At 41.6% G+C, this 57671-nt stretch carries 52 protein-coding genes and 1 other RNA gene (2 of these 53 cut by a window edge); 29 read left to right on the top strand and 24 right to left on the bottom strand.

Annotated features, from left to right (window positions below; all coding sequences use genetic code 11):
- Nucleotides 1-1073 carry the 5' portion of a CCA tRNA nucleotidyltransferase gene (locus FXV77_RS17020; protein WP_148920440.1) on the bottom strand. 346 nt of this gene lie to the left of the window's left edge, so 1073 of the gene's 1419 nt are visible here — the first part of the coding sequence; the start codon lies at nucleotides 1071-1073; its stop codon lies beyond the left edge, outside the window.
- 69 nt (nucleotides 1074-1142) lie between these two features.
- Nucleotides 1143-2198: a 4-hydroxythreonine-4-phosphate dehydrogenase PdxA gene (pdxA, locus tag FXV77_RS17015; protein WP_148920439.1), complete on the bottom strand. Its 1056-nt coding sequence runs from the start codon at nucleotides 2196-2198 to the stop codon at nucleotides 1143-1145.
- Between the two features lie 162 nt (nucleotides 2199-2360).
- On the opposite strand from pdxA, the gene rsmA reads away from it, so the two are divergent.
- Genes rsmA through FXV77_RS17000 form a run of 3 tightly spaced genes read left to right on the top strand, consistent with a single transcriptional unit; the run spans nucleotide 2361 to nucleotide 5242 of the window.
- Nucleotides 2361-3155, top strand: a complete 795-nt coding sequence (rsmA, locus tag FXV77_RS17010; RefSeq protein ID WP_148920438.1) for a 16S rRNA (adenine(1518)-N(6)/adenine(1519)-N(6))-dimethyltransferase RsmA — start codon at nucleotides 2361-2363, stop codon at nucleotides 3153-3155.
- Complete coding sequence (locus FXV77_RS17005; protein WP_246162502.1) at nucleotides 3118-4299, top strand: FAD-dependent monooxygenase; 1182 nt, start codon at nucleotides 3118-3120, stop codon at nucleotides 4297-4299. The genes rsmA and FXV77_RS17005 overlap by 38 nt, the downstream gene beginning before the upstream one ends.
- A gap of 7 nt (nucleotides 4300-4306) precedes the next feature.
- Nucleotides 4307-5242: an NAD(P)-dependent oxidoreductase gene (locus FXV77_RS17000; protein WP_148920437.1), complete on the top strand. Its 936-nt coding sequence runs from the start codon at nucleotides 4307-4309 to the stop codon at nucleotides 5240-5242.
- Here the strand turns inward: FXV77_RS17000 and FXV77_RS16995 are convergent.
- Nucleotides 5211-6080, bottom strand: a complete 870-nt coding sequence (locus FXV77_RS16995; RefSeq protein ID WP_148920436.1) for a UbiA prenyltransferase family protein — start codon at nucleotides 6078-6080, stop codon at nucleotides 5211-5213. The two genes, FXV77_RS17000 and FXV77_RS16995, sit on opposite strands and share 32 nt — an antisense overlap.
- 153 nt (nucleotides 6081-6233) lie before the next feature.
- Here FXV77_RS16995 and acs point away from each other — a divergent pair, with 153 nt between their 5' ends.
- On the top strand, nucleotides 6234-8153 hold the full coding sequence (gene acs, locus FXV77_RS16990) for an acetate--CoA ligase (protein WP_148920435.1): 1920 nt from the start codon (nucleotides 6234-6236) through the stop codon (nucleotides 8151-8153).
- 329 nt (nucleotides 8154-8482) lie between these two features.
- Here acs and FXV77_RS16985 read toward each other — a convergent pair whose 3' ends face one another.
- Together FXV77_RS16985 and FXV77_RS16980 are read right to left on the bottom strand one after the other, a co-directional pair.
- The gene (locus FXV77_RS16985; RefSeq protein ID WP_148920434.1) at nucleotides 8483-9124 is read right to left on the bottom strand and encodes a porin family protein; all 642 of its coding nucleotides are present in this window, start codon (nucleotides 9122-9124) and stop codon (nucleotides 8483-8485) included.
- A 67-nt stretch (nucleotides 9125-9191) separates the two neighbouring features.
- Nucleotides 9192-10259, bottom strand: coding sequence for a metallophosphoesterase (locus tag FXV77_RS16980; RefSeq protein WP_148920433.1), 1068 nt, complete (start codon nucleotides 10257-10259; stop codon nucleotides 9192-9194).
- A 97-nt stretch (nucleotides 10260-10356) separates the two neighbouring features.
- On the opposite strand from FXV77_RS16980, the gene FXV77_RS16975 reads away from it, so the two are divergent.
- Genes FXV77_RS16975 through mnhG form a run of 7 tightly spaced genes read left to right on the top strand, consistent with a single transcriptional unit; the run spans nucleotide 10357 to nucleotide 16146 of the window.
- Nucleotides 10357-12666 (top strand): putative monovalent cation/H+ antiporter subunit A, encoded by a 2310-nt coding sequence (locus FXV77_RS16975; RefSeq protein ID WP_148920432.1) that lies wholly within the window; start codon nucleotides 10357-10359, stop codon nucleotides 12664-12666.
- A gap of 36 nt (nucleotides 12667-12702) precedes the next feature.
- Nucleotides 12703-13113, top strand: a complete 411-nt coding sequence (locus tag FXV77_RS16970; protein ID WP_148920431.1) for a Na+/H+ antiporter subunit B — start codon at nucleotides 12703-12705, stop codon at nucleotides 13111-13113.
- A gap of 1 nt (nucleotide 13114) precedes the next feature.
- Nucleotides 13115-13471, top strand: a complete 357-nt coding sequence (locus FXV77_RS16965; protein ID WP_148920430.1) for a Na+/H+ antiporter subunit C — start codon at nucleotides 13115-13117, stop codon at nucleotides 13469-13471.
- Entirely contained in the window at nucleotides 13468-14979 is a 1512-nt protein-coding gene (locus FXV77_RS16960; protein ID WP_148920429.1) for a proton-conducting transporter transmembrane domain-containing protein, read from the top strand. Before FXV77_RS16965 ends, FXV77_RS16960 begins: the two co-directional genes overlap by 4 nt.
- 3 nt (nucleotides 14980-14982) lie before the next feature.
- Nucleotides 14983-15459, top strand: coding sequence for a Na+/H+ antiporter subunit E (locus FXV77_RS16955; RefSeq protein WP_148920428.1), 477 nt, complete (start codon nucleotides 14983-14985; stop codon nucleotides 15457-15459).
- Nucleotides 15456-15731, top strand: coding sequence for a monovalent cation/H+ antiporter complex subunit F (locus FXV77_RS16950; protein ID WP_148920427.1), 276 nt, complete (start codon nucleotides 15456-15458; stop codon nucleotides 15729-15731). The genes FXV77_RS16955 and FXV77_RS16950 overlap by 4 nt, the downstream gene beginning before the upstream one ends.
- Nucleotides 15724-16146: a monovalent cation/H(+) antiporter subunit G gene (gene mnhG / locus FXV77_RS16945; protein WP_148920426.1), complete on the top strand. Its 423-nt coding sequence runs from the start codon at nucleotides 15724-15726 to the stop codon at nucleotides 16144-16146. The genes FXV77_RS16950 and mnhG overlap by 8 nt, the downstream gene beginning before the upstream one ends.
- A gap of 28 nt (nucleotides 16147-16174) precedes the next feature.
- Here mnhG and FXV77_RS16940 read toward each other — a convergent pair whose 3' ends face one another.
- Nucleotides 16175-17254, bottom strand: coding sequence for a lactonase family protein (locus FXV77_RS16940; protein WP_187444167.1), 1080 nt, complete (start codon nucleotides 17252-17254; stop codon nucleotides 16175-16177).
- A 170-nt stretch (nucleotides 17255-17424) separates the two neighbouring features.
- Between FXV77_RS16940 and FXV77_RS16935 the strand changes: the two genes are divergently transcribed.
- Nucleotides 17425-18807 carry a peptidylprolyl isomerase gene (locus FXV77_RS16935; RefSeq protein WP_317132162.1) on the top strand — a complete coding sequence of 461 codons (1383 nt, stop codon included), beginning with the start codon at nucleotides 17425-17427 and terminating at the stop codon, nucleotides 18805-18807.
- On the opposite strand, the gene FXV77_RS16930 is transcribed toward FXV77_RS16935, so the two are convergent.
- The 12 genes from FXV77_RS16930 to FXV77_RS16875 all read right to left on the bottom strand — a co-directional run bounded on the left by FXV77_RS16930 (nucleotide 18782) and on the right by FXV77_RS16875 (nucleotide 30645).
- On the bottom strand, nucleotides 18782-19651 hold the full coding sequence (locus tag FXV77_RS16930) for a DUF4440 domain-containing protein (protein WP_148920424.1): 870 nt from the start codon (nucleotides 19649-19651) through the stop codon (nucleotides 18782-18784). The genes FXV77_RS16935 and FXV77_RS16930 overlap by 26 nt on opposite strands.
- Before the next feature lie 24 nt (nucleotides 19652-19675).
- Nucleotides 19676-21148, bottom strand: coding sequence for a cysteine--tRNA ligase (gene cysS, locus FXV77_RS16925; protein WP_148920423.1), 1473 nt, complete (start codon nucleotides 21146-21148; stop codon nucleotides 19676-19678).
- Between the two features lie 17 nt (nucleotides 21149-21165).
- Nucleotides 21166-22473: a ribosome biogenesis GTPase Der gene (gene der / locus FXV77_RS16920; protein ID WP_148920422.1), complete on the bottom strand. Its 1308-nt coding sequence runs from the start codon at nucleotides 22471-22473 to the stop codon at nucleotides 21166-21168.
- 135 nt (nucleotides 22474-22608) lie between these two features.
- Complete coding sequence (gene atpG, locus FXV77_RS16915) at nucleotides 22609-23493, bottom strand: ATP synthase F1 subunit gamma (RefSeq protein ID WP_148920421.1); 885 nt, start codon at nucleotides 23491-23493, stop codon at nucleotides 22609-22611.
- A 35-nt stretch (nucleotides 23494-23528) separates the two neighbouring features.
- Nucleotides 23529-25103 (bottom strand): F0F1 ATP synthase subunit alpha, encoded by a 1575-nt coding sequence (gene atpA / locus FXV77_RS16910; RefSeq protein WP_148920420.1) that lies wholly within the window; start codon nucleotides 25101-25103, stop codon nucleotides 23529-23531.
- A 51-nt stretch (nucleotides 25104-25154) separates the two neighbouring features.
- Nucleotides 25155-25700 (bottom strand): F0F1 ATP synthase subunit delta, encoded by a 546-nt coding sequence (locus FXV77_RS16905; protein WP_148920419.1) that lies wholly within the window; start codon nucleotides 25698-25700, stop codon nucleotides 25155-25157.
- Nucleotides 25701-25728: 28 nt separating this feature from the next.
- On the bottom strand, nucleotides 25729-26223 hold the full coding sequence (locus FXV77_RS16900) for a F0F1 ATP synthase subunit B (RefSeq protein ID WP_148920418.1): 495 nt from the start codon (nucleotides 26221-26223) through the stop codon (nucleotides 25729-25731).
- A 125-nt stretch (nucleotides 26224-26348) separates the two neighbouring features.
- Nucleotides 26349-26552 (bottom strand): ATP synthase F0 subunit C, encoded by a 204-nt coding sequence (atpE, locus tag FXV77_RS16895; protein WP_105727133.1) that lies wholly within the window; start codon nucleotides 26550-26552, stop codon nucleotides 26349-26351.
- 45 nt (nucleotides 26553-26597) lie between these two features.
- Nucleotides 26598-27716, bottom strand: a complete 1119-nt coding sequence (gene atpB, locus FXV77_RS16890) for a F0F1 ATP synthase subunit A (protein WP_246162501.1) — start codon at nucleotides 27714-27716, stop codon at nucleotides 26598-26600.
- Between the two features lie 62 nt (nucleotides 27717-27778).
- Nucleotides 27779-28177 (bottom strand): hypothetical protein, encoded by a 399-nt coding sequence (locus FXV77_RS16885; RefSeq protein ID WP_148920416.1) that lies wholly within the window; start codon nucleotides 28175-28177, stop codon nucleotides 27779-27781.
- Nucleotides 28178-28189: 12 nt separating this feature from the next.
- Complete coding sequence (locus FXV77_RS16880) at nucleotides 28190-28384, bottom strand: AtpZ/AtpI family protein (RefSeq protein ID WP_148920415.1); 195 nt, start codon at nucleotides 28382-28384, stop codon at nucleotides 28190-28192.
- A gap of 26 nt (nucleotides 28385-28410) precedes the next feature.
- Nucleotides 28411-30645 (bottom strand): helix-turn-helix domain-containing protein, encoded by a 2235-nt coding sequence (locus tag FXV77_RS16875; RefSeq protein WP_148920414.1) that lies wholly within the window; start codon nucleotides 30643-30645, stop codon nucleotides 28411-28413.
- 123 nt (nucleotides 30646-30768) lie between these two features.
- On the opposite strand from FXV77_RS16875, the gene FXV77_RS16870 reads away from it, so the two are divergent.
- Nucleotides 30769-31275 (top strand): cupin domain-containing protein, encoded by a 507-nt coding sequence (locus FXV77_RS16870; RefSeq protein WP_148920413.1) that lies wholly within the window; start codon nucleotides 30769-30771, stop codon nucleotides 31273-31275.
- A gap of 68 nt (nucleotides 31276-31343) precedes the next feature.
- Here FXV77_RS16870 and FXV77_RS16865 read toward each other — a convergent pair whose 3' ends face one another.
- On the bottom strand, nucleotides 31344-33362 hold the full coding sequence (locus FXV77_RS16865) for a hypothetical protein (protein WP_148920412.1): 2019 nt from the start codon (nucleotides 33360-33362) through the stop codon (nucleotides 31344-31346).
- A 283-nt stretch (nucleotides 33363-33645) separates the two neighbouring features.
- Between FXV77_RS16865 and FXV77_RS16860 the strand changes: the two genes are divergently transcribed.
- From FXV77_RS16860 to FXV77_RS16825, 8 genes are all read left to right on the top strand, one after another.
- Complete coding sequence (locus tag FXV77_RS16860) at nucleotides 33646-34098, top strand: hypothetical protein (RefSeq protein WP_148920411.1); 453 nt, start codon at nucleotides 33646-33648, stop codon at nucleotides 34096-34098.
- A 207-nt stretch (nucleotides 34099-34305) separates the two neighbouring features.
- Entirely contained in the window at nucleotides 34306-35208 is a 903-nt protein-coding gene (locus FXV77_RS16855) for a hypothetical protein (RefSeq protein ID WP_148920410.1), read from the top strand.
- 16 nt (nucleotides 35209-35224) lie between these two features.
- A complete protein-coding gene (locus tag FXV77_RS16850) occupies nucleotides 35225-36190 on the top strand; it encodes a helix-turn-helix domain-containing protein (protein ID WP_148920409.1) in 966 nt (321 codons plus the stop codon).
- 642 nt (nucleotides 36191-36832) lie between these two features.
- Nucleotides 36833-37447 (top strand): hypothetical protein, encoded by a 615-nt coding sequence (locus FXV77_RS16845; protein ID WP_148920408.1) that lies wholly within the window; start codon nucleotides 36833-36835, stop codon nucleotides 37445-37447.
- A gap of 172 nt (nucleotides 37448-37619) precedes the next feature.
- A complete protein-coding gene (locus FXV77_RS16840) occupies nucleotides 37620-38324 on the top strand; it encodes a hypothetical protein (protein ID WP_148920407.1) in 705 nt (234 codons plus the stop codon).
- 99 nt (nucleotides 38325-38423) lie between these two features.
- Entirely contained in the window at nucleotides 38424-39557 is a 1134-nt protein-coding gene (locus FXV77_RS16835) for an ATP-binding protein (RefSeq protein ID WP_148920406.1), read from the top strand.
- Between the two features lie 188 nt (nucleotides 39558-39745).
- Nucleotides 39746-44260 carry a glutamate synthase large subunit gene (gene gltB / locus FXV77_RS16830; protein ID WP_148920405.1) on the top strand — a complete coding sequence of 1505 codons (4515 nt, stop codon included), beginning with the start codon at nucleotides 39746-39748 and terminating at the stop codon, nucleotides 44258-44260.
- Between the two features lie 20 nt (nucleotides 44261-44280).
- Nucleotides 44281-45747 carry a glutamate synthase subunit beta gene (locus FXV77_RS16825; protein WP_148920404.1) on the top strand — a complete coding sequence of 489 codons (1467 nt, stop codon included), beginning with the start codon at nucleotides 44281-44283 and terminating at the stop codon, nucleotides 45745-45747.
- Nucleotides 45748-45794: 47 nt separating this feature from the next.
- Here FXV77_RS16825 and FXV77_RS16820 read toward each other — a convergent pair whose 3' ends face one another.
- Genes FXV77_RS16820 through tgt form a run of 3 tightly spaced genes read right to left on the bottom strand, consistent with a single transcriptional unit; the run spans nucleotide 45795 to nucleotide 48910 of the window.
- A complete protein-coding gene (locus tag FXV77_RS16820) occupies nucleotides 45795-46697 on the bottom strand; it encodes a DMT family transporter (protein WP_148920403.1) in 903 nt (300 codons plus the stop codon).
- Complete coding sequence (locus FXV77_RS16815) at nucleotides 46694-47776, bottom strand: LptF/LptG family permease (RefSeq protein ID WP_148920402.1); 1083 nt, start codon at nucleotides 47774-47776, stop codon at nucleotides 46694-46696. Before FXV77_RS16815 ends, FXV77_RS16820 begins: the two co-directional genes overlap by 4 nt.
- 3 nt (nucleotides 47777-47779) lie before the next feature.
- Nucleotides 47780-48910: a tRNA guanosine(34) transglycosylase Tgt gene (gene tgt / locus FXV77_RS16810; protein ID WP_148920401.1), complete on the bottom strand. Its 1131-nt coding sequence runs from the start codon at nucleotides 48908-48910 to the stop codon at nucleotides 47780-47782.
- A gap of 118 nt (nucleotides 48911-49028) precedes the next feature.
- Here tgt and FXV77_RS16805 point away from each other — a divergent pair, with 118 nt between their 5' ends.
- Together FXV77_RS16805 and rsmG are read left to right on the top strand one after the other, a co-directional pair.
- Entirely contained in the window at nucleotides 49029-50201 is a 1173-nt protein-coding gene (locus FXV77_RS16805; RefSeq protein WP_246162500.1) for a glycosyltransferase, read from the top strand.
- An 8-nt stretch (nucleotides 50202-50209) separates the two neighbouring features.
- The gene (rsmG, locus tag FXV77_RS16800) at nucleotides 50210-50845 is read left to right on the top strand and encodes a 16S rRNA (guanine(527)-N(7))-methyltransferase RsmG (RefSeq protein WP_148920456.1); all 636 of its coding nucleotides are present in this window, start codon (nucleotides 50210-50212) and stop codon (nucleotides 50843-50845) included.
- Nucleotides 50846-50858: 13 nt separating this feature from the next.
- On the opposite strand, the gene FXV77_RS16795 is transcribed toward rsmG, so the two are convergent.
- Nucleotides 50859-51101: a hypothetical protein gene (locus tag FXV77_RS16795; RefSeq protein ID WP_148920400.1), complete on the bottom strand. Its 243-nt coding sequence runs from the start codon at nucleotides 51099-51101 to the stop codon at nucleotides 50859-50861.
- Between the two features lie 66 nt (nucleotides 51102-51167).
- On the opposite strand from FXV77_RS16795, the gene dprA reads away from it, so the two are divergent.
- From dprA to accD, 3 genes are all read left to right on the top strand, one after another.
- Nucleotides 51168-52265, top strand: a complete 1098-nt coding sequence (gene dprA / locus FXV77_RS16790) for a DNA-processing protein DprA (protein WP_148920399.1) — start codon at nucleotides 51168-51170, stop codon at nucleotides 52263-52265.
- A 100-nt stretch (nucleotides 52266-52365) separates the two neighbouring features.
- Nucleotides 52366-52463: signal recognition particle sRNA small type (gene ffs / locus FXV77_RS16785), an RNA gene on the top strand.
- 191 nt (nucleotides 52464-52654) lie between these two features.
- Nucleotides 52655-53497, top strand: a complete 843-nt coding sequence (accD, locus tag FXV77_RS16780; protein ID WP_148920398.1) for an acetyl-CoA carboxylase, carboxyltransferase subunit beta — start codon at nucleotides 52655-52657, stop codon at nucleotides 53495-53497.
- A 7-nt stretch (nucleotides 53498-53504) separates the two neighbouring features.
- Here accD and FXV77_RS16775 read toward each other — a convergent pair whose 3' ends face one another.
- Nucleotides 53505-53849, bottom strand: coding sequence for a hypothetical protein (locus tag FXV77_RS16775; RefSeq protein ID WP_187444166.1), 345 nt, complete (start codon nucleotides 53847-53849; stop codon nucleotides 53505-53507).
- Between the two features lie 99 nt (nucleotides 53850-53948).
- Here FXV77_RS16775 and FXV77_RS16770 point away from each other — a divergent pair, with 99 nt between their 5' ends.
- The 3 genes from FXV77_RS16770 to FXV77_RS16760 all read left to right on the top strand — a co-directional run.
- Nucleotides 53949-55811, top strand: a complete 1863-nt coding sequence (locus FXV77_RS16770) for a DNA topoisomerase IV subunit B (protein ID WP_148920397.1) — start codon at nucleotides 53949-53951, stop codon at nucleotides 55809-55811.
- Between the two features lie 31 nt (nucleotides 55812-55842).
- On the top strand, nucleotides 55843-56685 hold the full coding sequence (gene purU / locus FXV77_RS16765) for a formyltetrahydrofolate deformylase (RefSeq protein ID WP_148920396.1): 843 nt from the start codon (nucleotides 55843-55845) through the stop codon (nucleotides 56683-56685).
- A gap of 76 nt (nucleotides 56686-56761) precedes the next feature.
- Nucleotides 56762-57671, top strand: partial view of an ATP-binding protein gene (locus FXV77_RS16760; RefSeq protein ID WP_148920395.1) — the 5' portion only. It continues 413 nt past the right edge of the window; only the first 910 of its 1323 coding nucleotides appear in the window; its start codon is at nucleotides 56762-56764; its stop codon lies off the right edge, out of view.

The following is a 57671-nucleotide window of genomic DNA, read 5'->3' as shown; positions in this document are numbered from 1 at the left end:
GCTTCATAGAGCAGCCGGCGTACCGCGGAGTCTGTCACAATATCTTGGGCCAACACTATCGGCCGTAGATGTAGGTGTACCAGTTTTTGGACGAATTTCATTCTATCGTGGAGCGGAAGTTTCAATTCGGCAAAAATCTTCGGCACCATCCTCGCACCACGGTCTTCGTGCCCATGAAAGGTCCACCCTACCCTTTTGTCGTATCGTTTTGTCGCGGGCTTTGCTATATCATGCATAATCGCCGCCCACCGCAACCATAAATCATCCGATAGCTCTGCTACGTTGTCTAAAACTTCCAATGTATGATAAAAATTGTCTTTATGTCCACGTCCATCTATGACATCTACTCCTTGTAAATTGTACATCGCCGGAAAAATAATTTTCAACAGCCCGGTATCGAATAGGTAGCGAAAACCAATGGATGGCTTAGATGCCATAACAATTTTATTTAATTCATCTATAATGCGCTCCTTAGAAATAATTTTAATCCGTTCTGCATTTTCTACAATAGCCTGAATTGCTTTCACGTCAATCTTAAAATTAAGTTGTGTGGCAAAGCGAATGGCACGCATCATGCGTAACGGATCATCCGAAAATGTGATAGCCGGGTCGAGCGGTGTTCGAATAATGCGGTTTTGAATATCCTCTACCCCCCCAAAAGGATCTAACAGTTCGCCAAAACGCTCGGCATTCAAACAGTACGCCATAGCATTAATCGTAAAATCCCTGCGGTATTGATCATCTTCAAGCGTACCATCCTCTACAATAGGTTTTCTAGAGTTGGAACGATAAGATTCTTTACGGGCACCTACAAATTCCAAATTGATACCATCATGTGCCAACATCGCTGTTCCAAAACTTTTGTAGACGGCGACATTAGTATGTAGAATTTCGCCAAGCTTAGAAGCAAAATCAATCCCACTCCCAATCACAACCAAATCAACATCGTTTTTAAAGGACCGTCTCATGATGCAATCACGAACATAACCACCAACTACATAGCATTTGACCTTTTCTTTATCCGCTAAATCTCTGATGATTTGAAAAATAGGATGTTGTAAATTTTCTCGCATAGCTTCTTCTCTAGGCTCAACGCCAACAGCGGGCAAAAATACAGATTATTTCGTACAAACTGCTCCCTACTAATCCCTATCTTTTGACAAGCGACGAAACGGGAGAGGATTGGCAACGAGCTCTTCTTGCTCCCGACGACGTTTTACGATATGAACAGCAGAAAAAATCGCTTCTAGAAAAGATTCATGGGAGGCCATATTTTTCCCAGCAATGTCATACCCTGTTCCATGATCTGGAGATGTCCGGACAATAGGTAATCCTGCCGTATAGTTGACTCCTTTACGAGAAGCAATATGTTTAAAAGGGATCAAGCCCTGATCGTGATACATCGCTAAAACACCATCAAATTTGGTATACGTATCGCTTGCAAAAAAACCATCGGCCGGGTAAGGCCCAAAACAGAAAATTCCTTCTTCTTTTGCCTTTTGGATAGTCGGCGCAATAATCTCTTCATCTTCCGTACCGATTAATCCATTATCTCCCGCATGGGGATTTAATCCCAGTACCGCTATTTTGGGTTTCTCTATCCAAAAGTCTTTTTTTAGACTTTCGTTCATCATCCGTAATTTCTGTAAAATAGCATCTCCTGTTATCGTTCCCGCAATTTCCTTCACAGGAATATGCCCTGTAACAACCCCTATACGAAGCTCCTCAGCAATCATAAACATCAAAACATCTGGCGCTTCCATCTTGGATTGCAAATATTCGGTATGCCCCGGAAAATGAAAACCGTCTTGCTGTATATTGTGTTTATTAATAGGTGCAGTGACCAACGCATCGAGTTTACCATTACGAAGGTCTTCCGAAGCCCTTTCCAAAGAAAGAAAGGCATATTTCCCTCCGATTTCGTTTTGCTCGCCCAATGTAATCTTCACATCTTCTTGCCAACAATTAATCATGTTGGCACGTTTAGGATTCGCTTGGTCCGGATGATGGATAACATTAAAACTAAAATCCTGTACGCCGATCGCTTTTCGGTGGAATGAAGCAACTTTAGTATTGCCATAAACAACCGGTGTGAAGTAATCCAACACCCGACTATCCATCAACGATTTGATAATCACTTCTAATCCGATGCCGTTTACATCCCCTATGGTAATACCTATTTTTAGTTTTTCACTCATTTTCCGAAAGCTTTGAATCAAAATTACAAAATTTAGGGTAAATAAAAAGCTTTCTTGCCGTTGACCCGAAAAGATAGGCTTTTCCCTCTATAGGTAACTTTGAATCACACAGAAAATTGCATAATAATGTTTAATTTTGCTTTCTAACATCCCAAACAACGAATGAGTACTGTACGCGCAAAGAAACACTTAGGACAACACTTTCTAAACGATAAACATGCTGCACAGAAGATTGTGGAAGCCCTTGAGCCTGCTTTGGGTTTTAAACAGGTATTAGAAGTTGGTCCCGGCATGGGCGTGTTATCTGATTTTCTACTTCAAAAAGACACCTATGAAACCTGGCTGATTGATGTAGATGAGGAATCCATTGCATTTCTTGCTGACAAATATTCACAATTGGGTAACAAGCTTATTCATGGCGACTTTCTTACATTGGATTTCGATCAATTTTTTGGAGATAAGATGGCAGTCATCGGAAATTTCCCTTATAATATCTCTTCGCAGATTCTGTTTAAGGTTTTGGAGGAGCGCGGGCGTGTGGTGCAGATGGTTGGGATGTTCCAAAAAGAGGTTGCCGAGCGCTGTGTGGCAAAACCGGGCAGCAAAGAATACGGTATTCTGAGTGTGTTCTTACAAGCTTATTATAATGTGCAGTATCTTTTTACTGTAAAAGCAGGTGCGTTTAACCCGCCTCCCAAAGTACTTTCCGGTGTTATTAAAATGACAAGGAATGACCGTAATACACTAGACTGTGATGAAAAACTATTTTGGCGTGTCGTAAAAGCGGCTTTCAACCAACGCCGCAAAACGTTACGAAACGCCTTATCTGCCGTTGTTCTAAAAGACAACATGAGCGACAATCCGTTGTATGAGCTCCGGGCAGAGCGATTATCGGTCGAAGATTTTGTTACCCTAACAAATGAAATTGCAAATGCCATACACCAAAACAATAGATAGTGATTTCGCCATAGTAGGTGGTGGTGTAGCAGGCCTTGCCATGGCTATAGCTTTTCAACAAATTGACAAAGATTTTGTGCTTTTTGAGCAGGCAAAGAAACTAAAGGGAATAGGCGCAGGATTTGGGCTAGCAGCAAATGCTATGCGTGCTTTAGATTTACTTAGCCTCAGAACTGAAATAGAACAAATAGGTTATTACTTGGATAGCTACCATATTTTAGATCATAAAGGGGGGCTTTTGGTATCTCCGGACACCCATGCCATCAGTGAAAAGTACGAACAACGAAATTTTGCCATTCATCGTGCAGATTTACACCTATTCCTGTTGTCAAAAATCAAAAATCAAAAATTACAACTAAGCAAAAAAGCTATCCGATTAGAACAACATGTAGGTGCTGTGACTCTGTTTTTTGAAGATGGCACCCAGCATACATCCCGATTTTTAATTATCGCTGACGGCGTGAAATCCCCACTCCGTCAACAACTCATACCTTCCTCCATACCTCGCTATTCAGGATATACGTGCTGGCGTGCAACCATTGACAATGCCGAGATAGCATTAGATAAGGGGACGGAAACGTGGGGAAAATTAGGACGATTTGGAATGACTCCGCTAACCAATAATCGCATCTATTGGTATGCATGTATAAACACTACGCCTGATAACCCTATATATCGCAGCTATAAAGTCAACGATTTATTAAGACACTTTCAATCGTACCATGATCCTATTCCTGCTATTTTGGCGCAGACCAAAGATAGCGAGTTGATTTGGAATGACATTATAGATATAAAACCACTTAAACATCTAGCTTATGATAATATCCTCTTTATTGGCGATGCAGGACACGCTACCACGCCCAATATGGGACAAGGAGCTTGCCAAGCTTTAGAGGACGTTGCTGTTCTATTGGATGAATTAAAACTAGAAAAGACTACGAAGGAAGCGTTCTCTTCGTTTGAAAAAAGAAGATTATCCCGGACAAAATATATTACGGATACTTCCAAGCGGATTGGTGAAATAGCCCAATGGGATAACCCCGTATTCATCACGATACGCAATCTGCTGATGAAACTTATGCCTGCCAGATTGGCTCAAAAGAACCTGGACAAATTATTATCTGTGGATTTCATGAAATATTAGCTAGAAAATGGATATTCTTATTGTAGACGATATACACCATATATTATTAGACAAACTGAATCAAGCCGGAATTTCTTATGATTACCAACCGGGTTTCAGCAGAGCGGATACCGAAAATGTTATCCAACACTACACGGGACTGATTATTCGTTCCAAATTTCAGGTTGACGAATCTTTTCTTGATCTCGCCCCCGACCTACAGTTTATCGCCCGTCCAGGCGCAGGGATGGACAATATCGATGAGGAATATGCCACATCAAAAGGTATTCGTCTCTTTTCGGCGAATGACGGCAATAAAGATGCTGTCGGCGAACACATGATTGGCATGCTGCTGGCTTTAATGAATAACCTGAACCGCGGACATCGAGAAGTGTGTACCGGACAATGGTGCAGGGAAGAAAACCGCGGATATGAATTAAAAGGAAGAACAGTAGCACTCATTGGATATGGTCATAATGGACAAGCAATGGCGAAAAAACTTTCGGGTTTTGAGGTCAATGTCATTGCGTATGACAAATACAAAACGGGTTTCTCCGATATCTATGCCAAAGAGGTTTCGATGGAAGAAGTTGTCCGCCAAGCCGATGTATTAAGTTTTCATATTCCGCTGACACGTGAAACTAGAGCCATGGTAAACGATGAATACCTGTTTCATTTCCGCAAACCCATCTTTTTTCTGATGGGTGCCAGAGGGGCTATAGTAAATATCCCATCGGTTTTGAAATACCTAGATACCGGTAAAATTTTAGGGGCAGCATTTGATGTTTTGCCCATTGAAAAATTTCCGACACTCAGCGAAACAGACTGGTACGCTGACCTAATTTCAAGGGATAACGTGTTATTAAGTCCACATGTAGCCGGATGGACATTCGACAGCTACTATAAACTGTCGGATATTATAGCCAACAAGATTATTGGATTTTATAAAAAAGATAAACAATGAAAAATTGTGCTATCAATGCAAAGTCTAATAAAAATGCGTAATGATAGCGGTTCGCGTTTCGGAACACGACCTGTTTGAGTACAACACCGATTAACAGGTTCGTGGTTAATATCCCTATCTGTACCTTCAGTTGAATAGCTGATAATAAGACAACACTGCTATGCGCTACTAAAAGCGTGTAGCACAATAAAATAGCTCTATTTGCACCAATCATATTCGGTATGGTTTTTAAATGATAATAGGAATCTTGTTGGATATCCCGGATATCAAAAGGTAGCGTGCAAATAAGCAAGAAGATAAACTTTAGCACAAAAAGCGTTTGGAATAGATGTAAATCAACCGCCACCCCATCCAAATGCATCTCAAAAACCGGCAAACACACAGAACTCAATGTCCAGACCAACGCAATATGAAAAATTTTCATACCCGGTAATTGGCGAAATCCGACCCATTTCCCGTTATACGGTATTATTGGAACCGAATACGCCACACTCATCATACCTATTCCTATCAAAAAAAATAGACTATATAAATGAATATGATAAGCGGCATATAACAAGACGATGAAGCCTACTCCACTATTCAACCATAATAGCCATTCATTCTTAAATATCCATCGTGTACGTTTATATACCGATTTCTGTGGGTTTCGAGGTTTGGAAAGCAACATACTAAAATTATACAGGAGCAAAGTTGCTGTTCCCTCTATCATCATGATGGGATAATCAAATGGAGCGCCAAAGAATAAATACGTCAATGCAGATTGTGCTATGGCAGCACCTGCGATAAGTAGGTTGGTGTAGATTAAGAAATAGTATACTTGCTTTAGCAGCTTCATCGGATATAAAAATACGAATACATAAAGTTAAAAAATTGACATTGATGGCAAAAAAAACTAAATTAGTGCTTGTATATCCAATACGGACAGCTTTCAATAAATAAATGTCTGCATTGGATAAAAGTTAATCATTTAAACGTTGCATAAAAAAACATGAACCTACAAATTAAAAGTTTTGAGGAGTATCAGGAGGCGTATAAAAATAGCGTCGAAAACCCGGAAGCATTTTGGGGAGAAATTGCGGAAAACTTCTTTTGGAAACGAAAATGGACAAACGTATTAAACTGGAACTTTACCGAACCAAATATCAAGTGGTTTGAAGGGGGGAAGCTTAACATTACCGAAAATTGCCTGGACCGCCATATCTACAGTTTGGGAGATAAACCCGCCATTATTTGGGAACCGAATGATCCAAACGAGGCACACCGAATCCTTACATACAAACAACTTTTAGAGAAAGTCGAAATATTTGCGAATGTATTAAAAAATAATAAGGTCGTTAAGGGAGATCGCGTATGTATATACCTTCCTATGGTACCGGAGCTGGTTATTGCCGTACTGGCCTGTGCACGTATTGGTGCTATCCATTCCGTTGTATTTGGTGGTTTCTCCGCCCGCTCTATCGCAGACCGCATCAACGATGCGGAATGTAAATTAGTCATTACCTCCGATGGTGGGTTCCGTGCCGGAAAAGTATTGGAGTTAAAATCTATTGTAGATGATGCCCTGATGCAATGTGAATCTGTGGAGCGTGTCATTGTGTTAACACGTACACGCACACCTATATCCATGATAAAAGGTCGTGATGTATGGTGGGAAGACGAAATTAAAAAAGTGGAAACGCAAGGAAATCCCCCTTGTCCTGCCGAAGAAATGGACGCAGAAGATCCGTTATTTGTACTTTATACATCGGGCTCTACCGGCAAACCCAAAGGAGTCGTACATACCACAGGAGGCTATATGGTTTATACCGGATACACCTTCTCTAACGTATTCCAATACCAACCCGGTGAGGTTTATTTTTGTACGGCCGACATCGGTTGGATTACAGGACATAGCTACATTGTGTACGGTCCCCTGTCACAGGGTGCCACGTCTTTAATGTTCGAAGGTACACCGACCTACCCCGATGCCGGACGTCTATGGGATATTGTCGATAAATATAAAGTGAATATCTTATATACGGCGCCTACGGCCATTCGCTCGTTAATGGCTTTTGGAGATGAATATTTGGAAGGTAAGGATCTAAGCAGTATCAAAAAACTTGGATCTGTAGGCGAACCGATAAACGAAGAAGCTTGGCATTGGTTCAATGAAAAAATCGGGAAAGGAAAAGCACCGATTACCGACACTTGGTGGCAAACAGAAAATGGCGGTATATTGATCGCACCGATGGCGGGTATCTCACCAACCATTCCGAGCTATGCGATGTTACCGCTCCCGGGTGTACAGCCGTGTTTAATGGACGAAGACGGTAAAGAAATCGAGGGCAACGATGTAACGGGAAATCTGTGCATCAAGTTTCCGTGGCCGGGTATGTTGCGCACGACTTGGGGCGACCACGAGCGATGCCGTCAAACCTATTTCTCTACCTATCCAGACAAATATTTCACGGGCGACGGCTGTTACAGAAGCCCAGAAGGGTACTATAAAATTACCGGACGCGTGGATGATGTATTGAACGTTTCCGGCCACCGTATCGGTACGGCAGAGGTGGAAAATGCGATCAATATGCACGCTGATGTAGTCGAATCGGCCATTGTCGGTTATCCACATCCGGTTAAAGGACAGGGCATTTATGCGTATGTCATTGTCGCGAACCACCACATCGACGCCGAAAGTACACGTAAGGATATTTTACAGACGATTACACGCCTGATCGGTGCGATTGCTAAACCAGATATTATTCAGTTTGTATCAGATCTACCGAAAACACGTTCGGGAAAAATTATGCGTCGCATCTTGCGCAAAATTGCAGAAGGCGAAACCGAGAATTTAGGTGACACTTCCACACTTCAAGATCCAACCGTGGTCGATGCGATCATCAAAGGAGCAGAAGAAATGAAGAAATAGCATAAAAATAAAATAGACAGCATCAAAAAAAGCCCCGACGGAATTTCCGGAGGGCACTGAAAAAGCCTCAGCATTTTAGCTGGCTTAAAGAATATGACTGAGCAGAATTAGATTTCTACTCGGTCATTTTTGTTTTTTCCGAGTTCAAGTTTTCTATTTGTAATGATTTAATTCGATTTTTCAGAGGCTATATAGGGGTATTTCTGATTACTATCGGAACTATCGCCATTTTTTGGTTTGGATGTCCTTTTTTTAGATCAATTTCAGGATTCTTTTTCAGTGCCCCCAAAAAACGAGAGGCTTTCCTTTTTCATTATGTGTTTTGGTTCTTAAAATTCGAAACCAACACCGAAAGAAAGAACGCGGTTGTGTCCCTTCATGCTGACGCCCTGTTCTGCCTCAAAGTTCAATAAGTTTGCTAAACCCAAACCATATCCACCGTTAATTAAGAAGCCATTAGCTAGTTTATATCCCAATTGGAAATTCAATCCAAAATCAACCCGCTTCGTTTCATCTTCTCCGGAACCAAACTCTACATCATAAGATTCGCCACCGCTTATCTTGTCTTTACCCGACAAATGGAATCCAACATACGGTCCTGCACCTACGAATACTGAACCGGTATTTCCTGTTGGAATATAATATACCGCATTTACAGGAATATCCAGCGACATGATGTTTGTAGTGTATTTTTCCCCTCCTAAATCTGTCATATCCATTTCCCCACCTTTCCCTTGCAAAGAAAGACCCGGCTGGATGGCGAAATTTGGAGCAGCGAAGATATTCGCATAACCCGATACATAGAAACTTGTTGTCGTACCGGATTCAACAGAAGCATTTACACCACTTCCACTAATCTTAACCACCTGTTTCGGCAAGTTAACACCAGCTTTGACACCATAGCTTACCTGTGCATTTGCACCTGCTGCCAATAAAAATGCAGCGCCTAAAGAAAGTAAAATTTTTTTCATATTTGTTCAATTAAATTCTATTAGGCGCAAAACTACAACAAACAAATCACATTTCAAAAAACATATACTAATCCAAAGTAAAGGTAAATTGCTGATTATCTTCGGTTTTATAGGCTAGATCCTGCGTCGTCGGTGAAACAGCGAACAGTGGTGAAAACGTCTTCACCTTCACAGTATTACCATCCGGCATAAACTCTAAATAGCGCAACCAACCGTCTCCGCCGTTTCCATGCCAACCTCCTCCCATCGCCTGCGCATTGAATGTCATTTGCGATACGGTTTTTCCTGCCGCATTTATGTCACGTCTAAAACCTAGATGTGCCTCAAAATTATCTGGAGCTCCGATATGTCCCGAAAAAACCAAACGGATATTCTTCGATGGTTTCACCAATTTTTCAAACACCGCAGCGCCATAGTTTACATCCTCCATTTTATAGCCTTCGGTTTTTATATGTTCGCTCTTGCTATTGAGATAAGTATGCGTCAACAAAATCACATCTTTGTCTACGTAAGGCTTGGCTTCCAACACCTGTTTCGCCCAATTGATCACCGTATCACGCGGTGCGAACTCCAAGACCAGGACAAGCCAATCTTGACCATGCGGTGTATGAAATTCATAAAGTGCGTTCACCGCGCTAGACTGTCCATTTATTTGTGGTCCAATCTCCCGTAGCGCACGTTGGTTGAAACCATTTTGATTCACATTAAAATACTGATCATAATTTGTAGAACGATATTCTGCACTTCGATAACCGAAATCGTGATTCCCAGTTGCCAACACATAAGGCACGCGATTATCCAGTGTAGCAAAAGCGTTTCTTACATTTTGCCATTGCTGCAAACTATTTGCTGTGCCATCATGTCCTTTCAAATGGATCAAATCATTATGTTCCACCAAATCACCGGTGCACAAGACAAATTGTGTATTTAACTTATCTACGTTTTCATATATCCACCCTGTCATCAGGTTCAGTATACCAACATTTTTGTGAAAACGCGTATACGTCTGCGGGTCGGGCACCAAAATCAGGGACCAGGATGCATTATCGGTAAGTGTCGGTTTTTGATATTGTGCGACGGCTTGGAAGTAGCATAAAAAAGCTAACAGGGGGAGTAATAGGTTTATTTTTTTCATATTCTAAAAATAACAATATTTAAAAAAACAAGCCTACAAATTGCGGATTTTTTGTAATTTTATAACGATTCCAACATTATTTAAACATAAAGACTGCATGCTATTTACTGTTTTAACAGGGTTAATAACATCGAGCCTTCTCGTTCCTTTCGGCAAGCTTATGAAGACGAAATGGAGTGTTTTACTCCCGTTTATACCTGTAATCCTCTTTTTATTCTATTTATGGCATGTGCCTGTCGTAGCAAATGGAACGAACGTTATCCAACATCTTGCTTGGGTTCCCAGTTTAGGTGTGAACTTCGATTTCCGCTTGGACGGCCTGTCTTTACTTTTTGCCCTGTTGATTACAGGTATTGGAACAGCCATCTTCTTTTATGGTCGCAGTTATCTAAAAGGACATATTTATTTTGACCGATTTTTCGCCTATCTGCTTCTTTTTATGAGTGCGATGTTAGGCGTTGTACTCTCCAATAACATCCTTACCCTATTTGTTTTTTGGGAACTGACCAGTATTAGCTCCTTTTTTCTCATCGGCTTCAATAATGACAGTAAGGAATCCAGAAATAGTGCACTTACAGCGCTCAGCATTACAGGTCTAGGTGGTTTTTTCCTATTAGCGGGATTGGTATTAGCGGGAAATATTGCAGGGACGTTCATTATCAGCGAGCTATTTGCACAACATGATAAGCTGGTCAATCATTCGTTATACCCTTTAATTATAGGGCTCGTATTTATTGGTGCATTCACCAAATCGGCACAATTCCCTTTTCATTTTTGGTTGCCAGGTGCAATGAAAGCCCCTACGCCAGTATCCGCCTACCTTCACTCGGCAACAATGGTCAAAGCAGGTATATATCTCTTAGCGCGCTTTACCCCTATTTTAGGCAACACCGAATTGTGGAATACGACACTCCTGATTGTCGGCGGTTTTACCATGGTATTCGCGGCTATACATGCGCTGTTTCGCACCGACCTAAAAAGTATTTTAGCGTATTCTACCATATCTGCCCTAGGCATTTTAACCTTTCTGTTGGGGTTAGGTACAACAGAAGCGTTTATTGCCGCAAGCGTTTTCATCTTGGTGCATGCGCTCTATAAAGCGACATTATTCATGGTTACGGGCATTATTGACCATGAGACGCATACGCGGGACCTCACGAAATTAGGCGGATTGCGCAAAGTGCTTATGCCGGTTTTTATCGCCGCAGTATTAGCAGCCCTTTCAAGTGCCGGCCTTCCCTCAACATTCGGTTTTATTGGGAAGGATTTAATCTACGAAGCGACCTTACATTATCATCATAACTGGGCTATCTGGCTAACGGCTCTCGCGGTCATCACCAATATTGGTTTAGTCGCTGCGGGATTTATGGCAGGAATAAAACCTTTTACCGGGAAGTTACCACAGGCATTTGAGCAGGTACATCTCCCTTACAAATCCATGTGGATACCACCTCTTATCCTCGCGGTCTTAGGTTTGGTGTTCGGCATCTTCCCGGGGATTACAGGCGATTATTTCAACCATCAAACGGCGATTGCTATCGCAGGAGAAAACCTGGAAATGGAACTTAAAATGTGGCATGGTTTCAATACCGTGTTCATTTTAAGTCTTGCTACACTCGCCACAGGAACAATCGTCTATTTCCTAAACAAACCAAGTGAAGCTAAACTACGCGCTATTGAACAGTTTAACCATATTTCACCACAATATATTATCACCAAGATTGGTGCAGGTATCAAACAAATGTCGGCCTGGTACACCAACGTGTTCCACAACGGATATCTTCGTTCGTATCACATCAAGATTATCCTTTTTGCCGAACTACTGTTAGGGTACAAGCTATGGTTGGGTGGACCAGTCCGTATCGATTACGCAAACTTGACTCCCTTGTCCTGGTATGAATTTGGTATTGCAGCTATCTTATTGGGCGCCATGTATCTTATTGTGACAACAAGATCGCGTCTAACCGCTGTCGTGTCGACCAGTGTTATCGGGTATTGTATCTGTCTGATGTTCGTGTTCTACAGCGCCCCCGATTTGGCCATGACACAATTCACAATTGATACACTGACCACCGTATTGTTTGTATTGGTTTTATACAAGCTCCCACCTTTTATTAATTTTACAAGCCGAGGGGTTCCCATACGAGATGCTATTGTAGCATTGGGTTTTGGAATCATTATTTCTCTTATTGCCTTACGTGTACTTTACGAACCCAACTCGACTGCCATCAGTGACTTTTATGGCGAAAATGCTTATTTGCTTGCCAAAGGAAAAAATGTGGTCAATGTGATATTGGTAGATTTCCGTGGAATGGATACCATGTTCGAGACAGTTGTGCTATCTATCGCAGCATTGGGTGTATATAGTTTGATCAAACTACGTTTAAAATCATCAGAAAAAGAATAGGTTAGAAAGTTAACTTTCTAATAAAAAATAAAAAATATGAAGAGTGCTATATTACAGACAGCTACCCGATATTTACTTCCGATATTGCTGTTATTCTCCTTTTTCTTGCTCCTGCGGGGGCATTATTATCCTGGAGGTGGTTTTGTCGGCGGATTAGTCGCTTCCATTGCATTCGTGTTACACAGTTTTGCCAACGGGACAGAAAACACGATGAAAATACTCCGATACAAACCCTTATCGTTGATACCGATCGGGCTCGGTATCTCTGCGGTGAGTGTTACTTTTCCATTATTATTTGGGCTTCCCCCTATGACAGGTCTTTGGTTTGAAGAGCCTATTCCCGTCATCGGTATGATTGGCTCCGCTCTATTTTTCGATTTAGGTGTTTATCTGGTCGTCATCGGAGTCGTTTTAACTATTTTATTCACCATTGCGCTAAACGATTGATATGGAATTACTATTGGTTTTAATATTAGGTTTGTTATATGCTGCCGGCGTATACCTTATTTTACGCAGAAGTATGGTGAAACTTCTATTGGGTATTATGCTATTGGGAAACGGAGCAAATATTTTGATTTTCGTCCTGGGAAAAATCACGAAAGGAAGTCCTCCGGTTATTAATGAGGCATACAAAGTTTTTCAAGAGATCTATGCAGATCCGATACCACAAGCATTAATTCTAACTGCCATCGTCATTAGCTTTGGCTTAACTTCCTTTGCTATCGTACTGTTAAAACGGGTGTATGCGCTAGTGGATTCAGATGATTTGGACGATTTAAATACACCAGAAGAAGAAGACATATGATAGACAACCATATTTTAGCACCTATTTTTGTGCAATTATTTACGGCAATAATCCAATTGGCGTGTTGGAGAAAAACGCTCACACAACGCTACTTGAGTGTTGGGGGGAGTTTGATTGGCCTTATGGTTGCTTTCCGGCTTTTCAGTCGTGTATACGAAGATGGAATACTGACATTAAATGCGGCAAACTGGGACGCCCCTTTCGGGATTGTCTTTGTCGCGGATTTGCTGAGTGTCACGTTGGTATTGCTCACGTCTATTGCTTGTTTTGCTGTTTCGATCTTTTCATCGGTTGGCCTTAGTAGGCAACGCATGCTCTATGGATATTTCCCTATCTTTCACTTTCTCATCATGGGATTACATGGAGCGTTCCTAACGGGTGATATCTTCAACTTGTATGTATATTTTGAAGTCATTATTATTTCTTCTTTTGTACTGATGACCTTAGGAGGAAGAAAAGCGCAGTTGGAGGGTGCAGTGAAATACATGGCGATGAACATTTTGGCTTCCATGTTTTTCTTGACGGGTATCGGTATTCTCTATGGCATTACAGGGTCGCTCAACATGGCAGATTTATCCCTCAGAATTCAAGAGGTGCAAAATAAGGCGCTCATAGGCATTACGTCTTGCTTTTTCATTATTGGCTTTGGTATCAAGTCAGCCGTATTTCCCTTATACTATTGGCTTCCGTCTTCCTATCATACACCGCCATCTGCGGTTGCAGCAACCTTTGGCGGTTTGCTGACTAAGGTGGGTATCTATGCGATGCTGCGTACATTTAGTCTGATCTTCATTCCGGATGATTTTACGCGAACACTTTTAATGGTGATTGCCATATTTACGATCTTAACCGGAGCATTTGGTGCCTTGATAAAAACAAACATACGGCGGTTATTCTCTTATCTCATTGTATGTCATATCGGTTTCATGGTGGGCGGTATTGCCATGTTCAGCAAGGTTGCTCTTATGGGGGCTGTGTTTTATCTGATACATGATATTTTGGTCAAAACCAACATGTTCCTTATAGCCGGACTTATCCGTCAATTGCGGGGTACCATGGATATGAACAAATTGGGCGGTTTATATAGCGACTATCCGAAAATATCCCTCGTTATCGCTATCGTCTTATTTTCCCTGGTGGGGATACCACCATTATCGGGTTTTTGGCCAAAAGTTTTTCTTTTTCAAGAAGCCTTTATCCAGCATCAATACGTCTACATTGCCGCTTTAATTATCGGTAGCTTCGTGACGCTATACGTTATTGCTAAGATGTGGTCGGAAGTATTTTGGAAAAACCCATCCGCTTCAGAAGAGGTGGAGAATCTCTTCGCTCCGATGCCGCCTTACAAAAAGATACTCATGGTGCTACCTATCGGACTAATGGCACTTGCAACACTTTATATAGGACTAAATGCGGAAGCTATTGTAAAAATAACAGACATAATATCGACACAATTAATGGATCCTTCGGCATACATTGATGCCGTTTTGGGAAATAAAACGGATTAAGATATGATTAAGAATTTTTTAATGAATCTGCTGCTCTCGGCGATATGGGTAGCACTTACGGGTTCACTTTATTACACCAACTTTTTGTTCGGATTCATGCTGGGCTTCTTTGTCTTGTGGATAATGAACCGTAACGAAACGGACCAACGATATTTTTACCGGGTTCCAAAGATTATAAGTTTTGTTTTTTACTTTCTTTACGAGGTTGTAAAAGCAAATGTACAGGTTGCCTTTGACGTGATTACACCCAAATATTTCTTCAAGCCAGGGATTGTCAAGTACCCGATGAGCGCCCGGACGGATTTTGAAATAAACTTGTTGACGACTATGATCTCATTGACCCCGGGGACGCTCATTATCGATATTAGCGATGACAAAAAAACAATCTATATCCATGTAATGTACTTAACGGACCCGCAAACATTTGTTCGGCAGACACAGACAGGTTTGGAAAGAAGACTATTAGCTATTTTACGATGATTACACTTGAAGCATATTTCGATTACGTTATCCTACCGATTTTATCCATTTCCGTTATGTTGGTCTTCATCCGGTTATTCAAAGGCCCCGCGGTGGTAGACCGTGTCGTCGCGTTGGATTTGGTTATTACCATAGGTATCGGAATTATAACGGTATATAGCATCCGTTCCAATCAAGAGGTTTTTTTGGATGTCGCTATCATTCTTGCCCTGATTGCCTTCTTAGGTACAGTGGCCTTTGCTTATTATATAGAAAAACAAAAAGATGATTGAGATTATATTAGGATTTTTAAGTACAGTAGGCGCTCTTTCCATTTTATTCGCCTCTATCGGAATCTTGCGTATGCCAGATTTCTATTTACGCTTATCGGTAACCGTGAAAGCCTCTACCTTAGGAGTAGGCTTGTTGCTCATTTGTGCCGCTATTATGTTCCCTGATATATCGGTGACGACTAAAGCTATTGCTATTATATTCTTTTTGATTATTACGGCTCCTATTGGTGCACATATGATTGGCAGGGCTGCCTATTTCACCGGCACGCCACTTTGGAAAGGCACCATTTCTGATGAACTTGCCGGCATGTATAACGAAGAAACACACCGGTTAGACAGCGAAGAAGATGAAAGCGATGACGATATTCACGACGGAAAACCCAATATTGCGAAAACAGATGAAGAAACCAAGTAGCTACGTCATCATAAGATGATCACGATGTTTAAAAAACAATACAAACAGGTGTTGACACCTCTATTTGTTTACCGGTATCTTTCAATTCTCCGGTTTCCCTATTGCGTTCAAAAACCGTGATATTATTTGTTTTCTGATTCGCCACGAGCAGAAAACGCCCGTCAGGAGAAATATTGAAATTCCGGGGACCTTCCCCTTCGGTAGGATATACTTTTCTACGTTCCAGCTTACCTGATTTGTCTACGGCAAATAAAGCGATAGTATTGGCTTCGCCACGGTTGGATGCATAGATGAATTTTCCATCAGCTGAACACTTTATTTCTGCTGCGCCATTCTCTCCCTCAAAACCATCTTCATTGATGGAAACCGTATCTACCAACGTCCAGTTTTCGCCATCCTTTTCATAATGGGCAATCTTTGCCGTCATCTCCAACAATACATAGATATTTTTTCCTTTTTCATCAAACACCAAATGACGGGGACCGCCTCCTGCGGGAGTCGATATATGACTTTCTTCTGCTAAACTATAGTTATCATTGTTTTTATCTATCCGGTAAATGGTAACCTTATCCGTTCCCAGATTTTGTATATAAACATGCTTTTCATCCGGGCTAAAAAAAGCAGAGTGCACATGAGAAGCTTCTTGTCTTTCTTTATTCGGTCCGGTTCCCTCCTGTTGGATATACTGTATCTTTTCCGCTAAACCGCCATTTTTCTCCAATCGATACACCGACAAGGAACCTCCGCCATAATTCGAAACAACAGCTATGGGATGGTGCTTGCTTACCGCAACATGACATGGGTAACTTCCCTCTGTTGGTATAGCATCCACAAAAGACAACGCATCACCATCGAAGGTAAACGAAGAAAGTGCAGCGGTACTATCTCCCGTTTCATTAACAGCATACAACATATCTCCTTTTACTGACCTTGCCAAAAACGATGGATGTTCGCTAGCAGTCGATGAATACATAGTCGCTTCTCCACTATTTTCGTTAAACATATATAAATAGATGCCCTGACTCCCGGCATGTGTGTACGTACCGATAAACATTGGAATCTCTTGCGCTACCGACCATTGGGCTAAACAACTTAATACAAATATCATGGATGTTCTCATATCATTGTCCTCGTGAAGTACTACATGCTAAATTACACATTTTAGCATTTGAAATCACGTCCTTTCATTTTTTAACATTTTTAACAAATTAACGGGCAAAGTTTTAGTACTTTTGAGAAGAAAGTAGGTAATTTTGCAGTGCTTAGAGGCAACGTTTTATGATGAAGAAATATATTAGTTTACTGGGGATGGCGATGATGACCATCATTTGTTTACAATCCGTATATAGTCAGGGGAGATTGGTAGACCGTGTTGTCGCAACCGTGGGATCCGGCATTATCTTGCAATCCGATGTGGAAATGCAATATGCACAATATTTGGCACAGGGCGAGAAACCGAACGATGATATGAAATGTTATGTTTTACAGCAACTTCTCACCCAAAAGTTATTATCCCAACAGGCTGCTATCGACTCCATCGAAGTATCAGAATCGGAGGTTGACGACAATCTGAACAGACGGATGCAGATGATGGTAAGACAAGCCGGAGGAAAGGAACGTTTGGAGGAATTTTTAAACCGCTCGCTCTTGCAATATAAAGAAGAGATGCGCTCCAATGTGGGAGAACAGCTAAAAGCAGAAAGAATGCGTCACACTATCGTATCGACCATCAATGTTACACCTGCAGAAGTAAAACAATATTTTGAAAGCCTCGATCAAGATAGCCTTCCCTATTTTGATACCGAAGTTGAAATAGGTGAAGTCGTAATCAAACCCGAATTAACCAAGGAAGAAAAAGAACAATTCAGAAAGAAAGCCGACGGATATAGACAACAGGTAATCAATGGTTCTGACTTTGGAACCGTAGCTCGCTTGTATTCAGAGGATGGTTCCGCTCCATATGGAGGAGAGCTTGGCTTTGCCACGCGGGACAGCTATGTAAAGGAGTTTTCAGCGATGGCCTTTAAACTGAAAGAGGGAGAGGTTTCACCGGTGTTCGAGACCCAATTTGGTTTCCACTTTTTACAGGTGTTGCAACGACGAGGTGAGGAAGTCAATGTTCGTCACGTCTTGATAAAAAAGAAACCTACATCTGCAAGTTTACAGCGTGCCAAGGAAAAAATCGACAGTATTTATGAAAAAGTATCGGAGAGAAAACTAGCCTTCCATGCAGCTGCTTCGTTGTACTCCGATGCCGATGAAACAAAATATGCCGGTGGGATGATCATGAACCCTGAAGATCATTCTCCCTTAATAGCTATTAATAAATTGGACAAAGAAACATTTACCGCGATAGATCCACTTGAGGTTGGCCAGTATTCTAAATCATTTCTCTCCAAAGATCAAACAGGAGAACAGGTATACAAATTCGTTTATCTTAAATCTCGCATAGCACCGCATAAAGCAAATTTGGAACAAGATTTTGCTAAGATACAAGAGGCAGCAAGTCAGGATAAGGTGAACCGAAAACTTAGTGAATGGTTTGAACAGCGTAAGGAGAACACCTTTATTGACATCAATGAAGATTTCCTTCAATGCGATGTATTAAAACCATGGATGGATGAGGGTAAAGAAATTATCGCTCAAACATCATCTCGATAATCACCCGCCATTGATAATCATCTTTTAATTGCCAAATACGGATATAGTTAAATTTAACAACTTTTTCTTTCGACCGTACAGTTGCTGTTCCGGAAGTATACGCATATTCTCCACTATAAGCACGCCCCACACCAGATGGATCTGTCGTGATTTCGATTCGCTTTTTCTTTAGAAAAGCAAGTACATTTTTCTTACCTTCTATTTCCGTCTCCCAAGGATAATAATAACGTACGTCGTCAGCGAGAAATTCATTAAATGCTGTTTCATTATTTGCTTTCAAAATCGTGGAGAAGAGTTCGTCACTTTGCGTTACGACTTCCTCTCTTTGCTGCAAACGGACTTTCGAACGATGCTTTAGATACCAAGAATCATCGGGTTCGTAATACACTAAATCCGATTTAGGTCCTTTTCCAAAATTCTCTACTTCAGCCCTCATATGTACTTTCCAGTTTCCTTTTCTATCGCGACGCCAAACCGTGAGATACTGTCCATATCTTTTTATCGCACCTACCTTTTGAAATTCCATCGGGCCCGAGGTCACTCCCCAATCCAAACTCTTCGAGACCAATGCAAAATTCGGTTCCCACGACATAACGTCCGGAATATTCGGTCGATTATTCAAATAATTTACTGCATTTACAGGTGATGGAACGTATAGTGTAGATTCTTTGTCCACGATAGATATAAACGCTTTGTGCGGATTCTCCCTTTTTGCCATGTTAGACGCCGTCCGGTCTGCAGTAATCAAGCTTCCTACTTTATCAGGTAGTTGTGCATGTACAACAGAAAATGCACTGTTGAGTACGACGGCTGCTACTAACGAATAGATTTTTATCAAGTTCATTTACACAATTTTGTCGTTTTACAATCAAATCTTATTCCAAAGCGTGCCATCCTTGCTATCTTTTAATTGAACACCAATAGATTGAAGGTCTTCACGGATACGATCTGATGTTGTAAAATCTTTATTTTTCTTTGCTTCATTCCGCAGATTGATGATAATCTGCATCAACGCGTTGGTATCGTCGGCATCACCTGCTAAGGAATCATTTCTCAAGCCCAAAATATCGACCACAAAAATCTGCAGAAACAATTTTAATTCGTCCAGCACTACTTGATCCATTGCGATCTTACCATCGTATGCGGCATTAATAAAGCGGACTGCTTCAAACAATTCGGCGATGAGCACCGGCGTATTGAAATCGTCGTCCATAGCTTTATAACACCGTTTCTTTAAATCAGCAAGGTCAAAATCACCGTTACTTTTATCCGAAGGCTTTATTTTATCCAACAACGCGATGGCATTCATCAGGCGCCTATATCCTTTATCAGCTGCTTCCAATGCGCCATTGGAGAAATCCAACGTACTACGATAATGCGCTTGCATCATAAAAAACCGAACCGACATGGGTGAATACCCACTATCTAACAAGGGATGATTTCCTGTAAACAATTCATAAGGCAAAAAGCCATTTCCGGCGGATTTCGACATCCGTGCACCATTTACGGTTAGCATATTTGTATGCATCCAATATTTCGCCGGTTGAACGTGGTGACAGGCTTCCGATTGCGCTATCTCATTGGTATGATGTGTCGCCGCGAGATCCATTCCTCCGCCGTGAATATCGAATTGGGCACCAAGGTACTTGCTGCTCATGGCCGAACATTCAATATGCCATCCCGGAAACCCCACGCTCCAAGGAGCTGGCCAACGCATGATGTGTTCTGGTTTCGCCTTGATCCATAGTGCAAAATCCAAACGTCCGCGTTTTTCGTCCTGTCCACCTAATTCCCGTGTATTGTTTAAAAGATCCTCTAGCTTACGATTGGTCAAAATCGTATAGTCATGTTCCTTGACATATTTGTCTACATCAAAATATACCGTGCCATTAACCTCGTAAGCATAACCATTGTCAATAATGCGCTGCACCATCTCAATTTGCTCCAGGATATGTCCTGTTGCCGTAGGTTCGATACTAGGTGGCAAGGTATTGAATAGACGTAAAACCTCGTGAAAGCCTAGCGTATATTTCTGCACGATTTCCATAGGTTCCAATTGCTCCAGTTTTGCTTTTTTGGAAAATTTATCGTCTCCCTCATCCCGATCACCTTCAAGATGCCCCGCATCTGTGATGTTTCTCACGTATCTTACCTTGTAACCCAAGTGTAATAAGTACCGAAAAATCAAGTCAAAAGACACAAACGTACGGCAATTTCCCAAATGCACATCACTGTACACCGTTGGACCGCATACATACATGCCTACAAATGGCGGATTAAGAGGTTCAAACTTTTCTTTTTTTCGGGTAAGGGTGTTATAAAGAACAAGATTGGATTTCATAAAAATCTATAATCAGCTTACTTTTGTCTAAAAAATATTTGAATAGGTACTCCGTTAAAATCAAAATGCTCGCGCAATTTATTCTCGATAAAACGCTTATACGGATCTTTGATGTATTGCGGTAGATTACAGAAAAATGCAAACATCGGCGAGCGGCCGGCTATCTGTGTGATATATTTAACTTTGATGTATTTTCCCTTAATAGCAGGTGGTGGGTAGTTTTGAATCACCTCCAACATGATGTCGTTAAGCTTAGAGGTAGGTATCTTTTTCGTTTTATTTGCATACACCTCCATCGCTTTTTCCACCACTTTATAAATACGTTGTTTTTCCGTTACCGAAGTAAAGATGATCGGAACGTCTGTGAACGGCGCTATTTTCTCGCGAATACGTGTTTCAAATTCTTTAGTGGTTTTGTGGTCCTTTTCGATGGTATCCCATTTATTGACCACGATCATGACACCTTTTTTGTTCTTTTCCGCCAAGTGGAAGATATTAATATCTTGTGACTCAATCCCATCATTAGCATCCAGCATCAGAATAACGACATCGGAATCTTCCAGCGCTTTGATCGTCCGCATAACGGAATAGAACTCAATATCCTCGTTCACTTTACTCTTCCGTCGGAGTCCCGCGGTATCGATCAGTAAAAACTCGTTACCAAATTGATTATAGTGGATACGGATAGAATCACGCGTCGTACCTGCAATATCCGTCACAATATTTCTATCCTTCCCTAAGAGTGCATTCGTCAACGATGATTTTCCTACATTTGGACGACCAACAATGGCTAGTTTAGGCAAGGGTATCTCTTCCTCTTCTTCTTTCTCTTCCGGAAAATGGGACACCACTTCATCTAATAACTCTCCTGTACCCGAGCCCGTTACAGAGGATATATTATACACTTCACCCAATCCAAATGCGTAGAACTCCGCCGATTCATGCGTTCTTCTAGCGTGATCTACTTTATTCGCAACCACATAAACAGGCTTTGACGAACGACGGAGCAAATCAGCAATTTCGTCGTCCAAATCAGTAATACCCGTCGTCACGTCCACCATAAAAAGAATAACAGATGCTTCCTCTATGGCGAGATGGACCTGTTCTCGAATAGCTTCTTCAAAAATATCGTCCGAGCCATGTACAAAGCCCCCGGTATCAACAACCGTGAATTTCTTTCCTATCCATTCAGCCATTTCATAATGACGATCACGAGTCACTCCGCTGAAATCATCAACGATTGCCTTTCTACTTTCCGTTAAACGGTTAAATAATGTCGACTTCCCTACGTTCGGGCGACCAACAATTGCCACTATATTTGCCATATTATATTTTATACACCACCAGGTGTCTTCTTTTATTTATAAGGTCACAAAGTTACATAAAATAGATGGCATATAAGCTAATACTAAAAAAGGGAATCTTCACAGATTCCCTTTTTAAATAATGGGTTATATATCTTATCCATTTGATAAAGCGGCTGCACCGGAGACAATCTCTGTCAGCTCAGTCGTAATAGCCGCCTGTCTTGCTTGGTTATACGATAATTTCAATGCTTTCAACAAATCGCCCGCATTTTCGGTTGCTTTATCCATAGCTGTCATACGTGCGCCATGCTCAGAAGCATTAGAATCTAAAACTGCCTTATATAGTTGCGTTTTGATAGCTTTAGGAATAAGCTCCTCAATAATTTTCTCTTTAGATGGCTCAATAATATAATCCACTTCCGCTGTTACTTCCGTCTCTGGTTTTTCTTGCGGAACCAACGGCAACAATTGCTCCGTTGTCAAGATCTGAACAGCCGCATTCCGAAACTCATTATAAACAACCTCTACCCTATCGATGTTTCCCGCTTTAAACTCCTGCATAGCATATTCCGTTACTTGGGATACATTCAAAAAGTTAAGGTCGCTATACAATTCATTGTAGTTTCCGATAACATTGAAACCGCGCTTTTGAAAGAAATCATGCCCGCGTTTACCGATAGCAATAATGCTCAGGTTGCCACGCGCATGCTGTTCCGCATATTTACCGAAAATTAAACTATTAGCGGTTTTGATTGCGTTGGCATTAAATGCCCCCGCCAAACCTCTATTCGAAGTCAACACAATAACCAACACCTTCGTTGGTATGCGATCTTGTGTATAGGGTGAATCATTCCCTTCAACAGAAGCAGAAACTTGTGCTAGTATATCTCTTAGTTTGTTGGCATAAGGGCGTAATTGTACGATAGCGTTTGTGGCACGCTTCAACTTCGCCGCAGCCACCATTTTCATAGCTTTGGTAATCTGTTGCGTTGATGTTACCGAACTAATCCGGCTTCTTACTTCTTTTAAATTTGCCATTTTAACACTACTATCTAACTACTAAGAATCTAACACTAATATTTTGCAGCTAGCTCGCTAGCCACCTTATCTAACACACTTGTTAATTCATCCGTATATTTACCTGCTTTGAAAGCTGCTAGAACCTCGGGATGACGTTGCTCCAATTGTGTCAAATATTCTTCTTCAAATTGACGAACTTTATTCACGGGAACTGAACGAAACAGTCCCTTTGTACCTGCGTAGATAATCGCTACCTGTTTCTCTACAGCAACAGGCGAATATTGACCTTGCTTCAAGATTTCAACGTTACGGATACCTTTGTCCAATACAGCTTTGGTAGCTGCGTCCAAATCCGAACCGAATTTAGCAAACGCTTCCAACTCACGGTACTGTGCCTGATCTAATTTCAACGTACCGGATACTTTCTTCATCGGTTTAATCTGCGCGTTACCACCCACACGAGAAACGGAGATACCTACGTTGATAGCTGGGCGGATACCTGCGTTAAACAAGTTAGATTCCAAGAAAATCTGACCATCGGTAATCGAAATTACGTTTGTTGGGATATAGGCAGAAACGTCACCAGCTTGTGTTTCAATAATCGGAAGCGCTGTTAATGAACCACCACCTTTCACCAAATGCTTGATAGACTCCGGTAAATCGTTCATGTTACGCGCGATATCGTCAGACGAATTGATTTTCGCCGCTCTCTCCAATAAGCGAGAGTGTAGGTAGAACACGTCACCCGGATAAGCTTCACGGCCCGGTGGACGACGCAACAACAACGATACTTCACGATAAGCTACCGCTTGTTTTGACAAATCATCATACACGATCAATGCCGGACGGCCTGTGTCACGGAAAAATTCTCCAATCGCAGCACCTGCCATCGGCGCGTAAAACTGCATTGGAGCCGGATCAGCTGCAGATGCTGCAACAACAACGGTGTAAGCCATCGCTCCGTTTTCTTCCAACACGCGTACAATGTTCGCTACTGTTGAATTTTTCTGTCCTACAGCAACATATATACAGAATACAGGCTCACCTGCGTCGTAAAACTCTTTCTGATTTAAGATCGTATCGATACACACCGCAGTTTTACCTGTCTGGCGGTCACCGATAACCAACTCCCGTTGGCCACGACCAACTGGAATCATCGCATCAATCGCTTTGATACCTGTTTGCAATGGCTCTGTTACAGGCTGACGGTAGATAACACCCGGCGCTTTACGCTCGATCGGCATTTCGTATGTTTCACCTGCTATAGGACCTTTACCATCAATCGGCTGGCCTAATGTATTTACAACACGGCCTAACATACCTTCACCTACCTTAATAGATGCGATACGTTTGGTACGCTTAACGGTATCCCCTTCTTTGATTTCATCTGAAGAACCCAAAAGAACGACACCCGCGTTGTCTTCTTCCAAGTTTAATACAATACCTTCTAATCCATTATCAAATTCAACCAACTCACCGGACTGAACTTTAGTTAAGCCGTATATACGAGCAATACCGTCACCAATGGTAAGTACGGTACCCACTTCCTCTAGTTCGGCTTCTGATTTAAAGCCCGACAATTGTTCTCTAAGAATTGCCGAAACTTCATCTGGTCTTACCTCTATCATTGTTATTATTATAAGGGGTTTTTGATTCTATTTTCAATTCAATGCCAAGGACTATACGCCTTGTGCTGCAAAATGCTTTTCTAATTTATTCAATTTACCAGCAATACTTGCATCAATCTGTCTATCTCCTACACGTACCATAAAACCTCCGATCAAGGATGGATCTACGATATTCTTAAGGACTACCTCCGCTTTGATTTCTTCTGTGATGATCTTTTGAAGGTCCGCAAGATTGGCCTCGGAAAGCGTCGTAGCCGACGTAACAGATGCTTTCACAATCCCTTTTGCTTCATTATATTCACGAACAAATTCCTGTGCAATATCCAATAGGATAGCTGCACGTCCCTTGTTCACTAATATATAGAAGAAAGAAAGAATGATGGGGTTGATCTTCCCTTCAAAAATCGCTGCTAGGATAGTCCGTTTCTTATCACCTTTAATAATCGGGTTTTTAAGGATAGCCAACAACTCGGAATTAGACTTCAATACCGAAATCACATTTTCCATATCCTTCTTCACGGCATCTAATTGTCCTTGATCCTGTGCTAAGTCGAGTAAAGATTTCGCGTATCTGGATGCAACTGTAAAAATTGACATATTTTTAATTTAAAATCTGAACAACCCGTTAGTTTAACTTTACATCTTTCAACAAGTCACTTACAAAAGCGTCCTGTTTAGCCTGGTCTTCAAATTCTTTTGTTAATACCTTACGGGCAATATCCAAAGATAAAGAAGAAACTTGATTTTTAACTTCCGCTAATGCCCTGTTTTTCTGCTCTTCGATTTCTCTTTTTGCTTGCTCCAAAATCTTCTTGCCGGACTCCTGTGCTTCCGTTTTCGCGTCGGCAACGATCTTATCTTTAAGTTCTTTTGCTTCTTTTAAGATATTATCCCGCTCCATACGTGCCTCTTTTAATAACTGCTCATTTTCATTGGTTAGGCGAGCCATTTCCAATTTCGCCTTTTCCGCCGAATCGAGCGCATTTTGGATATTTTCTTCTCTTTCTTTAATTGCTTTTAGCACGGGCTTCCAAGCAAATTTTCCCAACAAAAATAACAGGATTAAGAAACTAACGGTGTGCCAAAAAATCAGACCAATTTCGGGAATTAATAAATCCATATTATTATACTATGTATGACGTTTAAATTTTTCTTTTTAACTATTGATTTTGAATGAATAAAAGAACCCGAAGTGGCAACCCCAAGACAGGTTCTTTTAATCCTTTGTGTTTCTTGAGGCTATTATTAAGCGATCAAAGAAACAACCACTGCGAATAGAGCAACCGCCTCGATAAAGGCAGCAGCGATCAACATGGCAGTTTGGATTTTTGAAGCAGCTTCAGGTTGGCGTGCGATAGATTCCATTGCAGAACCACCGATTTTACCAATTCCCAATCCAGCTCCGATAGCAGCTAAACCTGCTCCAATTGCGGCTAATGTACCAGTCATAGTTTTAAAATATATTAGTTAAAAAATTATTCCCTCAATCTATATTTAATGTTCATGGTGTTCTTCGATAGCCATACCGATGAACAGCGCAGAAAGAATTGTAAAGATAAACGCCTGTATAAAAGCGACTAACAATTCTATCAAGCTGATAAATATAGTAAATATAACCGAACCTCCGGCTACTGCACTTGCGTTAAAAATAAATGGCAAACACAATAGCGACAACACCAAAATGTGACCTGCGGTAATGTTTGCAAACAAACGTATCATTAACGCAAATGGTTTCGTAAATACACCAATAATCTCCACAGGAATCATGAGGGGTTTCAACCACCAAGGTACCGGTGGATTAAAAATATGCCCCCAGTAATATTTATTTCCGTTAAATAAAATGATCAATAGTGTAATGACAGCAAGTACCATCGTTACGGCAATATTCCCTGTTACATTCGCAGATCCAGGGAAGAAGGGCACCAAACCCAACACATTCATAAACCATATAAAAAAGAATACGGTCAATAAATACGGCATAAAGCGCTCATATCGGTGTCCTAAATTCGGAATCGCAATTTCATCACGCACAAAAAGAATAATCGGTTCCATAAAGGACTGTATGCCCTTTGGTGCTTTTCCTGCATTTTTCTTATACCCTCTTGCTACCGCAAAGAACACCAGAATCAACACGATGAATCCTAAAAAGATACTGAATACATTTTTTGTAATGGAGAAATCTAACGGACGCTTATTCGTAGCATGATGTTCTTCGTCATATACAATATAAGAACCGTGATCATTCGCTTGGTCTGCCGCGTAGTAAATCTTACCGTGATATTTAACGAAAGCTTGCCCCTTTTTCTCTACGATTTTGGTACCGTCGTCGTTTCGTTCAAATTCGCTAGAACAAAAAGTTACTAGACCATTTTCTGTATACAATATAACAGGCAAGTAAATACCTACCCATTTTGATTTGCCTTCAGGATCGCCACCAAAAATGGTAAATTCATGCGAATCGCCGATGTGATGGAAAATAAAAGCTGTAATGTCAAAACCTTTCTTCTCGTGTGCATGGTCATCCGCTGTTTCGGTCTGTTTTTCCAGTACAGATGTGGTAGTTAAAGAGGAGGCAAACGAAGAGAAAGAAGCTAGAAAAACGCACAAAATCATCAAAGTCCTGATTTTGGCTGAAGTTAAAAAGCGGCTTATTTCCATCTATACAATATTTTTAGCTATTTTATTTTGCGCCGCAAGTTACGTAACAAAATGATAACTTCAAAGCATGACATTAATAAATATATACAAAAAAAATTCAGTCCTAATAGCACCTTATTTTCCACTTCAAAACCGTACAGGAAAACCATAAAAATAGCCAGTGAAACCAGCATTTTTATCATGACACCTCCAAGAATCGCATACACGCCAAGCTCTGGATTACTATGTATTCCGAGATACGATATGGCATAAGCAAACACCGTAACGATATATAACAATATACCGAGCGGCACAAAAGTGCTATCTAAAAAGCGGATATCTACAGATTGCTGTATCAAGTATGCCCCGCCAAAAACGAACATACTCCCCAACAATAGCTTCCAGGCGAATTGCCCTGTAACTTTTAAAATTTCCAATGTGTTATTAATTTATTTCCCATTCTTTCCCATCCGCTGTACTTGCACGATCAACTGATACAAGGAAATCAACACGGCAAACAACGTCAGCCCGATCGTCCACCAACTTTTTTCTACCGCATACTTTTCGTCCAGCCAGCTTCCGAACCAATAGCCCGCAAAGATCGTTGCCAACATCTGAAAGGGCACGCCAATCCACGTAGCCATTTTCCTGCGATTTGATCTTTCCACTTTTAACTATCCACTTTTAAGTTCTCCACTTCCAACACCTTTTGCCCCAATTTTATATCCGGGTACGAATAATCGTCACCAAGTATCATCTTTATCTCCGAAGAAGATTTCCCTTCATTCTTTCGCAATACATCCAATAATACGTCTAGTTTTGCGCCATCTATTAAATCTTCCGCTTCCACCTCATTTCCTACAAAATGAATGAGATGTCCATATATCGTCCCTGCAACCATGCTCCGTTTCTGTGCAATATCTTCTACACTTAAGCCATCCAGAAATAAATCCAGTGAAATAGTTTTCGTATCCTTTACCACGTCTTCGTCTTCTGTGGCTTTAACAGCGTTATCTTTTGTTTTTTCTTGCTGACTGAGCGTCTGGACCTGCTGAGATAAGTCGCCTTCATTCGTCAATATATCGGCGATGGTAAGGCAATGCGCCAACTGTTCTTTCTTACGTCGAAAATCCAATAATATCGAACGCAGTTCTTGTACATATTTTTTGGTACGTTTTTTTATCGCCCATGTTTCGATATGTTCCTGCATCGTCAACAATACATCATCATTGAGTTTTGGCAAGAACCAAGCAACCGCCGCTTTCGTACGCTCACAGATTTTACCATAATCCAACGTCTCTTTATCACGTAACATGGTATATAATATGGTAACGAACTTATTCGCCACCTTCTCCTGCTCTTTTAACATCACAGAAAGATTCCCCAAATATTCCAATGCCGCTTCTTTGCTGTCGATATTCCGTTTCCCTAAAGATTCTATTAATTCCTCAACACTTTCAACTAATGTACCCCATCGAAAACTTTGCAGCACAATCTGTCCTAAATAGTTACGTTGACACGATTCCAGGATTTTTGTCACTTCAGCATTCGGTATCATCCGCTGCATAAAGTCCACTACCTGTGCATCTGTTCGGATGGAATGCATGGGAATTTTGGACTTTAATACCAGCCCCTCCAATCCCGTTAGCCTACTTAACGCGACATACACCTGCCCTGCAGCAAATGAAGTCCCTGCATCGATGACAGCCTTATCAAAGGTAAGCCCCTGACTTTTGTGGATGGTAATTGCCCATGCTAATCGCAATGGGAATTGGGAAAATGTTCCCATCACCTCTTCCTCTATCTTGTCGTCACCTTTATTATACTTATACCGGATATTCTCCCATGTCTCGCGCCGTACCACGACATCATCCGAGCCATCATGAAAACCCACGACTACCTGGTGGCGATCCAAATTCAGTTCCTTAACCGTTCCTATTTTTCCGTTAAAAAACTTCCGGTCTTCCCCACTATCATTTTTAATAAACATTACCTGTGCGCCTATTTTTAGCGGAAGCATTTCGTCCGCAGGGAAAGAAGATTGTTGAAAATCATCTTTTACAACGGCTTTGACATTATGCATGGTTCCTTTCAGCTTCGCCAATTGCTCCTGGTTAATGGTCTCCGCTAATCTATTATGAGAGGTTAAGGTAATATATTGTTCCTCTTCAGCAGGTGAAAAAACAGGCTGATAATGTGCGTTCAGCTGCTCCAAATCTTCTGCCGAGCATTTATTATTCCGAATATTGTTCAATAGGTCGATAAAGTAGCTATCGTTTTGCCGGTATATCTTATTTAACTCCAGTATAACGGGCGGATGCTCGCGCAATACTTTGGCATCAAAAAAGAACGGACTACGGTAATGGTCGCGCAATACCTGCCATTCGTGTTCCCGGACAACGGGTGGTAGCTGATAGAGATCGCCGATAAAAAGCATCTGCACACCGCCAAATGGCCGCATATCACGACGTACCGATTTCAAAATAACATCTATCGCATCCAACGTGTCGGCACGCACCATCGAAACTTCATCGATAACCAATAGCTCCAGTTCCTGCAAAATTGCTCTACGCTGCTTGGTGAGTTTAATGGTCGAAAACAGCCGGCTCTTGTTGTAGATATGGCTGTCCTGTTCATTCCACTGTAAAGGGTAATCTTCGATAAACGTGCCGAACGGCAACCAGAATAAAGCATGCAGCGTTGTGCCTCCAGCATTCATCGCTGCCACTCCTGTGGGCGCAGTAATCGCCATTTTCTTATGCGAATTCTCTCGAATGTATTTTAAGAAGGTGGTTTTACCGGTACCTGCTTTACCCGTTAGGAACAACTGTTGATTCGTTTGATTCACAAAAGAAACAGCTTGTAAAAAAGCTTCGTTTTGTTTGTCAAATTTTAACTGTGTCATTGATTTCTTTTTTGGATTGTTAAGCATGTTCCCGAAACTCAAATGTAAGAAAAGTTAAGGAGGTTAGAAACATGTATTGCGTATTTTCAAGAAAACTCATAACTTCACCAAATAAAAAGAGATATGTCAGAAGAATACATTAATAAAGGCGAATTATTTAGCCAAATAGAAGAAAAATTAAAAGCGCAAGGGTTCGCTATTGAACATATTGACCAAACCCGTCCTTGGGGAGGTTTCTTTGTCATTGCCGAGGAACAGGCACAGCAATTTGCAGACACCTATTTTGATGGATTAGATGTACAGAACCTTAAAATAGCGGGCAAATTAAGCCCTAAAATCTTAATCGTTGCTCCGGAAAAACGTTTATCCTGGCAATATCACCACCGCCGCGCTGAAATCTGGCGTGTTACACAGGGCGAAGTTGGCATCATCACCAGTGCTACGAATGAGCAAAACGAACTAAAAAAATTAAAAGAGGGCGATGTTATCCGCCTCTCCCAAGGTGAGCGCCACCGCTTAATCGGTTTGAAAACCTATGGTGTCGTAGCGGAAATATGGCAACACACCGATATCAACAACCCTTCTGATGAAAGTGACATCGTTCGGGTAGAGGATGATTTTGGAAGATAAAGTGCAATTACATGAATAAACCGATCTGCTTAACTTGGCGGATCGGTTTATTAACTATAAGCGCATCGCTATTTACCTCCGAATAATGCCTTAATTGAATCAAAAAAACCGGGTTTGGCAATGGCGACCCCTAGTCCAAACGCACTTTCTTTACCTATTGCAGCATATTTGTCGCGCAGACTCGGAATATCGTCCACCAGCACTTCCACGTTGGAAAGGGGGATATACACAATCTCTGCGGTAGCCCCGTGCTTGTCGACTTTTTTCTTTAAGCTATATTTAAACAGTTCATAATCCACGTCCATTTGCCTATTCGTGTACTGATCCTGGGTATCTATCGGTTTATCCGAACGGATGGTAATCGAATAGCGTTCACTATCATACGAATGCCAGAAACTCACATCTTTTAACACATAATCCTTTAAGTGATTTTTCAAGATGTTGCCGTCATAAAATTTCAAGTATTTCCGTCCATCATTCCCTAGGTAATACGGTTTATCGACAGTCGCCGTGTATAGCGTTACGAAGATATTATTCACTTTATCATCATCCACTACCGTCAGCGAAGCGTCTTTAAACACTTGACGTTTGTCATTTCCGTTTTCACTCTCGACAAAATCCATACAGCTGAAAACGAAATTGTTGGTATTGTCTATTACCGCTTTTTTATTGGTGGTTTTCACATAACGACGCATACCGTTTGCACGGCCGTAGCGATAAGTCGTTTTTATGGTAATGGCACCTACCTCGTCGTTAACATCGAGTGTAATCTCATCAAAAATGGAAAAATCCGGACTTTTATACGGTTCACGTTGCTGTAAAACACTATTCGGCTTGATTTCCATGTAATTCAGAAAACTGATAAACGTACGATTCTCGAGCGTGCCGTATTCGTCGCGATAGGTAGCATCCACAAAATAATCTTTCTCTTTATGGTGCACTTTTACGATGACATGGTTAAAATTAAACAAGGAAGGTAAATAATACTTCAAATAATAGTCTGCATTGTAATTAACCAATGTAACGGACGATTCGATACCTATATAATCAAGCACACATTTGAGCAGAACGGTTTTCGCTTTACAATCTCCTTGTTTAAATTCATACGTTATCCAGGGGTCTTGCGGTTTATGCCCGTGCATTTCCTCTTCATTATAAATATAACGGACATGATTCTGTACAAACTCGATTGCTAGCTGAATCTTCGCTTCGATATCGTCGTCAAGCGCATCCAGTTTACTTACTAAATCGGGCGCATATTCCGAAAGTGGTTTAGCCGTCAATGCAGCTTCATAATACGGAAGCACCAAATCGAGCAGTGCTTCATATGTATATTGCGTTGCAAAATCAATAAAAGGAAACAGTTCCCGATTGACGTCTACCGGATTGAGGTAGTTCCCATACTGTAATGAAAACGTATCTCCTGATGCGATCACCCCTTCTTCTACCGGCAACAACTCGCCTTGTTCATCACGGAAAAACTGTTTTTTATACGCTACCGGTTTTGAGCGTTTATTAATAAAGTCGAATGTATAGCTTCCATAGGCCCAATATACATCTGGACTTGACCAGACGTATTTTGTCAATTCCTTACGCAAAAAATCCTTGTCCGTATACGTCAGCACACGGGTATCTTCCACAATAATAATATCATAGAGACGTACATCCTTGATACTGATATTGACTTTTTTCGAACTGTTAATCACACCATCTAAACTCTGTCCTTCATTGTCCAATACTTTGAATTTGGTATCCGGCAGCTTATCAATCAACACGCCATCCCGAAGTATCGCAATACGATGGAACACCATGTGTTCTGATGGATATAGTGCAAACTCATTGACAGCGGCAAATTCCAGCGTGCCCGGTTGTTGCACACTATAAGCCATGCAATTATACTCCGCATTCTGCGTATCGTCGGTATATTGAATTTTTCGCAGAAAATAGCAGTAATCTTTACCTTCATCATATTGCTGCTGAGAAAAGTCGCTTTCTACAATTTTGGACAACAATTCTTCTTCTGTAAATGGCGTCGCCCAAGCAGCAGGCACTCCAATTCTGTATTTTTCCTCTAATTCTTGTTCCATAAACTATTAGCTTTGGCTAAATATAGAGAAACTTGGATAAAATCGCAATGAAAAAATACCCACTACCGGGTATTGGCAACAAGAAATGGTTTCCCTAACTTTGGCTTTGACGCTATTCGCCAAGCAGAAAAAAAACAGAATGAATCTTAACGACTTGAAAATAGGGGGCGCGAAATTTTAGGTGCTAATTGAGGGTATTCAAAAGTACTTTTTTTTTAATACTAACAACCTTTGATTCGATAAAAAAAATAACTTCGTATATTGATTACTTAAACCCTAAGTTATGAACAAGATATTACTTCTGTTATTTTCAGTATTTGTCGTCAGTTGTGTCACTCTAAAAGTTAATAATAGCAAAATTGAGGGAATAGATGATTTTGATATTACTATATATAAAGTAAATTCCATTCATAACCAGGCCGGTTGGGGAACAAGATTAGTCCCTGCAAAGGGACATACGTTCTTACGATTACATCTAGCTATAAAAAATGTATCCAATGAAACTAAACAAATTGATGTGGACAGTCTCTATCTGTGTCACCAAGCATCGATGACCAAATACCCACTTGTTGGTGCTTATTTGCCTAGTGCAATAAACTTAGAAACAAAATCAACGAAAAAAATTAAACCGAATAAATCGATCGAACGTGTTTTACTCTTTTCGTTCCCAAAGAAGCAGAATCCGGATTTTGTCTTATACAAAGACAAGTTAATTCCCTTAGGAATCTCTTACTGATTATCTTGCATTGCAGCTTTCTGACTACGATTTGCATTTGCAAAAACCGGCGCAGCTATATTGGTCGTATAAGCCTCTACAGAAAGTAATGATACCTGTTTTAGAAAATTTCTTCCGATTCGGTCGTAATATGCTCTAACTCCATTAAAAGCAAATTTGGTTTAGCCTGTTTTTTTTATATATTTGAGAAACATCAAAAAAACCATTATGACAAATTTGCTCAACAACCACAAGCTTTTCCCGAGAAAAGTAATGATCAATGTATTCACCGATCTCTTTAAAATCTTACCTGAACTTATTGAAGAACTCACACCCGACGGCTGGGAAAAAAGCGCATATCATGCGCTATTTCATCTCAATACGAGAGAACATTTCTTTGAGCAGCTTTACTACAGGGTCATAGATCATAATTTTGAGCAGCAGTACGGTACAGACTCCCGGATCCAAAAAACAGGCATTCTATCAGAAAACCCCACTGACGAGGAGATATGGGATGTATTGAACACCATGGTTCCTATTCAAACAAGCTATAAAAAAGAATTGTACAGTCCTGAACTGGAGCTGGCTTCTTTACTTGCAGAAGCGCTCTTTTTGATATCCCGTGACCTTTATTTTCAATCCAAAGATTCCGATTACTGGTTAGAAGTACATCCAGATGTGGCTAATAATGCTGCTGCCATCGTTGCTCGTGATGTAGGAATATTTGAGGGTGCATCTTATATGCAGTTCCCGAAAATCCATTGGTATAAAAGGACGTTGCTCCGTAAAATTAAATGGCTTCCCCTCCTAAAAATATTGATACGGGCCTTGCAAAAAACGGACTATTCGTTGGTATATGTTGATCTCGAACTCCTGAGCATCATAGACGAAACTCTGAACGAGGATACCGACGCATCGAACAAGATTCCTAACTACAAAAACATGGAACATTATCGCTTAGGTATAACCAGTGATCCCGACGTAGATGAGGTTTTCGATAACGCAGCGAGAGAGTTGCCATCCGAAACTGTTGTCGCTTATTTCGATGTCTATGGCGATTGGCCTCCAGGCTACCCTCCAACCAAGGAAGAATATTTCAAGTTGTATAATAAGTTAGAAAACAAAGGGTAGCCGATCTTTCTTTGACATGATATATATCGGTGATCATCTTCGTATTTCACAACTTAAATCTGAAGTTGCAGACAGTATTCCTCCGGTTCTACATCTAAATTTTCTGACAGAAACAGATATTAGCGTTTGGACCGGAAAACAGTATATGGCTTCCAGAAAAGTGGAAGATCTCCATGTCATCGAAGCCAAGGGAACATTCGAGGCGGACTGGAATCTGGAGATCCTTACGCCAAACTTCTTTTGGCTACATTTTCAGTTTTTGGGACATTCCGAACGGGATTCGTTACCACATACAGCCTTGTCCGCCAGTGAATATAGAGGCTTTTACAATATACGCGATGCCCACAAAATACAGCTAAAGGCCGGGAAAACCTGGATGGTGCTGTTAGGAGTGAAAGTCAACGATACAGCGGCCTTTACATCGGAGTGGCCGCGGCTTGCAAAACCTACAACTGCAGATCAACCCTATTTTTCCAGTATAAATATCGGCTATCGCATCAAGCAGATCTTCGAAAAGATCGGACAATGCACAGATACCCCCTTTTCGTTGCACAGCAAAGTCCATTGTCTTTTTTGCGAGCTTATCGATGTATACCATCAGGATCTGAATGATAAGGCCCGTTCGCTTCACAAAGAAGATATTGTGATCTACCATGAAGCCATCGACTATATCGCCGAACACTATATGGACGAAGATATCAATAGAGATACTATTGCGGAGAGTTTAGGTATCACGCCACGAAAGCTATACCGTGCCTTTGAAGGTAAACACACAAGCATCCATAAGGCCATCCAGACTATCCGCCTATATAAAGGCCGTGAAATGCTGCGGGAAACGGACATGTCCGTGGATGGCATTGCCTTTCAGCTGAATTTTTCAACGGCAAAGTATTTCTACCGGCAATTCGTACAATGCTTCGGTCATTCCCCTACAAAAGAACGGGAAATACGCCGAAAACCCAAAAAGAAGAAAAAGCATTAAACATTCGCAAAAAATGATGGATAGTTCGCAGCATGGTAACCTTCCTTTTTTATTTAATAGCCCTACATTCGAAAAAAAGAATACTATCCTATCGTATTATATACATATTATCCCAAAAAGGAGTGATAATTATTTGCGTTGTATCCATCGTGTTTTGCTTAGTATCACTACTTTTTCACGTACTATCGATATAATTTTATGTGGTATGCATACTTTGTTGTACAATACTCCTATAAATTTGCGCTTTATCAATAAGATGCAAAATATGATCGATACAGAGCAACATCATAGCCTTTCCAAAAGAAAAAAGATCGATAGAAAATCCCGATGTATCGATATAAAAAGAAATTGTATCACGCAATTGCAAAAAAAGAGCACTCTTTTTTTGCAATGTAATGCGTTTTCACTTTGGTCATATTTCAATTTGTTTCCCCGAATAAACGGCCTTCAATACAGCATAAACCCTGTTTATCCAAAAAAAAACACACTTAAACACACATTTCATGGGGTAATTTTGTGACAAAAGTTTTTCGGGAATCCCCCGAATTTGTCACAAAATTGCCCCCTCGGCGCCAGACCGATACCCTATGTTTGTATCGTTGCAACAAATAAATGAATGTTTAATTTTAAAAATGTAAAACAATGAACAAACCAACGACACAATCGCAAAGATTGAAAGACGATAATCTGATGCAGTATGCAGAGCAGATTATCACCAACATGAGAGAAGCTGTAACAATCTATCCCGAACCTGTACCGGGACTGGATACGATTGAAACTGCACTGATCGATTTCCGCCTATCGGCTACGGAAGCCGCCTATCGCGACGGCCGGGCGGTCCGCATCAGGAAAGACAAGAAAAAGCAGCTCGAATATCTACTTAGTGAACTGGCAAAATATGTGGACACGGTCGCCAACAAAGACGCGAACTTGATATTGGCTTCGGGCTTCGCGCTTCCTAAAGGAGCCCAATCCTACGCCGGACCGGTACCGAAGGCTACACATCTGGTTGCCGAACCGCAACAGGTCGGATCACGTCGCATCAAATTGAAGGTTGACCGCTGGAAAGGAGCCCGTATGTACCGCTTTGACTCCCGTAAAAAAGGTGAAGCCGAATGGTCTACGCAGTTCTGCAGCAAGTCCACCTGCATACTGGAAGGCTTGGAGATGTTTGAAGAATATGAATTCCGCGCCAGTTATGTGGGCATCAATCCCGAGCCGAACTACAGTGCCGTCGTATCGAGCTACGTAGTTTAACTTTGTTCTTCGGAACACCATTTTTTGAGACTAATAAATGAACTTCTAACATATAGAAGTAATAGAACAAGATGCAGAAGCATAACAAACACGAGAAAAGGCGCCGTTATTTCCTATCTTTATAGTGAGATAGAAATAACGGCAGCCATTTTCCAGCAACAAACCGACTGACATGAAAGAGATCGTAAAAGAACATCCGCTACGCCCCATCATCCTCCAATTCGATCTAAAAAAGAAAGCACTGGATTTCGAAATAAAGGCGCTGGAAGCCTATTACCGTATGCACGATAGGACCTGGGAAACGAAACAAAATCTATTACGCCATAAAGATGCTTTTTTGGAGATCGACGTGAAGACGGCCGAACTCGAATACCGACTTGCTCCTATAAAACAGCAATTGGATTTTATCGAAGCAGCTTTTAAACTGGTCGATAACGTGGAACTCCCCGATATGGGAGAACGGTTTACGATCGATATAGTCGATTTCTACACGGCGGTTGATAGCCATAATGAAGACCTTAGAGAGCTGCATAAACAGATTACAACCGAAATGCAGTGGTTCGACAACTGGGCAGACCATATCTATGAAAAGGAGGACTGGTTTGACGAACAGGACGACGAGGGCGACAAACTGATACACCAGGTTTTTCGCCATTACAATGATGTTTCCGTAGATATCGTGTCACTAGATCGCGATCAACAGGAGTTTTTTGGCATAATTGGTACTACACGTAACCTCCAACAGCAATATTTCGAGTATGGCGAAGAGGTTTCTGAACAATACAACCGCGTGCACTATGCCTCCGAAGAAGTTTACCAAAGAGCGTTACGCGTGAAGCAGTATGTCGACAAGCATTATCCGCTGGACGACAAATAATGCGATGGAAGTAAAAGATGGCTTTCGTTCACCAAAAAGAATTACTTTTGGTGAATTAATTCACTAAAAAGCATTACTTTTGGTGAATTGAAAAGAATTATGATTGAAAGAACGATTAAAAATACGATTTCGGCAAAGTTGTTCAAAGGAAAGACGATTATACTGATCGGTGCAAGACAGGTCGGGAAAACAACGCTTATTAGAGAAGTATTAAAAGGAGCAGAATTTTTGTTTCTCGATGGTGATGATCCTTTGGTAAGAGAAAAGCTAACCAACCCTAACACGAAGGAAATCGAGAGCATCATCGGAAATTCCAAAATTGTTTTCATAGATGAAGCCCAGAGGATTGAAAACATAGGGCTTACGGCGAAAATTATTCATGATCAGTTCAAAGCTGTACAGTTAATTATGAGCGGTTCATCAGCTTTTGAGCTTCGCAATCAAACAAACGAACCGCTTACAGGTAGAAAATTCGAGCATTTTCTTTTTCCTGTGTCTTATGAGGAATATGAAAAATCAGTCGGTTATTTAGATGCTACAAGAGATATCGAAAACCGTTTGATTTATGGTTTTTATCCGGATGTAATCAATAACATAGGCGAAGAGCGGGAGATTCTGAACGAGATTACGCAGAGTTACCTGTTTAAAGATATCTTATCTTTCTCGAATATCAAGAAACCAGAGATTTTGGAGAAAATCCTTCAAGCGTTGGCGTTTCAGGTAGGAAGCGAAGTTAGTTATAACGAAATTGCACAGCTAACCGGGGTCGACAAAAACACCGTTTCAAGCTATATCCATTTACTGGAACTTTCGTATATCATCTACCCCCTGACATCATTTAGTCGCAACCTCCGTAACGAAATCAAAACGAACCGAAAGATTTATTTCTATGATAATGGTATCCGCAATGCCCTGATCCACAATTTCAACCCAATCGGATTGCGGAACGATATCGGGGCCTTATGGGAAAATTTTCTAATGTCAGAAAGACTCAAACGAAATCATTACCACCAACGCTATTGCAACAAATATTTCTGGCGAACCAAACAGCAACAGGAAATGGATTATGTTGAAGAATCGAATGGAGAAATTATCGGGTTTGAATTCAAATGGAACCCAAAAGCAAAAGTAAATATCCCCTCAAGCTTTGTTAAAGCATATCAGGCAGATGTTCATGTGGTGACCAAAGAGAATTTCAGAGATTTTATTATGAACGCGGGCGACGAGAGATAAATAATATATTATCATGGAATTACCCGACTGATAAAAACCTAGACAGAATCTAAATAACAAATGCGATTTCCGCAAAAAAAGGATATTAAATTACAAATACATCAACACCGAATCATTTTTTTTATAAAATTTACAACGAAAAACATTTTTTATTCATATATTAGCAACAAAATATTTTGAGGAGAGAAATGACAAACGAAAGATTACCGGAACAAGGGCTGTATAATCCTGACTTTGAGCATGATGCGTGTGGTGTTGGTTTTGTGGCCCACATCAAAGGCAAGAAGTCGCATCAGCAGGTAAAGGATGCGTTGACTATGTTGGAAAACATGGAACACCGAGGGGCGTGTGGTTGCGACCCTGAAAGTGGTGACGGAGCTGGAATTATGATTCAATTGCCACATGAATTTTTGTGGGAAGAGTGTATAAACCTCGGCATTCAATTAGAAGAGCCGGGCTATTATGGCGCGGGTATGGTGTTTCTTCCAAAGGAGGAAGAGTTAAATCAGCTATGCCGTAATGCCATCGTCGAAGCTACGGAAGAACGCGGCATGAAATTTCTAGGCTTCCGTGATGTTCCGGTTAATCGGGAGGGTATCGGTCCAACGGCATTGAGCGCAGAACCCGAGATTGTTCAGTTTTTTGTCTCCCGCCCTGATGGTGTATCTACCACAGCGGATTTTGAGCGGAAGCTTTTCGTTCTTAGACGCCTCATCATCCAGAAAATCAAACAACAACAAACATACCCATTACCTTTATATATCGCTTCGCTTTCATGCAAGACCATCGTATATAAAGGACAATTGACCACCTATCAAGTCGGTACGTATTTCGAAGATTTGAAAGACCCACGTGTGGTATCGGCATTCGGATTGGTACACTCGCGTTTTTCTACGAATACTTTTCCTTCATGGTCGTTGGCACAACCGTTCCGCAATATTGCACACAATGGTGAAATCAACACCTTGACCGGAAACCTAAACTGGTTTTATGCCGGCGCGCGAGCACTTTCTTCTCCTTACTTTACAGAAGAAGAGATGCAAATTCTGCTTCCTGTAGTAGATCGTGGACAATCGGATTCTGCTTGTTTGGATAACGTCGTAGAATTGCTTTTACATAGCGGAAGGAGCTTGCCGCATGTGATGCTCATGCTCGTACCGGAAGCTTGGGATGGCAACACCCAAATGGATCCACTCAAAAAAGCGTTTTATGAATATCATGCGACATTGATGGAGCCATGGGATGGTCCTGCTGCTTTGTGTTTCACAGATGGCAACACTATTGGCGCCACGCTGGACCGCAACGGTTTGAGACCGCTACGCTTCGCCGTCACGTCTGATGACCGCGTAGTCGTGGCTTCGGAAGCTGGTGCATTACCGGTACCGGAAAGCCTCATCATCAAGAAAGGTCGTCAACAACCCGGAAAAATTTTCGTCGTGGATATGGAAAAAGGCTGCATTCGTTCCGACGAAGAAGTCAAAGGCGAGCTCGTCCGTCAGCAACCTTACGGCGAATGGTTGGATAATTACAAAATCCGCATGGCGGAATTGGAAAAACCACGTGTTACCTACACCTATCTTAAAAAAGAATCAGTATTTAAATACCAGCAGGCATTTGGCTATTCACGTGAAGACTTAGAAAGCATCATCACGCCGATGGCGTTGACAGGCTACGAACCTATTGGCTCCATGGGTACAGATGTTCCGTTGGCTATTCTATCGGACCAACCACAGCATCTGTCCAGCTATTTCAAACAGTTCTTTGCACAGGTTACCAATCCACCTATCGATCCGATTCGGGAACGTTTGGTAATGAGCTTAGCAACATTCATCGGCAATGCAGGTAATATTTTGGTAGAAGACAAAAAATTCTGCCATTGTGTAACCTTAGAGCATCCGATATTGACGTCGAGCGAATTAGAAAAACTACGTTCTATCGACACGGGTATCTTCCAGGCGAAAACATTACAACTTTACTTCAAAGCAGACGGTAAACCAGGTTCATTGGAGGCCGGTCTGGAAAGACTATGCCGATATGCCGATGATGCGGTCCGCGATGGTTTTGAAGTCATCATTCTTTCCGATCGCGCCATCGACTCCCAACATTGTGCTATTCCATCGATCTTAGCGATATCGGCTGTGCATCACCATCTTATTAAGACAGGAAACAGAGGCGCAGTAGGTTTAGTAGTAGAAGCCGGCGATGTTTGGGAAGTACACCATTTTGCTTGTCTGTTAGCCTTCGGAGCAACGGCAATCAATCCTTATATGGCATTAGCGTCGATCCGTACCATGAAAGAACTAGGACAGATCGAAACAGAATTGAGCTGGGAAGAATTACGAAAAAATTATGTAAAAGCTATCTGTGCAGGCTTGTTAAAGATATTCTCAAAAATGGGAATCTCGACACTACAATCCTACCACGGAGCACAAATATTTGAAGTCCTCGGTATTGAAAAATCCGTTGTAGATCAATATTTCTGTGGTTCGGTTTCCCGTATCGGGGGATTGACCTTAGATGATATTGCAGCAGAAGCTCTATCCAAACATTGGCGAGCTTTTGGGCAATCACGTGTAGAACAGAAATTATTACCAGAAGGAGGTGTTTATCAGTGGAAACGCCGAGGAGAACGCCACTTATGGAACCCCGAAACGGTACACCTTTTACAAAAGGCTTGCCGCACCGGTGATTTCGAATCCTATAAACAATACGCAGCCTTAATTAACAACCAAAAAGAACGGATGTATACGTTGCGCGGGTTATTGGATTTTGCGAAACACAGAACACCGGTTCCCCTGGAAGAAGTAGAGCCTGCGGAAAGCATCATGAAACGTTTTGCTACCGGAGCAATGTCTATGGGTTCGATTTCTACGGAAGCACATAGTACCCTTGCTATCGCGATGAACCGTATCGGTGCGAAAAGTAACACAGGTGAGGGTGGTGAAGATGCGATCCGGTTTAAACGATTGCCTAACGGTGATTCGATGCGTTCTGCTATCAAACAGGTGGCATCTGCACGTTTTGGTGTGACATCGCATTACTTGACGGAAGCGGATGAGATTCAGATCAAGATGGCCCAGGGCGCAAAGCCGGGCGAAGGAGGACAGTTGCCGGGACATAAAGTAAATGAGTTTATTGCTCGTTTACGCCACGCAACGCCGGGTGTAGGATTGATTTCTCCTCCACCGCATCACGATATTTATTCTATCGAAGACCTTGCCCAATTAATTTTCGATTTAAAGAATGCGAACCGTCAAGCAAGAATCAATGTAAAACTGGTTTCTAAAGCTGGTGTGGGTACTATTGCTGCAGGCGTTGCAAAAGCACATGCGGATGTGATTTTAATCGCCGGATTCGATGGTGGTACGGGCGCATCACCATTAAGTTCTGTTAAACACGCCGGCCTACCATGGGAGTTGGGACTAGCCGAGGCGCACCAAACGCTTGTGCAAAACAAATTGCGGAGCCGGGTGGTATTGCAGGCTGACGGACAAATGAAAACCGGACGTGACATTGTTATAGCGACCTTATTGGGTGCCGAAGAATGGGGCGTGGCTACAGCAGCGCTGATTGCTGGTGGCTGTATCATGATGCGCAAATGTCATCTCAACACCTGCCCTGTCGGTGTCGCTACACAAGATCCCGAATTACAGAAGTTATTCTCCGGCAAACCCGAAGATATCGTCAACTTATTCCGCTTCCTTGCAGAAGAAATACGCGAGACGATGGCACAGCTTGGTTTCCGTACGATAAACGAGATGGTGGGCCGTGCACAGTTCTTGAAGAAACGCGAAAATATAGAGCACTGGAAAGCGGCCAAAATAGATTTCTCCCAAATATTGCACGTTGCTCGAAATGAGCCATCTGAAAGCCTGTACAACACGCAAGAGCAGGATCACGGCATGAGTATGATTTTAGATTGGGGATTATTGAACCAAGCGAAACCTGCTATCGATACAAAGACACCTGTATTCGGCACATTTAAAGTGAAAAATACAGATCGTACCATTGGTACACTGTTATCGAATGAGGTATCAAAAGTACATGGTGCAGATGGATTACCGGACAATACCGTTAACTTCAAGTTTGAAGGTTCTGCAGGTCAGTCGTTTGGCGCCTTTGCAGCGAAAGGGCTTTCGTTTGAACTGGAAGGTGAAGCCAACGATTATGTGGGCAAAGGTCTTTCCGGAGCACAGCTTGCTATTTATCCGACAGACGACAGCCCGCTAGTAGCCCATGAAAATATTATCATTGGTAACGTTGCCTTGTATGGTGCAACATCGGGCCACCTCTTCATCAACGGTATGGCGGGTGAACGTTTTGCGGTAAGAAACTCCGGAGCTACTGCTGTGGTGGAAGGTATCGGTGACCACGGTTGTGAATATATGACTGGGGGCCGTGCATTAATTCTAGGCGAAACAGGGCGTAACTTTGCCGCCGGAATGAGCGGCGGTATCGCTTGGATTTACGATATAGCGAGCAACTTCCGTGAGAATTGCAATCAGGAAATGGTAGACCTTGATCCGCTAGACACCGCAGATGAAAACGATATTATCGCTTTGCTGAAACGCCATATACACCTCACCAACAGTGAGCGGGCCAATTTCATCTTGCAAAACTGGGCAAGCGAAAAGGGTAAGTTTATCAAAGTATTCCCACGCGAATACAAAAATGTGTTACGTAAAAAATTAGTGGAAGCTTAATTAGCGGAGGAAAAGTAGTCATGGGAAAACCAACAGGATTTTTAGAATTTGAAAGAGCGCTTCCTCAGAAAGAATCTGTAGAGAGCAGAAAACAAAATTATCAGGAATTTGTAAAACTGTATTCCGACGATCAGCTGAATCATCAAGCGGCACGCTGTATGAATTGCGGCATTCCTTTTTGCCATTCGGGATGCCCACTAGGGAATGTGATTCCTGAGTTCAACGACGCCGTTTATGACGCTCGTTGGGAAGAAGCGTATAACATCTTGGTGTCCACCAATAACTTTCCGGAATTTACGGGAAGAATCTGCCCAGCACCCTGCGAAGCAGCCTGTGTGTTAGGCATCAACAAACCACCAGTTGCTATCGAAGAGATTGAGAAGCATATTATTGAAATCGCCTTCAAGAAAAACTACGTACAGCCGAATAAAAGCTATATCAAGACAGGAAAGCGCGTAGCCGTAGTGGGTTCCGGCCCTGCCGGCCTTGCCGCTGCTGCACAATTGAACAAAGCGGGTCATGATGTGGTCGTATACGAGCGTGATGATAAAGTAGGCGGCTTGCTCCGTTACGGTATCCCCGATTTCAAGTTGGATAAGTCGGTCATCGACCGCCGCGTGGAAGTTATGGAGCAATCTGGTGTCGTATTTAAGACAAATGCGGAGGTAGGGGTCAATGTTCCTAGCAGTGAATTGCAGGATTATGATGCCATTGTATTAGCAGGAGGATCAACGATTCCACGTAATCTACCCATTCCAGGACGTGAGTTGAAAGGCGTCCATTACGCGATGGAATTTCTAAAACAGCAAAACAAACGGGTAGGCAACTCTCCTATCGACGTGGAAGAAATCTTGGCCACAGATAAGAACGTCTTGGTTATCGGCGGTGGGGATACGGGTTCTGACTGCGTAGGTACGTCCAACCGCCACGGGGCAAAAAGTGTCACCCAATTCGAATTGATGCCACAACCGCCGAAGGAACGTACTTCAGCCATGCCGTGGCCAACATACCCGATGTTGTTAAAAACCACGACATCCCATGAGGAAGGTTGTCAACGGTTCTGGAGCGTAAGCACCAAAGCATTTTTAGGAGATGATAAAGGACATCTACGCGGTGCCTTGGTAGTCGATTTAGAGTGGGAAACCGATGCATTCGGCAGACCTATGAAATTTAAGGAGGTAGAAGGATCTGAGCGTGAAATTCCTTGTGAATTGGTAACATTGGCGATGGGCTTCCTGCATCCACAACATGAAGGTCTGTTACAACAACTCGGTGTTAAACTCGACGGACGAGGGAATGTTGAAGCGCAAGAAGGCGAATATAAATCATCCGCTGACAAAGTTTTCGTAGCAGGTGATATGCGCCGTGGTCAATCTCTCGTGGTTTGGGCAATCTCCGAAGGTCGTGAATGTGCTAGAAAAGTAGATGAATTCTTGATGGGATACTCCGAATTGGAGTGTAAAGATAAAGCAGTTTCATACGCTTAGTTTTAATAATACAAAAGAGAAAAAGCCGGACAATGTCCGGCTTTTTTTTAATGCAACTTCCGATTAATCAACCTTTTCTCCCTGTTTTCTATTTTTACCTTTAGATAAGGATATAGAAATACCGCACCCAAAATAATAACAGCGCCTATATAAAACCCAAAACTCATGGTTTCCTGCTGTCCAAAAATAAGTATAGCCAAGATAATGCCGTATATCGGTTCCATATTTGTCGTCAGCGCAACCGTAAAGGCACTCAATTCCTTCATCACCGCAACACCGAGTACGTAGGCCACGGCCGTACAGACCACCCCTAACAACAATATATACGCCCAATCGGCATCTTTCAACCACATTTTCTCGTTGAAATCGCCCATAAATAGCATAATGACTGACACCCAGAAAAAAGCACCTAACATTTCATAAAATGTAATGACGGTGGGGCTCGTTGTTTTCACCATCCGGGCATTGAGAATAGAAAAAATACTGGCACACAAAGCTGCTCCCAGCCCGAAAACTATCCCCCATACATATTGAAACTCGAACTTGAAAATAAGATAGATACCCAATATGATAACCAAACCAATCGCCACATCGGCTTTGGATATTTTCGTTTTGTTAATGATGGGCTCTAAGATAGATGTGAATAGGGTCAGTGAGGACAAAGTTACTAACGTAACCGAAACCGTCGATATCTTGATAGAATGGAAAAACAACACCCAATGCACACCTACAATCCCACCCACCATAAAAAACTGTATGAGCTTTTCCTTCGCGACATGTATGGATTTACGAGTGAAGATAAAATAGATAAAAAGGGAAAGTGCAGCAATCAGAACCCGATACCACACCAAATGGACTGCCGATATAGATAACAAACCGCCTAACACACCGGTGAATCCCCAAATCAACACCGTGAAATGTAGGATAAGAACATTTTTATTTTTCACTATTTCGGTGCCTTATATTTTAACCAGAGAGCCAGTACCAAAAACAATACATTTGGAATCAGGATGGCGATCAATGGTGGTAGCCCTCCTTTTAAAGAGAACATCGTCGAGAATTGTACCAGGACGAGGAACGTAAAACTCAGCGCTATACCAATCCCCAGACTCAGACCGATACCTCCACGCACTTTTTTGGACGACAGTGATACGCCCATCAACGTTAAGATATAAGCTGAAAAAGGCCCGATATAGCGTTTGTATTTTTCCAACAATAAATCGGTCATCATACCCGTTCCACGGGTTTCCTCTTTAGCAATACGTTGGTTCAGTTCTTTGGTATCCATGGCGGTAAATACATTATCGTAGGTTTCGAAGTCCCTCGGTAACATATCAAGGGTAGTATCTCGAAGTTCACCCTTTTCCATCGTTTCTTTCAAGCCATCAACGGTCCGTACTGTATAGTCTTTAATTTTCCATTTTGTAGCGAGGGAATCCCACGTAATGCTTTGTGCCATCAACTTCTCAATCAGTTGATCGCCGTCAAATTTCTCCAAAGAAAAATTATAACCTATATTTCGTTTCGTATCAAAATTATCGATGTACACGTATGTATTGGAATCAATCTGCATATGTGTAGACATCGTGGATGTGCTAATCTTATGTGGCTTTACATAGACATTTTCGAAATTTACCTTAATCTTATTGGTGTAGGGAATAATCCAGATATTCGATACGAGCGTAAATAAAAAGATAATACTTGCCGCAATCATATAAGGCCGCAAGAAACGGTTAAAACTCATTCCCCCACTCAAAATAGGCACCACTTCGGTCTGATCTGCCATCTTGGAGGTAAAGAAAATCACCGCGATGAAATTGATTAACGGCGTCAGCATATTCAAGAAAAAGGGGATGCTACCCAACGCATAGTATTCCAGGAATACCTTGGACATCGGTGCTTTATATTTGAGGAAGTCATCCAGTTTCTCCGAGACATCAAAAACGACGATCACGACAATAAAAATAGCTACCGTGAACACGAATGTGCTCAGGTATTTCTTAATGATATAGCGATCAATGATGTTCATGTTCTACAACCGTTGCCCCAATACTTTCACCATCTTCTCTTTCCAGTCATAAAATGTACCTTCGATAATCTTCTCTCGGGCTTGTTTTACCAGCCATAGGTAAAAATGAAGGTTATGCAGCGATGCAATCTGTGCACCTAAAATCTCTTGCGATCTAATTAAATGACGAAGATAAGCTTTTGTATGTATCTGGTCGACCAACAAATCGCTTTCTGCTTCAATAGGCGAAAAGTCGGCCTTCCATTTTTCATTTTTAATATTGATAATACCGTTCTGCGTAAACAACATCCCATTGCGCGCATTCCGAGTTGGCATGACACAATCGAACATATCGATACCCAGCGCGATGTTTTCGAGGATATTAATCGGTGTGCCGACTCCCATGAGGTAGCGGGGTTTATCCTGCGGCAAGATGTTGGTGACGACTTCCGTCATAGCGTACATCTCTTCTGCTGGTTCGCCGACCGAAAGCCCTCCGATAGCATTACCATCTCGATGGAAAGATGCTATCACTTCCGCCGATTTCTCCCGTAAATCTTTATATACCGATCCCTGGACGATTGGAAAGAGCGTTTGTTCATATCCATACAACGATTCTGTATTGTCAAACCGGTCTACACAGCGCTTTAACCAGCGATGGGTCATGTCCAACGATTTTCGGGCATAACTGTATTCACAGGGATAGGGTGTACATTCATCAAAAGCCATGATGATGTCTGCCCCGATGATACGTTGTGTATCCATCACATTTTCCGGTGTAAAAAGGTGCTTCGAACCATCAATATGGGAACGGAAAGTGACGCCTTCTTCTCTGATTTTACGTACCTCTGTCAATGAATACACTTGATATCCGCCGGAATCCGTTAATATAGGTCCATCCCAATGATTAAATTTATGCAGACCACCTGCTTTATGCAAAACGTCTAAACCGGGGCGAAGATACAAGTGGTACGTATTGCCTAGAATAATCTGCGCTTGGATATCCTGTACCAATTCGTGCTGGTGAACTGCTTTGACTGTTCCCGCCGTACCAACAGGCATGAAAATAGGTGTCTGAATGTTTCCGTGCGCAGTTTCCAAGACACCGGCACGTGCCTTAGATGCTTTATCCTCTGCCTGAAGTGTAAATCTCATATACGTAATATCCCTCTTATCCGTTTGAATAAAATCAATGCAAAAATAGGATAAAAATTATGAGGAAACGAGTGCATGCCAAAATCTTAATAAAACTTAACTTTTACGCTCAATTATCATGGTAGACACCGTATCTTTGCTCCAGGATATGGCACTATTGGAACAACTTTTATCTTATCTTCCGTATGCACCCATAGGCGTACTGGGTATTTTGTTGTTTATCCAACTCTACTACATCTATTTTGTATACGGAAAATTAGCCTTTTATTCGATAAAATCTTTCCGGGAGGCTCCTCAGCAACCTCCGGTAAGCGTTGTTATATGCGCACATAACGAGGAGGAAAACTTAAAATCGTTTCTTCCTCAGCTATTGGAACAGGATTACCCCCTATTCGAAGTGGTATTGGTCGATGATTGTTCGGATGACGATACGAAATGGATCCTCAAAGAATTTTCATCGAAATATCCCGAACGGTTAAAGGTTGTGGAAATCAAGGAACATATCCGTTTAAAACACACCAAAAAATTCGCGCTCACCATGGGTATTAAGGCTGCGAAACATGAACACCTCGTTTTTACCGACGCCGATTGCCAGCCAGCAAGTCCATTATGGCTTGCGGAGATTGTGGGAGCTTTCTCTCCTGAAAAAGAAATTGTCCTGGGTTACTCTCCCTATTTCAAACAAAAGGGATTTCTAAATAAATTAATTCGATTTGAAACGGCTCATACAGCGATGAGCTATTTATCTTATGCTTTAAAGGGGAATGCTTACATGGGTGTCGGTCGGAACTTGGCTTACACAAAATCTCTTTTTTACAAAGGCAAAGGCTTTAATAAGCACATGCACATTAAATCCGGCGATGACGATCTGTTTGTAAATCACAATGCAACCAATACGAACGTGAACATCGCTATACACGCCGATGCACACATACGCTCCGTTCCTAAGAAAACGTGGAAAAGCTACTATAAACAGAAAGCTCGTCATTCCGGGGCTTCTACACGCTACAAAAGCAAACATAAAGGCATGCTTGCGACACAGTTGCTATCTGCTTTACTTTTTTATCTGGCGCTGATCGTGTGTTTCGTGCTATATCCCGACTTATGGTACATTCCGCTAGGAATATATATCGTGCGCTTGCTTAGTCAACTCTTTATTTTTAATCGTATATATACGAAACTAATTGTTCGGGACTTGCTTATCTGGTTTCCGCTACTTGACGTTTTGTATTATTTTTATATTTGCATCAACGGTTTGTTTAACCGCGGCAAAAAACAAACATCATGGTGATGAATAACATGAATCCAACTGTCGATATTATCTACAAATATTTCCCAAGTTTAACGGAACAGCAAAAACAACAATTTGAACAATTGGCTGCGATATACCCCTTCTGGAATGATCAGATTAACGTTATCTCCAGAAAAGATATTGATAGTCTTTATTTGAAGCATGTGCTACATTCTCTCGGCATCGCCAAATTTATGCCGGAATTCACTCCAGGCACCAGGATATTGGATGTTGGAACCGGAGGTGGATTCCCGGGTATACCTTTAGCTATCCTTTTTCCAGAGGTACAATTCCACCTCGTCGATTCGATCGGAAAGAAAATAAAAGTGGTACGTGAAGTTGCACAGGCTGTCGGTCTAGAAAATGTAGAAGCTGACCATATCCGTGCGGAACAATTGGATTATAAATATGATTTTGTCGTATCCCGTGCAGTAACTCGTTTGGGCGAATTTGCTTCTTGGGTCCGCAACAAATTTGAGAGGCAGGATCGAAATGGCATTCCAAACGGGATGATCTATCTAAAGGGTGGCGACCTTCGGGATGAAATTAAAGAATCGCGACTCAAAGCGGAACTGCATCCGCTGTCCTCTTATTTTAAAGAGGATTTCTTTGACACAAAATATGTGGTATATGTGCCGATGTAACTGTTTTTCTCGATTACGGGTTTAATTCTTCGTTTATCTTCTGTCCGATGACATTTACTTCTTCGTCCATTCCGAACATAGGCAGTTCAGTTTCCGGGTGAAGCTTCAGCCACGAAGTTTCTGTATCTTTTACGATCTTGACATATTCTTTGCCTTCTTTGAAAATAAGGTAAACATCTTTTTCTTCCGGGAAAACAGCATATACGATATTTCCTATTTCTATGTCAAATGGTTCTTGCCCGCCTTGTAATTCCATGCTTGATAATTTTTCAATCAAAGTTAGGATTTTTATATAAATTTCTTACCTTTAGGTTTCTGAATTATGACCATGCTCAAACAAATTGCCCTTACAAAGATTAAAGGTATAGGCGCCAAAACGGCGCGTACTTTATTAGCTTACTGTGGTTCGGTCGATAATATTTTCGACGCCGGTAAAAAGCAATTACTTTCCATTCCCCATATCGGGAAAGCAACAGTGGAATCTATTCTTTCCAAGAATTATCTGCATGAAGCAGAACAAGAACTCGCTTTTCTCGAAAAGCACAACATCGAAATCCTTTGGTTTGAAGATGCAAATTATCCGCATCGTTTGAAGCAGTGCGAAGATGCTCCGCTTTTACTTTACTACAAGGGAACAGCCAATTTAAACCCGTATCGATGTGTCAGTATTGTGGGCACCAGAAATGCAACCGCTTATGGAAAACGTCTTTGTGAACAGCTTGTTTCCACACTGCAAGAATACGATATACAGATTGTAAGTGGCCTGGCCTACGGAATAGATGTACAGGCACATCGCTTGGCGCTTAAACACAACATTCCTACCATTGGCGTATTGGGCCACGGACTGGATAGGATATACCCATCCGCACATCGAGATGTTGCCTCGCGTATGCTGGAGGATGGTGGTTTGCTTACGGAATACTCTTCCGGCACCATTCCTGACCGCAACAACTTCCCGGCTAGAAATCGGATCATTGCCGGATTGGCTGACGTAACTGTGGTTGTGGAAGCTGCAAAGAAAGGTGGAGCACTGATTACCGCCGAAATTGCAAACAGCTATAACCGAGATGTGTGTGCTTTCCCGGGAGGTATAGATCAGGAATATTCTGCAGGCTGTAATTATTTGATTAAAACACATCGAGCACACCTCATCCGCCACGCGGAAGACTTGATTTACTTGATGGGATGGGAGCGCCCTAAGCCTAAACAAGAAACAATACAACTTCCGCTACTAACAAACAGTCTGAGTAAAGATGAACAACGGGTGTACAACTTCTTACAGGAAAGAGAACATGCTCGGGTTGATGAAATTGCACTTCATCTCGATTGGCCAACGAGCAAATTGGCGATGATACTTCTGGAAATGGAAATGAACAGTGTACTCCTCTCTTTACCCGGGAAAATCTACAAGATACTATGAAGCACCACCGAAAGCGATTATTTTCAACTGACAATCAAGCGTCTAAGTAAAGTCGTCTAAAAAGTTTTCCAAAGAACTATTTTTTTGCTACTTTTGTGACAGGCAAGTCTCCTACGACCAGCTCCCTTTGACTCCCCCAGGTTGGGAACAAAGCAAGGGTATTAGGTTGAGCGGTGCGATAGGAGTAGCTTGCCTATTTTTATTTTATAAACCCCACAGTCTCTATCACTTTCACAACTGCGTCAGTTCCTACACGTTTTTTATATTTTTTTTCATCTAAGAACTTGTCCTTTAAAGGTGATGAAGCTATCGGATTTATTCATTCCCCGATAGGGTTTGCATAAATCATGATGGTTTCGTTTATTTGTAGTCCGAATTATCGTGAACTTATGAGTTGGTTTAAAAGAAACAAAGCAGGTATTAATACTGCTACCGAGAATAAAAAGGAAGCGCCTGACGGCATGTGGAATAAATGTCCGAATTGCAAGAAGCCGCTATTAAACAGTGAACAAATTGAGAACCAATACGTTTGTCAGTATTGTGACTATCATATCCGAATCGGCTCTGCGGCCTATTTTTCTATCCTTTTCGACAACAACAATTACACCGAGCTATTTGAAAACCTAACATCAGGAGATCCTCTTCAATTCTCTGATACGAAACCTTATCCCGTTCGACTAGCCGACAGCCAAGCGAAGACTGGGCTAAAAGACGCCATCCGTTGCGCACACGGCAAAATGGAAGGTCAGGATATTGTGATTGCTTGCATGGATTTTACGTTTATCGGGGGCTCCATGGGATCGGTAGTTGGTGAAAAAATTGCGCGCGCTATCGATTATTGTATAGCACACAAAACTCCTTTCATGTTGATTTCCAAATCGGGCGGGGCACGTATGATGGAAGCTGCTTTCTCGTTGATGCAAATGGCAAAGACGTCAGCAAAACTGGCCTTGCTAGCACAGGCTAAAATACCTTATATTTGTTTATTGACCGACCCGACAACAGGTGGGGTAACCGCCTCTTATGCCATGTTGGGAGACATTAATATTGCCGAACCGGGTGCATTGATTGGATTCGCAGGGCCTCGCGTGATTAAGGAGACCATCAAAAAAGATTTGCCTAAGGGGTTTCAGACATCTGAATTTGTTCTGGAACATGGTTTTTTAGATTTTATTGTGGATCGGCGGAATCTTAAAAAGAAAGTAGCCAATTATTTACGATTAGTAAAATAAGCGCCAGTTAAAAATATTTTCTAAAAGCCCATAACTTACGGTTTTTTAAATAGTGTAAATTTTGTTCATTTCGGTAGGCTTCCCGCTCAAAGGAGATATTAAGATAGGCCTGCCGAAATTTTCTGTATTGTAGATAACGCATCAAAAATTCGATAGCATACCATATATAGAAAGGAACAACCAACATTTCAGCCGCTTGCTTGATATGTATATTTTCATGGTTTAGCAAATATTTATCTTCTTTGTAACGTTGGTCCAACAACAAGATAAAAGGGAAAATAACAATCGCAACAGCCTTTCTCCCCGAAAAGACATTTGTCCAAAACTTATTTACAACAACTTTTCCTTTCATAGCGTTTTCTACAATGGGATTAGGCAAAGAGCTTGCCGAAATTATCTAATCTTTTTCCTATTTTTGTTAGCAAAGAAAACTTAAACAAATCGTATTCGTATGACGACATATAACGAAGACAGTATACGTTCCTTAGATTGGAAAGAACACATCCGTCTGCGTCCGGGTATGTATATCGGGAAGCTGGGCGATGGCTCTGCCTATGATGATGGAATTTACGTATTGTTAAAGGAGGTTGTCGACAACTCCATCGACGAATTTGTAATGGGCGCAGGCAAGACGATTGACATTACCGTTCACGACAATAAAGTATCCGTACGTGACTACGGTCGCGGAATCCCTATTGGATCCGTGGTCGATGTGGTTTCTAAGATCAATACCGGCGGTAAATACGATAGCAAAGCATTCCAAAAATCTGTAGGCCTAAACGGTGTCGGTACGAAAGCTGTCAATGCACTTTCTGATCAGTTTACAGTACAATCGTATCGCCAAGGCGTAACACGCATCGCACAGTTTCACCGTGGCGAGCTCGTCAGCGATGAACAAAAAGAAACCACACAACGTAACGGTACAGCAACGAGCTTCTATCCAGATGAAACGATTTTCCGGAATTACAAATTCCGTATGGAGTTTGTAGAAAACATGATATGGAACTACGTGTTTCTTAACGCTGGATTGACCATCAGTTTCAACGGACAAAAGTTTATTTCCGAACATGGCCTAAAAGACTTGCTTGAGCGTAATATCGATGCCGAATCCATGCGTTACCCTATTATCCATTTAAAGGGGGATGATATCGAGATAGCACTAACCCATGGCCAGCAATACGGGGAAGAATACTATTCTTTTGTCAACGGACAACACACGACGCAAGGAGGTACCCACCAGGCGGCATTCCGCGAAGCCGTCGTAAAAACAGTTCGAGAGTTTTATAAAAAGGAGTTCGATGCAGCGGATATACGTTCGTCGATTATCGCCGCAATTGCCATCAAAGTACAGGAGCCTGTTTTTGAATCGCAAACGAAAACAAAACTAGGATCACAAAGCATCGGGCCTGACGGACCTACCGTACGTACTTTTATCAACGATTTTGTTAAAAAAGCGTTAGACGATTATTTGCACAAGAACGCCGCTGCGGCTGACGCGTTGCTGAAACGCATCTTGCAATCGGAACGCGAAAGAAAAGATATTGCGGGTATTAAGAAACTCGCTAATGAGCGTGCTAAAAAAGCCTCCTTACACAACCGAAAACTACGCGATTGTAAGATTCATTTTAGCGATAAAAACGAGCGTAACCTAGAAACGACCTTATTCATCACAGAAGGAGACTCGGCAAGTGGTTCTATTACCAAATCGCGGGATGTACAGACGCAAGCGGTGTTCAGCTTGAAAGGTAAGCCCTTGAACTCCTATGGTATGTCAAAGAAAATAGTCTATGAGAACGAAGAGTTTAATTTATTACAACATGCGCTGAATATTGAGGACGGACTTGACGGACTACGTTATAACAATATCGTTATCGCCACAGATGCGGACGTAGATGGTATGCACATCCGTTTGCTGTTGCTTACGTTCTTTTTACAATTCTTTCCCGATTTGGTGAAAGCCGGACATGTATCCATCTTGCAGACTCCTTTATTCCGTGTACGGAATAAAAAGGAAACGATCTATTGTTATTCAGATGAGGAACGTCAACGTGCTATTTCTAAATTAGGTGGTAAGCCAGAGATAACCCGTTTCAAAGGTTTAGGTGAGATTTCCCCATCCGAATTCGGGCTTTTCATTGGCAAAGACATACGGTTGGATCCCGTGATTCTTTCAAAGGACAACAAACTTCCGCAATTACTGGAATATTATATGGGTAAAAATACGCCGGACAGGCAAAAACATATTGTGGAAAACCTTCGGATTGAAATCGATTTGGAAGAAGAACTTGCTAAAGCTGCTGCCGTTGCCTCCTAAAAAGGCAATGGTATTTATTACAATGTAAATAATGAACAACCAAACCTTAATACTTATCCAGTGCCAAGATGCGGTGGGCCTGGTTGCCAGTGTCGCCCATGTCATCGCTAAGCATTATTTGAATATCGTAACCATGCGGGAGTTTGTAGACGAAGAAAATCGCAAATTCTTTGTCCGTGTGGTATGCAGCGGTGTACCATCTGCTACACTACTCTTGCAGCAGGATTTGGAAAACAACTTACCTGCCCATGCACAAGTGTCCATCAATCCTGCTCGCGAAAAGAAGCTTGTTATTTTAGTAACCAAAGAACACCATTGTCTTGCGGACATTCTCGTGCGTCATTTTTTCAAAACACTTAATGCTTCTGTAAAAGCGGTAGTCGGAAACTATGAGGTGCTGAAAGAATTTACCGAGAAGTTCCATATTCCTTATCACTATATATCACATGAGAACAAAAGCAAGGAGGAATTTGAACAGGAGCTAGTACAAACCATTACGCCGTATCAACCGGATTATATCGTGTTGGCAAAGTTTATGCGTATTCTCTCCCCTACTTTCGTGGCGAGGTTTCAGAACAAATTGATCAATATACACCATTCGTTCCTCCCTGCATTCATTGGTGCAAATCCATATCGTCAGGCGTACAAACGAGGTGTAAAAATTATCGGCGCAACAGCCCATTACGTCACGAATGATCTGGATGAAGGTCCCATAATTGTACAGCGCACTAAATCCATTAACCATAGCTACGATGTTCCAAATTTGGTTACCGCAGGAAAGGAAATCGAAAAAGCAGTACTAAGTCAAGCCATCCATTTGCTGACGGAGGACCGGGTGATGCTGCAGGGGAACAAAACGATTGTTTTTGAGTAATAAAAAAATAAAACTAACTTTGTTACAGCTGTAACAGTTACGACGGTAACAGTTACAGCCGAAACAAGATACAGGAATGAAGTTTTATAATAGAATCAGTGAACTATCTGAATTAAAAAGAATACAAAAGCTGTCGTTTACCGACCATTCTCGCCTGACTGTAATTACAGGGAGAAGACGAATTGGTAAAACTAGTCTTATCATGAAATCGGCCGAAGGACTCCCAACCGTTTATCTCTTTGTTGGGCGTAAAAACGAAGCGACACTTTGCTCTGAGTTTATTCCAATTATCACCCAATCTCTTGATACATTTATACCACCAGAGATTCGGACGTTTCGATCTTTATTCCAGTACTTAATGGAATTGGCGGCAAATAGATCGTTCAATCTTGTCATTGATGAATTTCAGGAGTTTTATAATATCAATGAGTCGATCTATAGCGACATGCAAAACCTCTGGGATACCTATCGGATGAAATCCAAAATGAACCTCATCGTGTCAGGCTCGGTATATTCACTGATGCAAAAAATATTTCAAAACAAAAAAGAACCTCTTTTTGGAAGAGCAGACAATATAATCAAGCTGGCAGCTTTTGATATATCGACACTCAAAGAAATTATAAAAGATTACCGCCCCTCATATACAAATGACGATCTGCTTGCTCTTTATTCTTTCACAGGTGGCGTGCCCAAATATGTTGAACTGTTCTGCGATAACAATATGTTGGATGTGGACGAAATGATCTCCTTCATGATTCGCGAGAATTCCTCTTTTACAGATGAAGGGAAAAATCTGTTGATAGAAGAATTTGGCAAAAACTATGCGACTTATTTTTCTATTCTAAGTGCTATCTCTGGAGGAATCAACACACAATCCGAGATAGAAGCAGCATTAGGAAACAAAAGCATTGGCGGGCAGATCAAACGATTAATTGAAGACTATCATATCATTATTCGTCAGCGCCCTATATTGGCAAAAGAAGGAA

The sequence above is a fragment of the Sphingobacterium phlebotomi genome (assembly GCF_008180195.1).
Taxonomy (GTDB): domain Bacteria; phylum Bacteroidota; class Bacteroidia; order Sphingobacteriales; family Sphingobacteriaceae; genus Sphingobacterium; species Sphingobacterium phlebotomi.
This window is presented reverse-complemented; position numbering and strand designations above follow the sequence as displayed.

Bases quoted from the DNA above. Each gene is read 5' to 3' on its own strand.
- atpB (WP_246162501.1), bottom strand. From the start codon at position 27,716: ATGATTTTGTGCGTTTTTCTAGCTTCTTTCTCTTCGTTTGCCTCCTCT.
- atpG (WP_148920421.1), bottom strand. From the start codon at position 23,493: ATGGCAAATTTAAAAGAAGTAAGAAGCCGGATTAGTTCGGTAACATCA.
- mnhG (WP_148920426.1), top strand. From the start codon at position 15,724: ATGATTGAGATTATATTAGGATTTTTAAGTACAGTAGGCGCTCTTTCC.
- FXV77_RS16860 (WP_148920411.1), top strand. From the start codon at position 33,646: ATGAACAAGATATTACTTCTGTTATTTTCAGTATTTGTCGTCAGTTGT.
- tgt (WP_148920401.1), bottom strand. From the start codon at position 48,910: ATGAGATTTACACTTCAGGCAGAGGATAAAGCATCTAAGGCACGTGCC.
- FXV77_RS16870 (WP_148920413.1), top strand. From the start codon at position 30,769: ATGTCAGAAGAATACATTAATAAAGGCGAATTATTTAGCCAAATAGAA.
- FXV77_RS16775 (WP_187444166.1), bottom strand. From the start codon at position 53,849: ATGAAAGGAAAAGTTGTTGTAAATAAGTTTTGGACAAATGTCTTTTCG.
- FXV77_RS16905 (WP_148920419.1), bottom strand. From the start codon at position 25,700: ATGTCAATTTTTACAGTTGCATCCAGATACGCGAAATCTTTACTCGAC.
- FXV77_RS16975 (WP_148920432.1), top strand. From the start codon at position 10,357: ATGCTATTTACTGTTTTAACAGGGTTAATAACATCGAGCCTTCTCGTT.
- FXV77_RS16935 (WP_317132162.1), top strand. From the start codon at position 17,425: ATGATGAAGAAATATATTAGTTTACTGGGGATGGCGATGATGACCATC.
- atpA (WP_148920420.1), bottom strand. From the start codon at position 25,103: ATGATAGAGGTAAGACCAGATGAAGTTTCGGCAATTCTTAGAGAACAA.
- FXV77_RS16955 (WP_148920428.1), top strand. From the start codon at position 14,983: ATGATTAAGAATTTTTTAATGAATCTGCTGCTCTCGGCGATATGGGTA.
- FXV77_RS16940 (WP_187444167.1), bottom strand. From the start codon at position 17,254: ATGATATTTGTATTAAGTTGTTTAGCCCAATGGTCGGTAGCGCAAGAG.
- FXV77_RS16995 (WP_148920436.1), bottom strand. From the start codon at position 6,080: ATGAAGCTGCTAAAGCAAGTATACTATTTCTTAATCTACACCAACCTA.
- FXV77_RS16795 (WP_148920400.1), bottom strand. From the start codon at position 51,101: ATGGAATTACAAGGCGGGCAAGAACCATTTGACATAGAAATAGGAAAT.
- FXV77_RS16950 (WP_148920427.1), top strand. From the start codon at position 15,456: ATGATTACACTTGAAGCATATTTCGATTACGTTATCCTACCGATTTTA.
- rsmA (WP_148920438.1), top strand. From the start codon at position 2,361: ATGAGTACTGTACGCGCAAAGAAACACTTAGGACAACACTTTCTAAAC.
- der (WP_148920422.1), bottom strand. From the start codon at position 22,473: ATGGCAAATATAGTGGCAATTGTTGGTCGCCCGAACGTAGGGAAGTCG.
- atpE (WP_105727133.1), bottom strand. From the start codon at position 26,552: ATGACTGGTACATTAGCCGCAATTGGAGCAGGTTTAGCTGCTATCGGA.
- FXV77_RS16845 (WP_148920408.1), top strand. From the start codon at position 36,833: ATGAACAAACCAACGACACAATCGCAAAGATTGAAAGACGATAATCTG.
- FXV77_RS17005 (WP_246162502.1), top strand. From the start codon at position 3,118: ATGAAATTGCAAATGCCATACACCAAAACAATAGATAGTGATTTCGCC.
- FXV77_RS16880 (WP_148920415.1), bottom strand. From the start codon at position 28,384: ATGGCTACGTGGATTGGCGTGCCCTTTCAGATGTTGGCAACGATCTTT.
- FXV77_RS16805 (WP_246162500.1), top strand. From the start codon at position 49,029: ATGGTAGACACCGTATCTTTGCTCCAGGATATGGCACTATTGGAACAA.
- FXV77_RS16875 (WP_148920414.1), bottom strand. From the start codon at position 30,645: ATGACACAGTTAAAATTTGACAAACAAAACGAAGCTTTTTTACAAGCT.
- FXV77_RS16850 (WP_148920409.1), top strand. From the start codon at position 35,225: ATGATATATATCGGTGATCATCTTCGTATTTCACAACTTAAATCTGAA.
- accD (WP_148920398.1), top strand. From the start codon at position 52,655: ATGAGTTGGTTTAAAAGAAACAAAGCAGGTATTAATACTGCTACCGAG.
- FXV77_RS17000 (WP_148920437.1), top strand. From the start codon at position 4,307: ATGGATATTCTTATTGTAGACGATATACACCATATATTATTAGACAAA.
- FXV77_RS16815 (WP_148920402.1), bottom strand. From the start codon at position 47,776: ATGAACATCATTGATCGCTATATCATTAAGAAATACCTGAGCACATTC.
- FXV77_RS16960 (WP_148920429.1), top strand. From the start codon at position 13,468: ATGATAGACAACCATATTTTAGCACCTATTTTTGTGCAATTATTTACG.
- FXV77_RS16900 (WP_148920418.1), bottom strand. From the start codon at position 26,223: ATGGATTTATTAATTCCCGAAATTGGTCTGATTTTTTGGCACACCGTT.
- FXV77_RS16965 (WP_148920430.1), top strand. From the start codon at position 13,115: ATGGAATTACTATTGGTTTTAATATTAGGTTTGTTATATGCTGCCGGC.
- cysS (WP_148920423.1), bottom strand. From the start codon at position 21,148: ATGAAATCCAATCTTGTTCTTTATAACACCCTTACCCGAAAAAAAGAA.
- rsmG (WP_148920456.1), top strand. From the start codon at position 50,210: ATGAATCCAACTGTCGATATTATCTACAAATATTTCCCAAGTTTAACG.
- acs (WP_148920435.1), top strand. From the start codon at position 6,234: ATGAACCTACAAATTAAAAGTTTTGAGGAGTATCAGGAGGCGTATAAA.
- FXV77_RS16930 (WP_148920424.1), bottom strand. From the start codon at position 19,651: ATGAACTTGATAAAAATCTATTCGTTAGTAGCAGCCGTCGTACTCAAC.
- FXV77_RS16985 (WP_148920434.1), bottom strand. From the start codon at position 9,124: ATGAAAAAAATTTTACTTTCTTTAGGCGCTGCATTTTTATTGGCAGCA.
- gltB (WP_148920405.1), top strand. From the start codon at position 39,746: ATGACAAACGAAAGATTACCGGAACAAGGGCTGTATAATCCTGACTTT.
- FXV77_RS16825 (WP_148920404.1), top strand. From the start codon at position 44,281: ATGGGAAAACCAACAGGATTTTTAGAATTTGAAAGAGCGCTTCCTCAG.
- pdxA (WP_148920439.1), bottom strand. From the start codon at position 2,198: ATGAGTGAAAAACTAAAAATAGGTATTACCATAGGGGATGTAAACGGC.
- FXV77_RS16865 (WP_148920412.1), bottom strand. From the start codon at position 33,362: ATGGAACAAGAATTAGAGGAAAAATACAGAATTGGAGTGCCTGCTGCT.
- FXV77_RS16840 (WP_148920407.1), top strand. From the start codon at position 37,620: ATGAAAGAGATCGTAAAAGAACATCCGCTACGCCCCATCATCCTCCAA.
- FXV77_RS16970 (WP_148920431.1), top strand. From the start codon at position 12,703: ATGAAGAGTGCTATATTACAGACAGCTACCCGATATTTACTTCCGATA.
- FXV77_RS16980 (WP_148920433.1), bottom strand. From the start codon at position 10,259: ATGAAAAAAATAAACCTATTACTCCCCCTGTTAGCTTTTTTATGCTAC.
- dprA (WP_148920399.1), top strand. From the start codon at position 51,168: ATGACCATGCTCAAACAAATTGCCCTTACAAAGATTAAAGGTATAGGC.
- FXV77_RS16855 (WP_148920410.1), top strand. From the start codon at position 34,306: ATGACAAATTTGCTCAACAACCACAAGCTTTTCCCGAGAAAAGTAATG.
- purU (WP_148920396.1), top strand. From the start codon at position 55,843: ATGAACAACCAAACCTTAATACTTATCCAGTGCCAAGATGCGGTGGGC.
- FXV77_RS16770 (WP_148920397.1), top strand. From the start codon at position 53,949: ATGACGACATATAACGAAGACAGTATACGTTCCTTAGATTGGAAAGAA.
- FXV77_RS16835 (WP_148920406.1), top strand. From the start codon at position 38,424: ATGATTGAAAGAACGATTAAAAATACGATTTCGGCAAAGTTGTTCAAA.